Genomic DNA, 56,049 nt, shown 5'->3' with positions numbered 1-56,049 from the left:
CGCCGCCTGCGCAAGGCCCTGGGCGACGCCTACGAGAACCTGGTGCAGACGGTGCGCGGCACCGGTTATCGTTTCTCCACCAAGGGCTAGAGCCCTCGCCGTACAAGGACGCGACCGTTGAACCAGGACTGGCGCCGTGCCGTAATCCGCCGTTTGATCCTCCTGCTCGGTGCCTGCCTCCTCGCCGGCTTCATCTCCGGTGAATACGGCTGGGCCCTGGCCATCGGCCTGGGCGCCTACCTCGGCTGGACCCTCAGCCAGCTGCTGCGCCTGCACAAATGGCTCAAGGAGCACAAACCCGACGAGCCGCCGCCGGACGGCTACGGCCTGTGGGGCGAAGTGTTCGACAGCATCTACCACCTGCAACGCCGCGACCAGCGCGTGCGCGGGCGCCTGCAGGCGGTGATCGACCGCGTGCAGGAGTCCACCGCCGCCCTCAAGGACGCCGTGGTGATGCTCGACAGCGAGGGCAACCTCGACTGGTGGAACCGCGCCGCCGAAAACCTGCTGGGCCTCAAGACCCCCCAGGACAGCGGCCAGCCGGTCACCAACCTGGTGCGCCACCCGCGCTTCAAGGAGTACTTCGAGCAGGAGAACTACCGCGAGGCCCTCGAACTGCCCTCACCGGTCAACGACCGCCTGCGCCTGCAGTTCCACATCACCCAGTACGGCAACCGCGAGCACCTGATGCTGGTGCGCGACATCACCCGGCTCCACCAGTTGGAGCAGATGCGCAAGGACTTCGTCGCCAACGTCTCCCACGAGCTGCGCACCCCGCTGACGGTGATCGCCGGCTACCTGGAGACCCTGCTGGACAACGTCGACGACGTGAACCCGCGCTGGGGCCGCGCCCTGCAACAGATGCACCAGCAGGCCGGGCGCATGCAGAACCTGCTCAACGACCTGCTGCTGCTGGCCAAGCTGGAAGCCACCGACTACCCCTCCGACAACCAGCCGGTGGAGGTCGAGGCCCTGCTGCAGAGCATCCGCCACGACGCCCTCGCCCTGTCCGGCAGCCGCCAGCACCGCATCGAACTGGAGGCCGACGCCGGCGTGCGCCTGCGTGGCAGCGAGGCCGAACTGCGCAGCGCCTTCTCCAACCTGGTGTTCAACGCCGTGAAGTACACCCCCGACGGCGGCGACATCCGCATCCGCTGGTGGGGCGACGAACTGGGCGCGCACCTGGCCGTGCAGGACTCCGGCATCGGCATCGAAGCCAAGCACCTGCCGCGCCTGACCGAGCGCTTCTACCGGGTCGACTCCAGCCGCGCCAGCAACACCGGCGGCACCGGCCTGGGCCTGGCCATCGTCAAGCACGTGCTGATCCGCCACCGCGCCCGCCTGGACATCAGCTCCGTGCTCAACCACGGCAGCACCTTCACCTGCCATTTCCCCCCCGCCCAGGTGGCCGGCGAGCGCTGAGACAGGCATCACGGCGTGCCCCGGGCCCCATGCTCCCGGGGCCTTCCGCCCGCTTGCAAACTCAAGGCCCAGCCTTCACCCTTAGCCGATCATTCGCCAGCCCTGACCCCTAATGGACCCTTCCACAAGCTCCACCTTCTCCAGCTATTTCGCCGATTTCGGCCTCGTCCTGTTCGCCCTCTTCCTCGTGCTGCTCAACGGTTTCTTCGTCGCCGCCGAGTTCGCCATGGTCAAACTGCGCGCCACCCGCGTGGAATCCATCGCCGACCAGCACGGCTGGCGCGGCGGCATCCTGCGCACCGTGCACAACCAGCTGGACGCCTACCTCTCCGCCTGCCAGTTGGGCATCACCCTGGCCTCCCTCGGCCTCGGCTGGGTCGGCGAGCCGGCCTTCGCCCACTTGCTCGGCCCGCTGCTCAGCGCCGTCGGCGTGGAGTCGGAGAAGCTGCTCCACGGCATCTCCTTCTTCACCGCCTTCTTCATCATTTCCTACCTGCACATCGTGGTCGGCGAGCTGGCGCCCAAGTCCTGGGCCATCCGCAAGCCCGAGCTGCTGTCGCTGTGGACGGCGGTGCCGCTGTACCTCTTCTACTGGCTCATGTACCCGGCCATCTGGCTGCTCAACGCCAGCGCCAACACCATCCTGCGCATCGCCGGCCAGGGCGAGCCCGGCCCGCACCACGAGCACCACTACAGCCGTGACGAGCTCAAGCTGATCCTGCACTCCAGCCGCGCCCGCGACCCCAGCGACCAGGACATGCGCGTGCTCGCCTCCGCCGTCGAGATGGGCGAACTGGAAGTAGTGGACTGGGCCAACTCCAGGGAAGACCTGATCTACCTGGAGCACGACGCCCCGCTGTCCGACATCCTCGGCGTCATCCGCCGCCACAAGTACAGCCGCTACCCGGTCTACGACGACCGCAAGGGCGAGTTCATCGGCATCCTGCACATCAAGGACCTGCTCCTGGCCCTGTCCGCCCTGGACAGCCTGCCCGAGTCCTTCGACCTCGCCGAACTCACCCGCCCGGTGGAACGCGTCAGCAAGCACATGCCTCTGCCACGCCTGCTGGAGCAGTTCCGCCAGGGCGGCGCGCACTTCGCCCTGGTCGAAGAGGCCGACGGCAAGGTGGTCGGCTTCCTGACCATGGAAGACGTGCTCGAAGTGCTGGTCGGCGACATCCAGGACGAACACCGAAAGACCGAGCGCGGCGTGCTCGCCTACCAGCCCGGCAAGCTGCTGGTACGCGGCGACACCCCGCTGTTCAAGGTCGAGCGCCTGCTCGGCATCGACCTCGACCATGTCGAGGCCGACACCCTGGCCGGGCTGATCTACGACAGCCTCAACCGGGTTCCCGAAGAGGAAGAAGTGCTGGAGACCGAAGGCCTGCGCATCATCGTCAAGAAGATGAAGGGCCCGAAGATCGTCCTCGCCAAGGTCCTGCGGATCGACTGATCCACCGCGTCATGACAACGGGGCCCACGGGCCCCGTTCTCGTTCCCGCCCAGGAGCAGGGTGCGCCGTAGAGGGCGTAGGGTGGGCTTCAGCCCACCGCGCCAACCCCCTAGAACAAATCCAACTGCCCCCCGGCCGGCGGCACCTGTACAACCGGTGCCGCCGGAGCGGGTGCGGCTGAGGGGGGCGCCGCCGGCTGCGGCTCACGGGCCAGGCGCTCGGCCAGGCCCGCCGCCCGCTCGGCGCGGGTGCTCACCGCCTCGGCCAGGCGCTGGGGCAGGCCCCAGATCTCCACCCGCTGCCGGGCGCGGGTGATGCCGGTGTAGAACAGCGAGCGGCTGAGCAGCGGGCTCGGCTGCTCCGGCAGCACCAGCAGCACCTCGCGGAACTCCGAGCCCTGGCTCTTGTGCACCGTCATGGCGAAGGCGCTGTCGTGGCTGGGCAGGCGGGCCGGGGAGAAGGGCCGGTGGCCGTCCTCGCCCTCGAAGAACACCCGCAGCCCATGGGGCGTCGGCAGGCAGATGCCGACGTCGCCGTTGAACAGCCCCAGCGCGTAGTCGTTCTGCCGCACCATCACCGCCCGCCCCGGGTACCAGCGCTCGCGGCTGGCGATGCCCAGGCGGCGCTTGATGCGCGCCTCCAGCGCCTCGTTGATCCCGGCCACGCCCCAGGGCCCCTCGCGCTGGGCGGTGAGGGCGCGGAACTCAGCGAAGGCCGCGAAGGCGGCCGTCGGGTCGCCCCGGCGCGCCGCACTGATGAAGGGGGCGTAGCCCGCATCCAGGCGCTCCAGCAGCGCGACCTGCAGCGGCCCGGCGTTCCAGGCCAGGTCGGCGCGGCCCTCACGCAGCAGCGCCAGGGTGCCGCGGGCGTCGCCGGCGTTGATCCGCCGCGCCAGCTCACCGATGCCGCTGTCCCCGGCGAAGCGGTGGCTGTGGGTCAGCAGCACCACCGAATCCCCCAGGCGCGAGGTGGGCGTCTCCGTCGGCACCGGCTGGCCGGTGATGCGCTCCAGCTCGGCCGCCGCCGTGGCGTCCAGGCCCCGGCCCTCGCAGAGTTCGGCGAACACCGCGCCGGCCTCCACCGCCGCCAGCTGGTCCTTGTCCCCCAGCAGGATCAGCCGCGCACCCGGGGGCAGCGCGTCCACCAGCTTGGCCATCAACGCCAGGTCCACCATCGAGGCCTCGTCCACCACCAGCACGTCCAGCGGCAGCGGGTTCTCGGCGTGGTGGCGCACCCGGGGGCTGTCACCGTGGCTGCCGAGCAGGCGGTGCAGGGTGCGCGCCTCCTCCGGCAACAGATTCTTCACCGCGTCGCTCACCGGCAGGTCGGCCTTGGCATTGCGGATCGCCTCGGCCATGCGTGCCGCCGCCTTGCCGGTGGGGGCTGCCAGGCCGATGGCCAGGCGCTCGCCGCCGGGCTGCTCCAGCAGGGACGCCAGCAGGCGCACCACGGTGGTGGTCTTGCCGGTGCCGGGGCCGCCGGAGATCACCGCCAGGTTGCGCCGCACCGCCTGGGCGGCGGCCAGCCGCTGCCAGTCCGGCGACTGGGTGTTGCGGGCGAACAGCCGCGCCAGGGACTCGCCCAGCTGCGCCTCGTCCACCGGCGGGCGGGCCGTGGCCAGCCCCAGCAGGGCCTCGGCCAGGCGCGCCTCGTAGGCGTGGTAGCGGCTGAGGTAGAGGCGGTCGCCGTCCAGGGTGAGCGGCGCGTAACCGCCGGCCGTGGCCACCAGCGGCGAGGCCGCCAGCTGTGCCCGCCAGGTGTCCAGGGGCGGCAGGTCGAAGCCCTCGATGCCCTCGTCGAACACCCGCTGGCCGGCCAGGCGCGCCAGGGGCAGGCACACGTCGCCCGCCGCCAGGGCCTGGCAGCAGAGCACCCCGGCCACCAGCACCGGCAGCGGCGCGTCGGGCTCCAGGTGCAGCAGGCTGTCGGCGAAGAAGCGCTCCAGCGGCCCCAGGGGCAGGTCGGCAGGCGTCACGGGTGGCCCTCCTCGAACAGCCGGTCCAGCGCGTCCAGCAGCGCGTCGTCCGGGCGGTGGAAGTAAACCCCGGCGTCGGGCATGCCGCGCAGGAACAGGTAGTAGGCGCCGCCCAGCCCGTCCGGGCCGAAGCCGTCCAGGCGCTGGCGCAGGAAGCGCCGCAGCGCCACCAGGTAGATCAGGTACTGCAGGTGGTAATGCTCGGCGGCGATGGCCTGCTCCAGGCGTTCGCCGCCGTAGTAGCTGGCGTCGGGACCCAGCCAGTTGGACTTGTAGTCGGCGATGTACCAGCGCCCCCGGTGTTCGAAGGTGAGGTCGATGAAGCCCTTCATGAAGCCGTTGAGGGTGTCGAACTCCAGGCGCTCGGCCGCCGCACGCATGGGCGCCGGCAGGCCGTGGGCCGGGTCCGCCAGCACCGCGCGCAGGCCGTGCAGGTCGAGCTGGCGCACCGGGAAGGTGAAGCCGAGTTCCGGCAGGCGCCGCGCCGGGTCGAGCCCGGCCAGGGTCAGGCCGGCGCCGTCGAGGTCGGTGTCCAGCACCTGGCGCAGGTGCAGGGTCGCGGTCTCGGCCCATTCCAGCGGCAGGCCGTGGCCCTTGAGGTGGGTGTCCACCAGCGCGGCCAGCTCGCCCTCGCCGCGCACCCAGTCCTCGAGGATGGCGTGCAGGCAGGTGCCCGCCCGGGCGCCGCGCGGGAAGGCGTGGAAGCCGCTGCCCGGGTCGGTGGCCGGCGGCACGAAGAAGGCGTCGCGGTCCGGCGCCTCCATGTGCATGCCGGCCGCCAGGCCGGAGAAGCTGCCGACCCGCCAGGCGCTGTGCAGGGTGCGCTGCAGCTGCGCCAGGGCCGTCGGCGGCGGGGCGCGGTGCTCGCCCTGGGCGCTGGCCTCGGCCTCGCGCAGGGGCACCACGGCGATGTCGCCCGCGCTGTCGGCGGCCAGGGCCTCCAGCTCCTGGCGCAGGCCGGGACCTTCCAGGGCCGCCAGGTGGCCGGCCAGTTCGTCCAGGGGCGCGTCGCCGGGCAGGGTGCGGCCGTGCAGCAGCCAGGCCAGGGCGCTGGTGTGCAGCCCGTCATCGGGCAGGCCACCGTCCTTCTTCGGCTTGGGCACCGCCACCGGGCCCCAGTGCAGCCAGAGGCGGTCGCGGGGGCGGGTGAGGGCCACGTAGGCCAGGCGCAGGCGTTCGGCGAAGCGCTCGCGACGGGCGCGCTCGCGGTGGGCTTCCAGCTCGGGGCCGCCCAGGTCCAGCAGCGGGGTGCCGTCCTCGGCGTGGCAGGTGATGTCTTCGTCGCGGCGCAGCAGCGCGCTGTCCCACAGGTAGGGGCAGAACACCAGCGGGTATTCCAGGCCCTTGGAGGTGTGCACGGTGACGATCTGCACCCGCTCGGCATCGCTTTCCAGGCGCAGCAGGGCGTCATCGCCGTGGCTCTCGGCCCGGCACTGGGCGATGAACCAGGCCAGCAGCGGCTCCAGGCCGGGGCGCAACAAGCTCTCGGCCTGGAGCAGTTCGGCCAGGTGCAGCAGGTTGGTCAGGCGCCGCTCGCCGTCGGGCAGGGCGATCAGCCGCTCGGCCACCGCCTGCTCGTCGAGCCAGGCGCGGAAGGCGCGCATGAAGCCGTGCTGCTGCCACAGCTGGTGGTAGCGCTCGGCGCGTTCGCGTTCCTCGTCCCAGGCGTGCTCGTCGTCCTGGCAGCGGGCCAGGGCCTGGGCGTCGCGGCCCAGCAGGCGGGTGGAGAGGGCATAGCGCAGCACGCCCTCGCGCCCCGGCTCGGCGTAGGCGGCGAGCACGGCGGCCAGTTCGGCGGCCTCTTCGCTGTGCCAGACGCTGTCGCGGCCACGGCGCACGCTGGGCACGCCACGGGTGGCCAGCTCGGCGGCCACGTCGCCAGCCTGACGGTGGCTGGCCACCAGCACGGCGAAGTCGCCGCCGCGTAGCGGGGTGCGCACGCCGTCGGCCTCGAAGTAGGCCTGGCCGGCGCCGCTGGCGGCCAGCAGGGCGGCAATGCGGCGCGCGGTGTCGATGGCCACCGCGCGACCGGCTTCGCCCTTGCCGAGGGGCTCGTCCCCCAGCCACACCAGCTCCAGCGGGGCGCCGCCCTCGGGCAGCACCAGCTGCGGGCGCGGCTTGTCGCTGGCGCCCACCGGCGGGTAGTCCAGCCCCGGCTCGGCGAACGGGCGGGGGCGGTCGAAGACCCGGTTCAGCGCGGCGATCAGGCGTGGCACGGAGCGGTGGTTGGTGGCCAGGCTGTATTGCCGGGCGGCCTCGTCGCGGGCCTTGAGGTAGGTGGCCAGGTCCGCGCCACGGAAGGCGTAGATGGCCTGCTTGGGGTCACCGACGAAGCACAGGTCGCCACCGGCTTCGCCGCCCGGGTAGACGCGGCGGAAGATGGCGTACTGCACCGGGTCGGTGTCCTGGAATTCGTCGATCAGCGCCACCGGGTAGCGCTCGCGCAGGGCGGCGGCCAGGGCATTGCCGGCCTCGCCCTGCAGTGCCTCCTCGAGGCGGTTGAGCAGGTCGTCGAAGGCCAGCAGGCGCTGGGCCGCCTTGCGCTGGGGCAGCTCGCGGTTGAGGGTGTCGAGCAGGCGCACCTGCAGGGCGATCAGCCGTGCCTCGCCGGCCGGTTTGGCCGCCTCCAGCGCGTCCACCAGGCCTTGCAGGGCCGAGCAGAGCGGGTAATCCGGCAGGTCGAAACCCTTCTTGCAGCCCTTGGCCAGCGCCTCGCGGGCGAGCTTCTCCAGCCCTGCCGGCGGGGCGAAGAGCGCCGCCGGGTCGGCGAAGTAGGCGTCCAGCTCGCTGTGCCAGAGGGCGAACTTGGCCGCGTCGTAGCTGCGCTTGTTGAGCCCGTCGAAGGCCGCCAGCTCGGCCAGGCAGCTGGCCGCGTCGCGCAGCCACAGGCTGCGGGCGTGTTCCCAGGCGTCGCAGGCCGGGGCCAGGTCGCCCGGGGCGGCGTCGCGGGGCTCGATGCGCAGGTAGGGCTTGCCCAGGTGCCCGCGCAAGCGCTGGCGCAGGCTGGCCGGGGTCAGCCGCTTCTGCGCCAGGAAGCGCGCCCAAGCCGGCTCGGCGGCGGCCAGTTCGGCCCGCCAGAGGTCGGCGAGCAGGGCGTCCAGCACGTCGCGGTCGTCGGCCGCCAGTTCGCTGTCGAAATCCCCGCCGGCCTCGAAGGCCGCGTCCTGCAGGGCGCGCTGGCAGAAGCCGTGGATGGTGAAGATGGCCGCCTCGTCGAAACCGTGCACCGCCAGCAGCAGGCGGCGGTGGGCGTCCTCGCCCGGGTAGTGGGCATGCAGCCCGGCCAGCACCGGGTCCGGCGCGGGGCCGCCCTCGTACATGGCCAGCAGCGCCGCCAGGCGCGCGCGGATGCGCTCGCGCAGTTCGGCGGTGGCGGCGGTGGTGTAGGTGACCACCAGGATCTGCCCGACGCCGAGCTGGCGCTCCAGCAGCAGGCGGGCGTAGAGCGCGGTCAGGGTCCAGGTCTTGCCGGTGCCGGCGCTGGCCTCGATCAGGCTGCGGCCGTCGAAGGGGGAGTCGAGCAGGTCGAGGCTCATGCGTCCTCCTCGCCGTCATCGGCCAGGGCATCCAGGGCCGGGCCGAGCAGCGTCTCGGCGAGGGTTTCGAAGCGTGCGTCCAGGGGGTCGCGGTCGCGGAAGGCGAGGGCGTACCAGGGGTCCTGGGATTCGCCACGGGGGCCGAAGTCGAGGCCTTCCCAGGCCAGGCGCGCCTTGCTGCGGGCCGCTTCCAGGGGCTCCTTGCGCCCGGGCTTGCGCAGGCCGTGGGCGAAGCCGTGGCTGGCCTTGGTGATCAGCGGCAGCGGGGTGCAGAGGGCCTCGCGGTAAGCCACCAGCCAGGGCTCCAGCAATTGCCGGGCGTTGGCCAGGGGGCCGGCCTGCCAGTCCCCGGCCGGCGACAGCAGGCGGCTCTCCCGGGCGATGCCGGGGGGCGCGGCGATGTTCAGCAGCAGGTGGCGCAGCCAGAAGGGCGCCAGCTCCCATTCGCCGAGGCGGTTCAGGCGCCAGCCGAACAGGCCGTCTTCGGTCACGCCGTCGAGCCAGCCGTGGATGCGCACGCCGGCCAGTTCCAGGTCCACCAGCAGTGGTTGCGGCGCGCTCTCCGGACGGGCGTCGAACAGCCGGGGGGCGAAGGCACGCACCGGGCCGCGCAGTTGACCCCACAGGGCGTGGCCGAGTTCGCCGCTGGGCAGCCAGCCGGCGGCGCGGGCGATGCGGCGCTCGTCGGCCTCGGACCAGCCGCGCTCGACGGCGTCCAGGGCGAGCTGGCGCAGGCCGCGCCAGGCGGGGCCTTCGAGGGCGAAGGGCTCGTCGCTGGCGAGGGCTTCCTCGGGCTCGGCCAGGTGCAGGCCGAGGCGCTGCTCCAGCAGGAAGCGCGCCGGGTGGCGGAAGCACTGCACCAGCATCGAGGGTTCCAGGGTCAGCCAGTCGGCGTCGGGCGCCGGCAGCAGCTCGGCGAAGGGCGCGGCGGCCGGCTGCGGTTCGCCGGCCAGGCGCTGGGCGGCGCGGAACCAAGGGGCGGCGTAGCCACGGTGGACGCCGCCAGCGAAGTTGCCGGGGGCGAAGGGCTGCAGCGGGTGGTTGACCAGCACCCGCTGGCTGGCGGGGGCGCCGTCGGCGTGGGCGGTGAGGTCGACGGTCTCCAGCAGCTCGCTGACCAGCACCGAGGGCGGCAGCGAGGCGTTGTCCCGCGGGTCGCGGCCGACGTAGCTGATGTAGAGGCCGTCGCGAGCCGACTGCAGGGTTTCCAGCAGCAGGTAGCGGTCGTCCAGGCGCCGGGCGCGGTCGCCCCGGCGCGGCCGGCGGGTGATCAGGTCGAAACCGGCGGCGGGGGTGCGCCGGGGGAAGGCGCCGTCGTCCAGGCCGAGCAGGCACACCAGGCGGAACGGCAGGCTGCGCATGGGCACCATGGTGCAGAAGGTCACGGCGCCGGTGAGGAAGCCCGAGGCGCCGCCGCCGGCATCCAGCGCGGCCACCAGTTGCTGGCGCACCAGGGCCAGCTCCACCGGGCGGGTGATCAGCGCGGCCTCGCCCTGCTTGCGCAGTTCGCCGCAGGCCTGGGACAGCAGCAGCAGGGTCTCGCCGGCCTCGCGTTCGTCGAACAGCTGGTCGATCAGCCCCTGCAGGGTCTCGGCCCAGTCCGCCAGCGGGCGCGGCCGGGCCAGGTCGTCGGCGAGCACGCCGAGGCGCTGGATGAAGCCGGCCAGGCGGCCGAGCAGTTGCGCGCGGGCGCCTTCGAGGGCATCCAGCGGCCAGCTGTCCCCCAGCAGCGGCGGGGCCTCGCCGGCCAGCCGGGGCGGGGCGGCGAAGCCCAGTACCAGGCGTTCCAGGCCCTGGCGCCAGCTGAAGGCGTCGTCCTCGGGCAGGCCCAGGCGCACACGGTGGCGGGCATCACGGCCCCAGCGCACGCCGGCTTCGCGCAGCCAGTCGCGGATCAGCGGCAGGTCATCGGCGTCGATGCCGGCGCGGGCCGCCAGGGCCGGCAGCTCCAGCCAGGCCAATAGTTCCTCGGCGGCGAAGCGGCTCTGGGGCAGCTCCAGCAGGGCGAGGAAGGCCTCCACCAGCGGCAGCTCGGCACGCAGGCTGCGGTCGGCCAGGCTGTAGGGGATGCGCGGCACGCCCTCGCGGGGGGCGAACACCGCTTCGATGTAGGGGGCGTAACGCTCGATGTCGGGGGTCAGCACCACCACCTGGTCGGGGGTCAGCCCGGGGTCGGCGGCGAAGCGGGCCAGCAGCTGGTCGTGCAGCACCTCCACTTCCCGCAGCGGCGAGTGGCAGACGTGCACCTCCAGCGAGCGGTCGTCCGGGCGCAGCGCCAGGCGCTCGTCGGCGTGGCGGGTGCGCAGCCGCAGGATGTCGTTCTGGATGGCGCGCAGCAGGCTGCTGTCGTCCAGGCCGTCGTCCTCGGCGTAGATGCCGAAGTCCTGCCCGCCGAGGGTGAACAGGGCGTCGAAGAAGTCGCGCCCCTGCTTGCCGAGGCTGGCCAGCAGCGGGTGGCCGACGTCCAGGTACCAGTCGTCGATGCCCGGCTCCGGCAGGGCGGCCAGCTCGCGGATGTCGCGGATGTCGCCCCAGGCTTCGCGGCAGGGGTTGAGGGCGAAGAGGATGACCTCGCAGTGCCGTGCCAGCCCTTCCAGCACACGCATGTGGTGCGGCGGCAGGCTGCTGATGCCGAACACCACCAGGCGCTCGGGCAGCCCGGCCAGGGGCGCCGGGTCGTGCAGCCGCGCCAGCAGGTCGCCCAGCAGGCGCGCGCGGTGGGGATGGCCGTCGACGGTGAGGGCCTGCCAGAGCAGCGCCTGCCAGGCTTCGTCGGGGCCGAGCCCGAGCAGCTCGCCGCGCTCCCAGGCGGCCAGCCAGTCGTCGCGGTAGAGCAGGTACTGGTCGAAGACGTCGGCGATGCGTGCGGCCAGGGTCAGGCGGCGGCGCTCGTCCCCGCCCTCCAGGTACTGCGCCAGGCGCGGCGCCTGCTCCAGGTGCGCGGGCTCGCAGAGCCAGTCGTAGAGGCGCCAGGTCAGGGTGGTGGGGTTGAAGGCCGACTGCGGCGGCAGTTCGCCCAGCACCTGGCGGGTGAGGTCCCAGACGAAGCGCGCCGGCAGCTGCACGTCGAGCTGCATGGCGATGCCCTGGGCGCGGGCCAGTTGCAGAGTCAGCCAGCGGCCCATGCCCTGGCTCGGCACCACCACCTTGGCCGGGGCCAGCGGGTCCGCCAGCGGCTGGGCGAGCAGGGCGCAGGCCAGCTCGCCGAGGCTTTCCAGGTCGTTGGCGTGGTAGAGGTTGAGCATGGGCGGGCCGCGTCGATCGGGAGCGCACAGGGTATCAGTTGACCCGATTGGGGGCGACGCCGCGCGCGGACAGGAATTGCCGACTTAACTGGCTTACAGGGAGGTGGATGCGCGCAGCGCGGGGCTGGCCCGATGCGCCTCGGAACATGACAATCGCGTGACAGTCTGATGTCACGGCGCCGCCACGCGGCGCCCTCGTCTGTGGGGCCTGGTCCTGCCAGGGAATGGCGGCAGCCAGGGCCCCGGGAACGTGTCGCGATCTCCGCCCGGCAATTGGGGCGGCGCGCGACCGGCTTCTTGAAGGAGGGGTCCGATGCTCACCTTGCTCAACCTGCTTTCCGCCGTGGCCCTGCTGGTCTGGGGGACCCATATCGTGCGGACCGGCATCCTCCGGGTCTACGGCAGCGACCTGCGGCGCCTGCTCGGCCACGCCATGCGCCGCACCCCGCTGGCCTTTGCCGCCGGCATCGGCGTCACCGCGCTGGTGCAGAGCAGCAACGCCACGGCGCTGCTGGTCACATCCTTCGTCGCCCAGGGGCTGATGGGGCTGTCCTCGGGGCTGGCGATCATGCTCGGCGCCGACGTCGGCACGGCGCTGATGGCGCGGGTGCTGACCTTCGACCTGTCGTGGCTGTCGCCGCTGCTGATCTTCTTCGGGGTGATCCTGTTCCTCTCGCGCAAGCAGACCCGCCTCGGCCAGATGGGCCGGGTGGCCATCGGCCTGGGGCTGATCATCCTCGCGCTGCAGCTGATCGTCGCCGCTGCCGAGCCCATCACCACCGCCAAGGGGGTGAAGGTGCTGTTCTCCTCGCTGACCGGCGACGTGATGCTCGACGCCCTCACCGGCGCGCTGTTCGCCATGATCACCTACTCCAGCCTGGCGGCGGTGCTGCTCAGCGCCACCCTGGCGGCGGCCAAGGTGATCCCGCTCAAGGTGGCGCTGTGCCTGGTGATCGGCGCCAACGTCGGCAGCGGCATCCTGGCGATGATCAGCGCCACCTCGCAGAACGCCGCCGGTCGCCGGGTGGCCCTGGGCAGCCTGCTGTTCAAGCTCGCCGGCACCCTGCTGGTGCTGCCGCTGGTGGGCCCGCTGGCCCACTGGCTGGACACCTGGCCGTTCTCCACCGCCGAGCTGGTGATCGCCTTCCACGTGCTCTACAACAGCGTGCGCTGCCTGCTGTTCCTGCCGCTGACGCCCTACATGGCGCGCTTCTGCGACTGGCTGCTGCCTGACCGCGAGCAGCCCACCGACGTCGCGAGGCCGCGCCACCTGGACCCCACCGCCCTGGACACGCCGAGCCTGGCCCTGGCCAACGCCGTGCGCGAGACCCTGCGCCTGGGGGACATCGTCGAGCAGATGCTCAACCACCTGCTGGCGCTGATGCGCGGTGCCGACCCCAGCCTGGGCCGCGAGATCCACCGCCTGGACGACGACATCGACGCCCTCTACACCGCCATCAAGCTCTACCTGGCGCGCATGCCCCGCGAGGACCTCAGCGAACGCGACAGCCGACGCTGGGCCGAGATCATCGAGCTGACCATCAACCTGGAGCAGGCCGGCGACCTGATCGAGCGCATGCTCGGCGACGTGCAGCACAAGAAGACCGCCCAGCAGCGCTCCTTCTCCGACGCCGGCCTGGCCGACATCGGCGACCTGCACCAGCAACTGGTGGACAACCTGCGCCTGAGCCTCTCGGTGTTCCTCAACGGCGACCAGGAGAACGCCAAGCGCCTGCGCCGCGCCAAGCAGCGCTTCCGCGTGCTGGTGCGGCGGCTGTCCCATGCGCACCTGGAGCGGCTGCACCAGCAGGTGGTGGAAAGCATGGAGACCAGCGCCCTGCACCTGGGCCTGATCAGCGACATGAAGCGCCTCAACTCGTTGTTCTGCGCCATCTCCTACGCCGTGCTGGACAACCCCGAGGCCCCGCTCAGCGCCCGGGACGAAGACGACATCGACCCGCAGCGCGACGTCGAAGTGGCCTACCCGCCGGAGATCACCTCGCACCGCTGACAGCGCTTTCCGACAGACGCGGCCTTGGGCAGAATCCTGCCCATGAGCCCGCCTGCCACCCCCTCCGGACACGCCTCGGTCAGCGCCAGCCTGACCCAGGCCGTGCTGCACGCCGCCGTGGCCCTGGGCCTGCCCAGGGCCACGCTATTGCAGGACAGCGGCCTGGCCGACGCCGACCTCAACGACCCCGACGCGCGCATCCCCTTCACCCGGCAGGAAGCCCTCTGGCACAGCATCGCCCGTCACCTCGACACCCCCGAACCCGGCCTGGCCCTGGGCAGCGCCCTGGCCCCCGGGCAGTTCAGCGTGCTCGGCTACCTGCTGCAGAGCAGCCCGACCCTGGGCGAGGCCCTGGAAGCGGAACTGCGCTACCAGCGCCTGGTGGGCGAGGGCGGCACCCTGGTGGTGGACGCCCGGGGCGACGAGCTCTGGACCCTCTACCGCCCCCTCGACCCGCATGCGCCCGCCACCCGCCCACGGGTGCTGGCGCTGATGGCCTTCTGGGTGGGGCTGATGCGCCCGCTGCTGGACGACCTGCGCCTGCTGCGCGCCACCTTCCAGCACCCGGCCCCGGCCGACCTGGCGCCCTACCAGGCCTGCTTCGGCTGCCCCCTGGTCTTCGACGCCGCCGACTACGCCCTGGTGCTGCCCTTGAGCCTGCGCCAGGCCCCGCTCAAGCAGGCCAACCCGCCCTTGCAGGCGGTGCTGCGCCAGCACGCCGAAGCCCTGCTCGCGCGCCTGCCCAGCGAAGGCCTGCGGGCGCGGGTGGTGGCCCTGCTGGGTGCCCAGCTGGCCCATGGCGAACCCGACCGCGCAGCGCTGGCCAGCGCCCTCGGCCTCAGCGAACGCACCCTGCAGCGCCGCCTCGCTGAAGAAGGCAGCAGCTACCAGCACCTGCTGATCGACACCCGCCGGCAACTGGCCGAGCGGCACCTGCAGGACGCCGACCTGCCCATCGCCGAAATCGCCCTGCTGCTCGGCTACTCCGAACCCAGCGTGTTCTTCCGCGCCTTCCGCCAGTGGACCGGGATGACCCCCGGCGAATACCGCCAGGCCCGGCGCCAGGTGGCAAAGGCGTAGCCGAGGCGGCGCTAGCGGCGCCCGCCCCGGGCAGCGAGAAAGGCCAGGAACGCCTCGCGGCTGCTGTACCTCGGCACATAGCCGAACACTGCCTTCAGCCGCCGGTTGTCCAGCACCGGCCGATAGCGCAGGAAGTCCAGCTGCTCCGGCCCGTAGCGGGTCAGCCGCAGCGGCCGCAGCAGCCCCAGCACCAGGCGGATCAGCCCCGCCGGCAGCGGCCGGTAGGGCTTGCCCAGCAGCCCGGCGATCTCCGCCAGGGACAGCGCGCCATCCCCGGCGAGGTTGTAGAGCCCGGTGCTGCCGCGCTCCAGGCCCTGGACGAGGATGTCCACCACGTCCTCGTCCCAGATGAACACGAAGCGGCTGTCGTGCCCGCGCACGCCGAGCACGCTGGGCTTCTCGAACAGCGCGGTGATCTGGTTGTCCACCTGCCGGCCGAGGATGGTGCCGGGGCGCAGCACCAGCTGGCGCAGCTGCGGGTGCGCCCGGCGCGCCTCGGCCAGCAGCCGCTCCACCTCGCGCTTGTGGCGGGCGTAGGCGAAGGCGTCGTGACCGCGCAGGGGCTGGTCCTCGTCGATCCACTCGGCGTTGTCGGGGTGGTAGCCGTAGGCGGCGCCGGAGCTGGTCACCACCAGTTGCCCGACGCCCGCCGCGATGGCGGCGTCCAGCACCGCGCGGGTGCCGCCCACGTCGATGGCGTGCAGGGTGGCCTCGTCCATGCCCGGCGGCGGCGTCACCACCGAGGCCAGGTGGACGATGGCGTCCGGGCGCCAGGCGCGGATGCAGTCATGCACCGCCCGGGCCTGGCTGACGTCGAGCCAGGCCCGGGCCACGCCCTCGGGTGCCGGCCACTCGCGCACGTCGGTGGCCAGCAGCGGCCAGTCCGGGTGGCGCGCGGCCAGGGCCTCCACCAGTTGCCGGCCGATGAAGCCGCCGCCGCCGGTGATCAGGACGCGCATGCCGGCACCTCCTCGGGCAACGGGCGGTTGCGCCAGTACGCCACCAGCAGCAGGCCGCTGACCAGGTGCCAGGTGCCCCAGAAGGCCGCCACCAGGGCCATGTTCGGCTCACCGCCGAACTGGGCGAAGATCAGCCCCAGCGCCAGCCCGGAGTTGTGCATGCTGATCTCGATCACCATGGCCCGGCGGTTGGCGCCGTGCTGGCGGGCCAGCACCGCCATCAGCCAGCCGAGCACGATGGCGCTGGCGTTGTGCAGCACCACGATGAAGAACACCAGCCCGAGGTTGTCGACGAACAGCCGCCAGTTGCCGGCCACCGCGCCCGCCACGAAGACCACGAAGGCCAGCAGCGCGAAGCGCTTGAACCAGGGCATCGCCCGGGTCGCCCAGCGCGGCCACAAATTGCCCACCAGCATGCCCAGCGCCAGGGGCAGGCCGAGTAGCAGCAACACGCTCACCAGCAGGCCGCCGCGGTCCATCGCCAAGGCATCCAGGCGCCCGGCCAGGTAGGCCGCGCCCTCGGGGTTGAGGCTGCTGGTGAGGGCGAAGTTGAACGGCAGCAGCACCAGCGCCAGCAGGCTGGACAGCGCGGTCATGCTCATCGACAGCGCGGTGTTGCCCCGCGCCAGGTGGGTCATCACGTTGGACAGGTTGCCGCCGGGGCAGCAGGCCACCAGCAGCAGGCCCAGCTCCAGGCCCGGGTGCAGGTCCACCAGCAGCGTCACCCCGAGGGTCGCCCAGGGCAGGATCAGGCACTGCCCGAGCATGCCCGCCAGCACCGGCTGCGGTTGCCGGAGCACGGCGAGGAACTGCGCGGTGCGCAGCTCCAGGGACACGCCGAAGATCATCACCGCCAGCACCAGGCCGAGCACCAGTTGCTGGTTCGCGTCGTAGTTCATGCAGGGCGCCTGTCATTGTCGTTGTGCCGGGCACTCTACCTGCCCCCCGTGGCTGCCGGCAGTGACCGGTCAGGCCAGCGGTCATGGCGAATCGCGACAGACTGACGCGGGTCAATATTCGACCAGGGGCCGCTGCCTAGAGTGCGTAGCCTTTTGCCATCAGCCTGAAGCCCCTGCCCATGGATCGCTCCGAACCACCGCTCGTCGCCATCAACGACCCCGCGCTGGCCTGCCTGCTGCGCGACATGCTGCCGGCCATGGGCATCGTCTGCGAGGTCGTCGAGGACGCTGCCGACTGCTCCCGCGCTCCACTTTGCCGCTGGCTCAATGACGCGTCCTTGAGCGACGCGGTCCGTTTGCGCCTGTTGCTGGACGAGGCCATCGCGGTGCTCGAACGCACCCGCCATGCCTTCAAATCCCGTGAACTCGGGCACTTGCGCCGGCGCCTGGAAGAGGCGCGGGAAGAGTTGTCGCACCCCGCCCCGCTGGTGTAAAACCCAGCGCTGCGAAGGCCCCGCAGGCAGCGGGGGCCGGCTTTGCCGGGCAGGACGAAGGGCCTGCAAGACAAGGCGCCACGGGAGGCCGTTCCAATTGGAACGGCCTCCCGTGGCGCCTTTTTTATTGCCCGTGATCCATGGGAGACGCTATGGAGCTGAAAGGACAACTGGAAGGCCTGCGCGCACGCATCGGCCTGAGCAACCGCGAGATCGACCAGCGCTGCCGCTACCTGGACTGGCAGGCCCTGGACGCGGAGCGCCTGAACCGCCATGCCGACGCCATGGAAGCCGTCCACCTGGCCTTCGTCGAGCACCTCTATGCGCACCTGGAGGCGTTCCCGCCGCTGGCCAGCATCCTGCGCAACCCGACCACCCTGGCCCGGCTCAAGGCCAGCCAGCTGGACTACTACAAGCGCCTGTGGAGCGGCCCCTACGACACGGACTACGTGCTCAACCGGCTGCGCGTGGGGCTGGTGCACCAGCACGTCGGCGTGGACCTGAAGTGGTACCTGGGCGCCTACCGCCTGTACCTGGCGCAAATGGTCGAAAGCCTGCTGGGCGACAGCGACGCCACCCGCACCCTGGGCAGCCTGCTGAAGGTGGTGTTCTTCGACATCTCCCTGGCGGTGGACACCTACAGCGCCGCCCAGCGCCAGGCCCTGGAAGACAGCGAGGCGCGCTTCGCCCGCGCCCTGCGCGGTGCCCACGACGGCATCTGGGACTGGGACCTGGCCCACGACCGGCTCTACGTCTCCGAGCGCTGGGCGAGCATGCTCGGCCTGCCCCGGGACGCCCTCGGCGAGACCAGCGCCGCCTGGTTCGCCCGCGTCCACCCCGACGACCTGCCGGCCCTGCGCCAGGCCATCGACGCCCACCTGCGTGGCGACGCGCCCTGGCTCAGCCACGAGTACCGCATCCGCCAGCAGACCGGCGGCTACCTCTGGGTGCAGGTGCGCGGCGTTGCCGAAGGGCAGCGCATGGCCGGCTCCCAGAGCGACATCAGCCAGCGCAAGGCCACCGAGCACCAGCTCAGCCATGCCGCCCGCCACGACCCGCTCACCGGCCTGGCCAACCGCCTGCGCCTGGACGAACTGCTGCAACAGGCCCTGCAGCGCCAGCTAAAGCCCGGCGCGCGGCAGGCGGCGCTGCTGTTCATCGACCTGGACCGCTTCAAGCTGATCAACGACAGCCTCGGCCACGCCGTGGGCGACCGCGTGCTGGTGGAGGTGGCCCAGCGCCTCAAGCGCTGCCTGCGCCCCGGCGACCACCTGGCGCGCTTCGGCGGCGACGAGTTCGTCGTGCTGCTGGACGACCTGGCCCACCTGGGCGATGCCGAGCAGGTGGCCAAGCGCATGCTGGAAAGCCTGCACCAGCCCCTGCACCTGGACGACCGCACCCTGGTGGTCAGCGCCAGCATCGGCTTCACCGCCCTGCAGGCCGAAGGCCAGACCATCGACGCGCTGCAGGCGGCGGACCTGGCGCTGTACCGCGCCAAGGAATCCGGCAAGGCGCAGATCGCCCGCTTCAGCCAGGACCTGCAGACCGCCGCCAAGCAGCGCCTGGAACTGGAAAGTGCCCTGGCCCAGGCCCTGGCGCGGCAGGAGTTCTTCCTCCACTACCAGCCCATCTGCCGGGTCGACCAGGGCCAGCCGCGCCTGGTGGCGGTGGAGGCCCTGCTGCGCTGGCGCCAGGGCGATGCCCTGGTGTCCCCGGCGCGCTTCATCCCGGCCCTGGAGGAGTCCGGCGAGATCATCGCCGTGGGCGACTGGGTGCTGCGCGAGGCCTGCCGCCAGACCCGCGCCTGGCAACGGGCCGGCCAGGCCGACCTGCGCTGCTCGGTCAACCTCTCCAGCCGCCAGCTGCACCAGCCGGGCTTCGCCCAGCGGCTGCGGGCGATCCTCGCCGAGACCGGGCTGGACCCGGCCAGCCTGGTGCTGGAGATCACCGAGAGCCTGCTGATGCAGGACGGCGCCGACACCCTCGCCTGCCTGCGCGAGCTGGCCTGCCAGGGCGTGCGCCTGGCGCTGGACGACTTCGGCACCGGCTACTCGTCCCTCGGCTACCTCAAGCGCTTCCCCCTGCACATCCTCAAGGTGGACCGCAGCTTCATCGCCGGCGTGCCCGACGACGCCGAGCTGCGCACCATCTCCCGCGCCATCATCGGCCTGGGCGCCAGCCTCGGCCTGGAGGTGATCGCCGAAGGCGTGGAGAACCCGGCCCAGCTGGACTTCCTCCTCGACGAGGACTGCCACTACGCCCAGGGCTTCTGGTTCAGCCAGCCGCGCGCCCCGGACCACCTGCAGCGCCTGCTGGACGGCGAGGACAGCCTCGCCTGCCTGCACGGCCAGCCCAGCCGCACCTTCGAGGGGGCCCAGCGATGAAGCGCAACCTGCCGGTCACCGGACGCGCGGTGGACTTCCCCGCCGACGCCAACATCCTCTCCACCACCGACCTGAAGGGCGTGATCACCCACGTCAACCAGGACTTCATCGACATCAGCGGCTTCACCCGTGAGGAGCTGCTGGGCCGCAGTCACAACATGGTGCGCCACCCGGACATGCCGCCGGCGGCCTTCGAGCACCTGTGGCAGACCCTCAAGGCCGGCCGCAACTGGATGGGCCTGGTGAAGAACCGCTGCAAGAACGGCGACCACTACTGGGTCAGCGCCTTCGTCACCCCGGTGGTGCGCGAAGGCCAGGTGGTGGAGTACCAGTCGGTGCGCACCCGCCCCACCCGTGAGCAGGTGGCCCGGGCCGAGCGGCTCTATGCCGAGCTGTCCAGCGGGCGCCCGCTGCGCCCGCCGCCCCTGCCATTGCACCTGCGCCTGCTGGGCGGCCCGTTGCTGGGTGGCGTGCTCGGGTTGCTGACCCACGCCGTGCTGGCCCCCGAGGGCGAGTGGGCCGCGCTGCCCTCGCTGCTGGTGGCGGTGCTCACCGCCGGCGCCTGGCTGCGCTGGCAGCTGCGCCCGCTGGACGCCCTGCTGGCGCGGGCCGGCGCCATCGCCGACAACCCCCTGAGCCAGGCGGTGTACTGCCAGCGCCACGACGAGTTCGGCCGCCTGGCGCTGTGCCTGCAGATGCTGGAGACCGAGGCCGGCGCCCTGGTGGGGCGCATCGCCGAATCCTCCCACCTGCTGGCCGAGCACGCCGAGCGCCTGGCCGAGGCGGTCAGCCGGGGCAGCGCCGGCAGCCAGCGCCAGCTGGAGGAGACCGACCAGGTGGCCGGCGCCATGAGCCAGATGGCCAGCAGCGTGCAGGAGGTGGCGCGCAGCGCCCAGCACAGCGCCAGCGCCGCCGACCGCACCGACGACGCCGCCCGCCTGGGCCGCGAGGAAGTGCAGGCCACCTGCGAGCGGATCGCCGAACTGGACCGCGAAGTGCGCGAGGCCGGCTGGGTGGTGGAAACCCTGCAGGCCCGCAGCGGCGAGATCGGCCAAGTGCTCGACGTGATCCGGGGCGTGGCCGAGCAGACCAGCCTGCTGGCGCTCAACGCCGCCATCGAGTCAGCCCGTGCCGGCGAGGCCGGGCGCGGCTTCGCCGTGGTGGCCGACGAAGTGCGGGCCCTGGCCGGGCGCACCCAGCAGTCCACCGCCGAGATCCACCGCATGATCAGCGCCCTGCAGAGCTGCAGCGAACAGGCGATGCAGGCCATGCGCCGCAGCGGCGAACGCGCTGGCGACAGCCTGGAGCAGGCCCGGCGCGCCAGCCAGGCGCTGGAGCAGGTCAACCAGCAGGTGGCGGCGATCACCCACATGAGCCTGCAGATAGCCAGCGCGGTGGAGCAGCAGGGCGCCGCCGGCGACGAGATCCAGCGCAGCCTGGAGGCCATCCGCCTGGCGGCCGACCAGAACGCCGCCAGCGGCCAGTGCAGCCACCACAGCGCCGGCGAGGTGGCGGGGCTGGCGGTCAACCTGCGGCAGCTGGCGCTGCAGTTCTGGAGTGGGCGGCGAAGCCTGTCGTAGACGGGCACGGGGGCGGACGATCCGCTATGCTCGGCGCTTCGTTCCCGCCAGCCGCCGTCCCCGCCCGCCATGCGCTACCTGCTTTGCCTGCTGCTCCTGCTCGGCACCCCTGCCCACGCCTTCGACCGTGACCAGGTCGAGGGCTACCTGCTGGAGAACGGCCTGCAGGTCATCCTCAAGCCCACCCCGAACCGGGGCCACGTCTCCATCCGCCTGGTGGTGGGGGTCGGCTTCGACGACTTCGCCTGCGACGAGAAAGAGCTGCCGCATCTGCTGGAGCACCTGTTCTTCAGTGGCCTGCCCGGCAATGGCGAGGCCGACCTGGAGGCGCGCATGCAGGCCCTGGGCGGCGAGTGGAACGCCTTCACCAGCGACAGCGACACCGCCTTCGTGCTGGAAGTGGCCGCGCGCAACCAGCGCCAGGCCCTCGACCTGCTGCTGGCGATCCTCCGCGAAACGCCCCTGGACGAGGGCCGCGTCGCCGCCGCCAAGCGCGTAGTGCAGCGCGAGGGTGGCGGCCACTACTCGCATCTGGAGCGCCTGCTGGACCACCAGTCCCTGGGCCGCGAGGCCCACGAGCAGCTCGCCGTGGAGCTGGGCCTGGCGTGCGCCGAGCGCCCCTCGGTGGAGGGGCTGACCCTGGAGCGCCTGCAGGATGTGCGTGACACCTGGTACGGCGCCAACAACATGTCCCTGATCGTGGTCGGCGACCTCGACCCGCGCCTGCCCGCCTACCTCGATCGCCGCTACGGCGAGCTGCCGCCGGTGGAGGTGCGCGAGCACCCGGCGCTGCCCACCATCAGCGCCGAGGCCGCGCCGCGCCTGACCCTGCGCAAGGGGCTGGTGGGCAATGGCGCCACCCTGCACTGGATCTTCCCCGAGCCGCTGGAGGACGGGGCCGACTACGCCACCCTGGAGCTGCTGCAGGACTACCTGGACTGGGAGCTGTACCAGCAGCTGCGCATCCGCAGCGGCCTCTCCTACGGCCCCTGGACCGACCGCCGCGCCTATGGCGGGCAGACCTTCACCAGCCTCAACGCCGACCTGGAGCGCGAGGACCTCGACGAAGCGGTGCAGGTGCTGCAGGACACCACCCGGCGCCTGCGCGAGCACGGTGTCGACCGGACCAGCTTCGAGCGCCTGCGCCGGCTGGCGGTGGATCGCCAGGCCTGGGTCGCCCAGGGCGACGTGGCCCTGGCGGACTACTACTGGGGCGCCCTCGGCACCTACCAGGACGGGCGCTTCGAGAGCACCGCCAAGGCTTTCGCCCAGGTCACCCCGGAGCAGGTCGACAGTACCGTCCGCGCGCTGTTCGCCGAGCCGGGCTACCTGCGCATCGAGGCACCGCTGCTGACCTACGAGCAACTGGCCTGGCTACTGGCCGCGCTGCTCGCCCTGCTGGCCCTGGCCGGCTGGTGGCTGCACCGCCGCCTGCGGCGCTGAACTGGCCGTCGGCCCGGCTTCTCAGCCTGCGGCCGACGGCAGTATCCTTCCGCCCCCCGCCTGCCACGCCGCCCTGCCATGACGTTCTGGAAAGACCGCCTGTTCGCCCTCATCGCCTTCATCCAGCGCCACCCGCGCCTGGTGGCGCTGTACGGGTTCTGCTCGGGGGTGGGCAGTTTCATCCTGGTGGACCGTGGCGCGCGCCTGGCCAAGGTGGTGGCGGTGCTGATGCTGGTGAGCTGGGTCTGGCTGCTGGCGGAGAACCTGTTCCGCCGGGCCATCGAGCGCTGGCTGAAGATCGAGCTGCCGCCGGCGCTGACGCGCTTCCTGACCCAGCTGATCCACCAGGAAAGCTTCTTCTTCGTGCTGCCGTTCTTCTTCATCACCACCAGCTGGAACAGCGGCCAGGCCCTGTTCACCGGGGTGCTGGGGCTGGCGGCGCTGTTCTCCATCACCGACCCGGTCTACAACAACGCCCTGGCACCGCGCCGCTGGCTGTACCTGGCCTACCACTCCCTGGCGCTGTTCGCCGTGCTGCTGACGGCGCTGCCGATCATCCTGCACCTGACCACGGCGCAGAGCTTCCAGTGGGCCCTGGGCATCGCCGTGCTGCTGTCGTTCCTCAGCCTGTGCAGCGCCATGCGCGTGCGCAGCCTGCGCCGGGGCCTGGCCCTGGTGGGGCTGACCCTGGCCCTGGGCGCCGCCGGCTGGCTGGGCCGGGTGATGGTGCCGCCGGCCACCCTGTGGCTGACCGAAGTGGCGGTGACGCCGGAGATGAACCAGCGCACCCCGGGACAGGGCGTGGAGCAGATCTCCGCCGCCAAGCTGCGGGCCGACGGCCTCTACGCCTACACCGCGATCAACGCCCCGCGCGGGCTGAACGAGCGCATCTACCACGTATGGCGCTTCGAGGGCCGCGAGGTGGACCGCATCGCCCTCGACATCCACGGCGGCCGCGAGGCCGGCTACCGCGCCTGGACCCACAAGCAGCGCTTCCCCGCCAACCCGGTGGGCCAATGGCAGGTGCGGGTGGTGACCGAGGCCGGCCAGATGATCGGCACCCTGCGTTTCGAGGTCACCGAAGACCCGTTGCCGCCCAAGCCTCGTTGAGCGGATCCACGGCCCAGCGGCGGTGGGCTGAAGCCCACCCTACGAACGGTGGCTCGGGGATCGATGCGGTTCGCCGAGCTCACCGCATCCTACGGACGGCACTCGGCACGGCCACGACGGTGGATCGGTGAAGCGCGATCCCCCTACGAAGCGGGGCATGGCGGCAAACGCAGGATGGGCTGAGCGGTGCGAAGCCCATCATTGCCCGGGCGCCGGGTTCGATGCGGAGCGCCGTAGCCCGGGCTTCAGCCCGGGAAGCGCCGGGAACCGGGATCAGCCGAAGAACCAGTAGCACACGCCGATGGAGGCCAGCACGCCGGCGAAGTCCGCCAGCAGGGCGCAGCCCACGGCGTGGCGGGCGCGCTGGATGCCGACGGCGCCGAAATACACGGCGAGCACGTAGAAGGTGGTCTCGGTGCTGCCCTGCACGGTGGCGGCGACCAGGGCAGGGAAGCTGTCCACCCCCTGGCTCTGCATGGTCTCGATGAGCATGGCCCGCGCGGCGCTGCCGGAGAACGGCTTGACCAGCGCGGTGGGCAGGGCGTCGACGAAGCGGGTGTCCCAGCCGGCCCATTCCACCAGACTGCGGATGCCGTCCAGGCCGAACTCCAGGGCGCCCGAGGCGCGCAGCACGCCGACGGCGCAGAGCATCGCCACCAAGTAGGGCAACAGGCCCTTGGCCACGTCGAAGCCTTCCTTGGCGCCGTCCACGAAGGCTTCGTAGACCGGCACCTTCTTCAGGGCCCCGGCGAGCAGGAAGACCAGGATCAGCCCGAACAGCACCAGGTTGCCCAGCAGCGAGGACAGCGCCGCCAGGGCGGTGGCAGAGAGCCCGGCGAGCACCGCCATGAAGGCGCCCAGCAGCAGCGCGCCGGGCACCAGGTAGGCCAGCACCACCGGGTCCCACAGGCGCAGGCGCTGCATCACGGCAACGCTCAGCAAGCCCACCAGGGACGAGGCGGTGGTGGCCAGCAGGATGGGCAGGAACACCAGGGTCGGGTCGCTGGCACCCTGCTGGGCGCGGTACATGAAGATCGACACCGGCAGCAGGGTCAGGGAAGAGGCGTTGAGCACCAGGAACAGGATCTGCGCGTTGCTCGCCACGGTGGCGCTGGGGTTGAGCTCCTGCAGGGCCTTCATGGCCTTGAGGCCGATGGGGGTGGCGGCGTTGTCCAGACCCAGGCCGTTGGCGGCGAAGTTGAGGGTGATCAGCCCCAGCGCCGGGTGCCCGGCCGGCACCTCGGGCATCAGCCGGCGGAACAGCGGCCCCAGCAGCCAGGCCAGGCGCTCCACCAGCCCGGCGCGCTCGGCGATGCGCAGGAAGCCGAGCCAGAGGGTGAGGGTGCCGAACAGCAGCACCATGACCTCCACCGAGAGCTTGGCCATGGCGAACAGGCTCTCCACCATGGCCGCCCAAACGCCGGGATCGCCGCCGATCCAGCGTGCCGCCGCGGCGGTTGCCGCCACCAGGAAGAAGCCGAGCCAGAGGCCGTTGAGCATGGGGGATGTCCCTCGAATCCGATGGAGGCGGATGATAGCGGCGGGCATCGGGGCGGCGCCAGAAGGGCTGCCGGACGGGTGGCCAGCTGTGGGCTGGACATCAATGAGCCGCGCCGGGCGTCCCGTGTGGAACGCCCGGCGTCGGTTTCGCCTGACCCGGCCCGCCTGTGCGGAGGTACCCCCTGTACCCCTAGGTCATGCCGCTCCTGTCGACGCGGAACAACCCGGCCCCCTGGTCATGTGGCCCCGCCTGCGGGACCTGTGGTCTGAATGCTCAGTACCAGTTCGGATCACGCCGGAGCTCGGCGTCGAGGATCGCCTTCTGGGCCTCGTCCGGCTCGCCCAGCCAGCGCAGGCTGGCGTGGCGGCTGGGCGATTTGTCCGCTGGCAGGCCCGGCGGGACCTGCACCAGCAGGGCGTAGGCGTCCTCCTTGTCCCAGCTGAAGGCCACCAGCAGCTTCTGGTGGGCGCAGTCGGCGCTGTCGCACAGCTGGCCCACCAGGTACTTGTCGCCATCCTCGTTGACCGCCTGCATGGGCGTGGCGGTGCCGCTGAGGTTCATCACCCATTCGGGCAGGCGGCTTTCGTCCTCCACCAGGTCCTGCCACGTCTCGCGGTACTGCGGGTCGGTGCCCAGCAGCTCGTTGAGGCGGTACTCGGCGTCGGTGTCGGCGGCCAGCGCCGTGCTGCCGGCAAGGCCCAGCAGCACGGCGGCGCAGAGTGGGCGCAACGTGCGCATCGGGCCTCCCTAGCCGCGGCGGCGGCCGAAGATGAACGAGACGATGAACAGCACCAGGAACAGCACGAAGAGGATCTTCGCGATGCCTGCGGCGGTGCCGGCGATACCGCCGAAGCCCAGGACAGCGGCGACGATGGCGATGACGAGGAAGGTAAGGGCCCAACTGAGCATGGTGAGTTCTCCTGCGTGGTAGGTAGGTTCAGCGCGCCAGGCCGAGGCCGAGGTCGTGCTGTGCACCGAACGAGGCGGAGGCTTCGTCCTGGGGCGTGTGGGGATCCGGGGTGTCGAGGTCGAGGTCGCTGAGGTAATGGCTTTCCAGCAGCGCGTTGCCCATCGCCAGGGCGCTGGCCAGGGCCAGCAGGCTGAGGGTGAGCAGGGCGGCGAATACGAGGGCCAGGGTCCACATGGTCGTGCTCCTTGGGGTCAGAACACCCAGCGCGGTTGCTGCGTCGGTTCGAGGAAGCGCTGTTGCGCCACGGTGTGCAGGTCGTCCGCCGGCGCGGTGGCCGGGCGCTGGTCCGCCGCCGGCGTGGGCACCACTTCGATGTGGGCGGGCAATGCGGGCAGGTGTTCGCGGGCCTTGAGGGCGCTGCGCAGCTGGTGTTCCACCAGCATCAGCAGGAACACCGCGAAGGCGACCAGCAGGCCTTTGCCGATAAGCGCGAGACGGGGTTGTGGACGGTTCATGCCGGTTCTCCTCCCTGCACAGGTGGCGGACGGGGCCGCCTCAGGCCATGGACTGCTTGAGGCTGCGCATGCGGTCGTGGCAGGCGCGGACCTTGGGCATTTCCACTGCGATCAGCTCGCGGACCTTGGGTTCGGCGGTCTCCAGGGCATCCTCGAAGGCGTGCAGGATGCGGTCCTCGGCCTGCTCCAGCTGGCCGACGTAGGCGGCGTACTCGTCCTTGGCCAGTGCGGCGCGGGTGTCGGCATAGACCTGGCGCAGGGTGCCCATCAGGGTGCCGCCGGTGGAGGGCGTCTCGTGGTTGGCGGCGACGCGCACGGTGAGCGCCTGGATGACCTCGGTCTTGGCGCTGGCCATCTCGCGGAACAGGCTCTGCAGGTTGGGGTCGCGGACTTCTTCGATGGCGTGCTGGTAGAAGCGCTCGCCGTCGCGGGTGATCTCGATCAGTTCATTCAGTTGTGCGGTGGTGCTGGTCATCTTCCGTTCTCCTGGTCCGAGCGATTCCGGACGCTCTCGGCAGGAGATTTCGCAAGCGTTGTGCCAGGTCTTGAAAAAGTCGTTTTTCCTTTTAAAACAGTCAGTTAGCCTCACTCCGAAAATACCGCCTGCATGCAGGCTGCAATCCGTGTAAGAAATCATCTTGCAACTTGCACGATCTTTCCTGGACTAAGCACCAGACGGCCACCTAGGCCCCCTACGCGTCCCGCCCCGATGGCGGGGTACGCGCCCTCGAACAACGACACGACACAGCGGAGCAAGAACATGGCATCGGCAACGGAAACCCGCGGACGCATCCTGCTGGTGGATGACGAATCGGCGATCCTGCGCACCTTCCGGTACTGCCTGGAGGACGAGGGCTACAGCGTGGCCACCGCCAGCAGCGCGGCGCAGGCGGAGGCGATCCTGCAGCGGCAGGTGTTCGACCTGTGCTTCCTCGACCTGCGCCTGGGCGAGGACAACGGCCTGGACGTGCTGGCGCAGATGCGCGTGCAGGCGCCGTGGATGCGGGTGGTGATCGTCACCGCGCATTCGGCGGTGGACACGGCGGTGGACGCCATGCAGGCCGGCGCGGCGGATTACCTGGTCAAGCCCTGCAGCCCCGACCAGCTGCGCCTGTCGGCGGCCAAGCAGCTGGAAGTGCGCCAGCTGACCGCGCGCCTGGAGGCCCTGGAGGGCGAGGTGCGCAAGCCCGGTGACGGCCTGGACTCCCAGAGCCCGGCGATGATGGCGGTGCTGGAAACGGCCCGGCAGGTGGCCAACACCGACGCCAACATCCTCATCCTCGGCGAGTCGGGTACCGGCAAGGGCGAGCTGGCCCGCGCCATCCACGGCTGGAGCAAGCGGGCGAAGAAGGCCTGCGTGACCATCAACTGCCCGTCGCTGTCGGCGGAGCTGATGGAGAGCGAGCTGTTCGGCCACACCCGTGGCGCCTTCACCGGGGCCAGCGAGAGCACCCTGGGCCGGGTCAGCCAGGCCGACGGCGGCACGCTGTTCCTCGACGAGATCGGCGACTTTCCCCTCACGTTGCAGCCCAAGTTGTTGCGCTTCATCCAGGACAAGGAATACGAGCGGGTGGGCGATGCGGTGACCCGCCGCGCCGATGTGCGCATCCTCGCGGCCACCAACCTCAACCTGGACGAGATGGTCCGCGAGGGGCGCTTCCGCGAGGACCTGCTCTACCGCCTGAACGTGATCACCCTGCACCTGCCGCCGCTGCGCGAGCGCACCGAAGACCTGCTGGGCCTGGCCGAGCGCTTCCTCGCGCGCTTCGTGAAGGACTACGCGCGGCCGGCCCGGGGCTTCAGCGAGGCAGCGCGTGAGGCACTGCTGAACTACGCCTGGCCGGGCAACGTGCGCGAGCTGCGCAACGTCATCGAGCGCGCCAGCATCATCTGCGGCCAGGAGCTGGTGGACGTCGGCAACCTCGGCCTGAGCGAGGCGCCGAGCGCCAACAACGCCCCGCGCATCGGCGCCGCCATGAGCCTGGAGGACCTGGAGAAGGCCCACATCGCGGCGGTGCTGGCCACCAGCGACACCCTGGACCAGGCGGCCCGGACGCTCGGCATCGACGCCTCCACGCTGTACCGGAAGCGCAAGCAGTACGGCCTATGAGGTTCCCGATGAAGCTGCGCACGCGGCTGTTCCTCAGCATCTCCGCGCTGATCACCGTGGCCCTGCTGGGGCTGTTGCTGGGGGTGACCAGCGTGATGCAGCTGGCGCGCTCCCAGGAGCAGCTGATCGCCTACAACTTCTCCACCATCGACCTGGGCGAGCAGATGCGCCGCCACCTGGGCGACCAGTTGGTGCTGCTGACGGCGCCGCACACCGACCCGGTGAAGCTGCACGACGCCCAGCAGCACTTTCGCAGCGTGGTGGAGCGGGGGCTGATGAATGCGCGGGACGAGAGCACCCGGGAGGGCTTCCGGGCCATCGCCGAGCACTTCGCACGCTTCGTCGAGGTGTCGGCAACGCCGGCCCGCGACGACCGCCAGCCGATGGACGATGTGGCCTTCAGCGAGGCCCTGAACGCCACCCGCAACGCCATGCTGGACCTACAGCGCCTCGCCCTGGACAACATCTCCAGCACCGAGCGCTACACCCGCGAGCGGGCGGTGCTGGTGGCCGGGTTGCTGGGCCTGCTGGCCCTGGCGGTGCTGCTGATCGGGGTGGTGACCGCCCACGGCATCGCGCGGCGCTTCGGCGCGCCCATCGAGGCGCTGGCGCGGGCGGCGGACCGCATCGGCCAGGGTGATTTCCAGGTCACCCTGCCGCTCTCCTCGGTGAGCGAGATGGCCTCCCTGAGCCGGCGCTTCGGGCTGATGGCCGAGGCGCTGCGGCAGCTGAAGGAGACCAACATCGAGAAGATGCTGGCCGAGCAGCGGCGGCTGAAGGCGGTGCTGGACAGCATCGACGACGGCTTGCTGATCCTCGACCGCGATGGCCGCATCGAGCACGCCAACCCGGTGGCGCAGCGCCAGCTGGCCTGGGACACCGAGCAGCTGGGCCAGCCGCTGAGCCGCGCCCTGGCGGTGCCGGCGCTGGAGGAGACCACCCGGCGGGTGCTGGCCGGCCAGGCGCTGGACCAGGTGCACCCGGACCTGGACATCCTCGCCGAGGGTGAGCACCGCCTGCTGAGCTGGCGGCTGACCCCGGTGAGCCTGGACGATGCGCGGGTGATGGGCGCGGTGATGGTGCTGCGCGACGTGACCGAGCAGCGTGCCTTCGAGCGGGTGCGCAACGAGTTCGTGCTGCGCGCCTCCCATGAGTTACGCACGCCGGTGACCGGCATGCAGATGGCCTTCGGCCTGCTGCGCGAGCGGGTAAAGGTGGCGCCGGACTCCCGCGAGGCGGACCTGCTGCAGACGGTGGACGAGGAGATGCAGCGGCTGGTGCGGCTGATCAACGACCTGCTGCACTTCTCCCGCTACCAGAACGGCATGCAGACCCTGACCCTGGCGCCCTGCGACCTGGACGAGCTGCTCGGCGGGGTGCGCGAGCGCTTCCTGGCCCAGGCCGAGGAGCGGCAGGTGGCCATCGAGCTGGACCTGCAGGGCCCGCTGCCCCGGGTGCCGGTGGACCGCCCGCAGCTGGAGCGGGTACTGGACAACCTGATGAGCAACGCCCTGCGCCACGCCCCCCGCGACGGGCGTATCCGCCTGCAGTCACGCCGCCACGGCGAGCGGGTGATCCTCAGCGTGGAGGACAACGGCGACGGCGTGCCCTACAGCCAGCAGGCGCGCATCTTCGAGCCCTTCGTGCAGCTGGGGCACAACCCCGGCGGCGTGGGCCTGGGGCTGGCGCTGTGCAAGGAGATCGTGCGGCTGCACGGCGGGCGCATCGGCATCTATTCGCGCCCCGGCGAGGGGGCGCAGTTCTACCTGACGCTGCCGGTGTAGAAGCGGCGCTCAGCGCGCGCCGCGGTTGAGTACCAGCAGCAGGGCGGCGGTCTCGGCGTCCGGCTGGCCGTCGTAGCGGCTCGGGCGGTACTTCATCTGGAAGGCGGCGATGACGTTGCGGGTGGCCTCGTCCAGCTGGCCGTTGCGCGGCACGGCATAGCCCTGGCGCTCCAGCTGCATCTGAAACCAGTCCACAGTGGGCAGGGCGGTGGCGAAGCGCACCTGTTCCTCGGCCACGGCGCGGTCGTCCGGCCAGGGCACCAGGCCGGCGTCGGCCAGGCGCTTCCAGGGGAACAGCGGGCCCGGATCGACCTTGCGCTGGGGGGCGATGTCGCTGTGGCCGATGATGCTGCCCGGAGGCAGGCCGTGGCGCTTGACCAAGTCCTTGAGGAGCGGGATGAGGGCGTTGATCTGGCCCTCGTCGAAGGGCTCCCATTCCAGCCCGTGGCCGGTCTGCCGGTAGCCTTCGTTGACCAGTTCGATGCCGATGGTGCTGGCGTTCAGCCAGGTGCGCCCCTGCCATTCGCTTTGCCCGGCGTGCCAGGCGCGGCGGTCCTCGCTCACCAGCTGGTAGACGGTGGGCGGCTGGGCGCCGATCAGGTAGTGGGCGCTGACGTCGCCTTCGGTCAGCAGGTGCAGGGAGTTGGCCAGGTTGGTGGAGGTGTAGTGCAGGACGATGTACTGCACCCGGCTGTTCTGGTTCTGCGAGGGGTGGCTGCGGTCGATCTGCAGGCCGTCGTGGGCGCAGCCACCGAGCAGGGTCAGGCACAGGCCGAGGGGGAGAAGTCGTTTCATGGGCGGATGTGCAACACGCTTTGCAGGTTGTCCAGGAGCATGTCGACGCTGAGCATGATCAGCAGCATGCCGGTGAGGCGCTCGACGGCCATGAGGCCGCGCTCGCCGAGGAAGCGCTGGAGGAAGGCGGCCTGCAGGAGGATCACGGCGGTGCAGGCCCAGGCCAGGATCACGGCGATGTACAGCTCCCACAGCTGGCCCTGGTGGGTGTTGCGCAGGGTCATCAGCACGGCGAGGGCGGAGGGGCCGGCCACCGCCGGGGTGGCCAGGGGCACCAGCATCGGTTCGCCGCCGGGCAGGTCGCCGAGCACGCCTTCGGGCCGGGGGAAGATCAGCCGCAGGGCGATGATGAAGAGGATGATGCCGCCGGCGATGGCGATGGCCTCGCGGGACAGGCCCAGGCCGCTGAGGATGTTCTCGCCGAAGGTGAGGAACAGCAGCAGCAGGCCGAGGGCGAACACCAGCTCGCGCAGGGCGACCTTGAGGCGCCGCTCGGGGGCGACGTTCTTCAGGGCGGCGATGAAGATGGCGATGTTCCCGAAGGGGTCGGTGACCAGGAAGATCAGCACCGCGATTCCGAGGATGTCCATGAGCGCTCCTGTGCGGGATACGGAATGGTAGGAGGGTGGGCCGGGTGCCGTCGAGCGGCACCCGGCGAGGCGTCAGAAGCGGTAGCGCAGGGTGCCGCGCAGGGCGCGCTGGTCGCCCGGCAGGGGCAGCAGGCGGTCGTCGCCCAGGCCCAGGCCGCCGCTCTGCTGCAGGTACTGCAGGCCGAGCAGCAGCTCGCGCTCGCGGGAGAAGAAGTAGTCGCCGGCATCGAAGCTGAGTTGCGGGCTGAAGCCGAAGCCGGCCGCCCGCGAGCCTTCGCTGCCGGCCCAGTCGAGGCCGCCGTCCAGCAGCCATTCGCTGTCGCCGATGCCGAAGGCATACAGCCAGGTGCCGCTGAGCTGGGCGGTGCGGCCCGGTTCGCGGGCGTCGTCCCGGGGCAGCAGCGCCAGGTCCAGCAGCTCCAGCTCCGGCGCGGCGACGATCAGGCTCAGCCCGCTCAGGGCCAGGTGCTCGGCACTGCTGGCGCGCCAGCCGAGGCCGGCGCTGGCCAGGGGCGGGCGCGGGGCCTCGTTGCCAGGGCGGACGAAACTCTCCCCGGCGGAATAGGGCAGGGTGGTGAACGCCAGGTTGCTGTCCATCAGCGGCAGCAGGGATTCGGCAGGCGCCTGGGCGGAGCACAGGCCCAGGGCCAGCGCGCCCAGCCAGCAGGCGGCGCGGTGGAAGGATGCACGCATCGAAAGGCTCCGGTGAGGATGACGGCCCCCCGTTCATCGCGGGGGTGCCAGGCAAGGGGGCGCGATTATACGCAGCCGCCCGGCGTGCGTCCGGCCCTTCCGGACGGCACTGTTCAACGACCGGAAATTGCCTATAACGTGTACAGACACAAGGACAACCCGGGAAACGGACCTGCCCAATGAGGACCCTCGCCATGCGTCGCCTGCTCTGGTTCAAACAGGACCTGCGACTCGACGACCACCCGGCCGTGCAGGCCGCCCTGGGCGCCGAGCGCGTGTTGCCGCTGTACGTCTTCGACCCGACCCTGCTGCGCCCCGGCCCCCTCGGCACCCGCCCGATGGGCGTGCACCGCATGCGCTTCCTGCTGGAAAGCCTGGCAGCGCTGGACGGCGAGCTGCGCCACCGCGGCTCACGCCTGCTGGTGGTGCAGGGCGTGGCGTCCCAGGTGATCCCAGCGCTGGTGGACCACCTGCAGCTGGACGAGGTGCTGACCCTGGACGAGGTGGCACCGGCGGCGCGGACGCTGATCGAGGAGACCCGCCAGGCCCTGGCCGGCGTGCCGCTGACCACCTTCGCCGGCGATACGCTGTTGCGCCGCGAGGAGCTGCCGGCGCCGGTGGAGGCGCTGCCGGCGGTGTTCAGCCAGTTCCGCGACCAGGTACAGCAACGCCTCAGCGTGTTCCAGCCGCGCTCGGCCCCGGCCGCCCTGCCCCCGACGCCGGAACCGGCGGAGCGGCTGTTCGAGCCGCTGCCGAGCCTGTCCCGCCTCGGCCTGGGGGAGCCCCTGGCCCATGTGAACAGCACCTTCCCCTTCGCCGGCGGTGAACCGGCGGCCCTGGCCCGGGTGCGCGACTACCTGTGGGAAGGGCGCGGGGTGCGCGACTACGAGACCACCCGCTACGGCCTGACCGGAACCGAATATTCCTCGAAGTTCTCCCCCTGGCTGGCCAACGGCTGCCTGTCGGCACGCCGGGTGGTGGCGGAGCTGCGCCGCCACGAGGCGCAGTACGGCGCCAATGCCTCGACCCGCCTGCTGTGGGAACAGGTGCTATGGCGCGACTTCTTCCGCTGGACGCTGCTGCGCCACGGCGAGGCGCTGTTCCAGCCCGGCGGCGTGCGCGCCACGGCGCGGGCACCGCAGAACCTGGACGCGCGCTTCGAGGCCTGGTGCCACGGGCGCACCGGCCTGCCCCTGGTGGACGCGGCCATGCGCGAGCTGGCGACCACGGGCTTTCTCGCCCACCGCCTGCGCCAGGTGGTGGCCAGCTACCTGGTCAGCGACCTGCAGCAGGACTGGCGCCATGGCGCGGCCTGGTTCGAGGAGCACCTGCTGGACCACGACCCGGCGAGCAACTGGGGCAACTGGGCCTACCTGGCCGGGGTGGCGAGCGATCCGCAGCGCAGCCAGGCGTTCAATGCCCTGCGCCAGGCGCGCCATCTGGACCCGGAGGCGGAGTACGTGAGCCTGTGGCTGCCGGAGCTGCGGGCGGTGCCGCGCAACCTGCGGCATACGCCCTTCGTGCTGTCGCGCCTGCAACTGGATGCGCTGGACTACCCGCGCCTGGAGCAGGTGCCGGAGGCGTGGAAGCCCTACCTGACGAGCGCCGCGTAGGCGGCGCTCAACCCAGTTCGATGCGGTTGCGGCCACCGCGCTTGGCCCGGTAGAGGGCCTGGTCGGCACGCTCGAACGCAGCCGCGTCGCTTTCCCCCTGCGCGAAGGACACCAGCCCGCCCGAGAGGGTGATGGTCACCGGCTCGCCCTTGAAGTGGAACGGGCACTGCTCGATGCCGGCACGCAGGTTGTCCAGCAGTTGGCGGCCGCCGTCGAGCTGGGTGGCGGGGATCAGCAGGACGAACTCCTCGCCACCGAAGCGGGCGATGAAGTCGGTCTTGCGCAGGCGCTTGGCGATCTCGCCGGCGATCAGCTTGAGCACCTTGTCGCCGGCCAGGTGGCCGTAGTTGTCGTTGATCCGCTTGAAGTGGTCGATGTCCAGCACGCCCAGCAGCAGCTCGCCGCCGTAGCGCTTCCAGCGCGCCACTTCCAGTTCCAGGCGTTCGCTCCAGGCGGCGCGGTTGGGCAGGCCGGTGAGGGTGTCGCGCAGGGCTTTCTGGCGCTGCTCTTCGAGGTGGTCGCGGAAGGTGTTGGCTTCCTGCTCCATGGTGGAGACGCGCTCGATGAGGCTCTGCAGGCGCCCGCTGACCTCGGCCTCGCGCACTTCGCGCTCGCGCTGGAAGCTGTTCATGGTGCTGAGCAGGCCTTCGAGGCGCTGTTCGACTGCGCGCTTGAGGTCGTCCAGGTCGGTGGCCTCCTGCACGCTGTTCTGCAGGCCGCTGACCTGCTCGCGCAGCTGGTCGTCGAGCTGGCGGGCGTTCTGCAGTTCGTCGTTGTAGCCCTGGTGGGCGCTGGTGAGGGTGGCGACGAAGGCCGCCAGGCGCTCGTTGAGCTGCTGCAGGTAGCCGGCGAATTCGCGGTGGCCGTTGTCGGTGATGGCCAGCACCAGCACGGCGAGGTCATCCAGCACGGGGACCAGTTCGTACCAGTTGAGGTTGCCTTCCAGGCGCCGCCGCAGGTCTTCGGCCTGGGGCTTGTGGCGTTCGGGCAGCTCCAGCTCGTCCAGCAGGCTGCGCAGGCTGGCGGCGACGTGGGGGGCGACCGCGCTGTAGCCGGGCTCGGGGGCGGGCGGCAGCTCGTAGGCCGGGTCCCCTTCGCCGGTGATCAGGCTGTGGGGCATGGGCAGGCTGTCGAGGCCCGGGCGGGGTTCATCCGCAGCGGCTACGGGCCGGACGGCGGACGCGGGCGCTACCTCGGGCGTGGCCGGGCTGGGCGCGAGGGCGACCGGGGCGGCAGCGGGCGGGGCATCCGGCGCTGGCGCGCTGGGGGCGAAGACGTCTGCTGCCGGCTCGGGAGTGCTCGACGGGGCTGCGGTACTGGTTGCAGGTGCAGGTGCAGGTGCAGGTGCAGGTGCAGGTGCAGGTGCAGGTGCAGGTGCAGGTGCAGGTGCAGGTGCAGAAGGCTGGGGCGCGGTGGCGGGGCTGTCCAGTGCGTCGTCGTCTTCGTCGTCGTCCGGGGCCAGGGCAGGCACCGGGGCAGGCGCGGCCGGGGCGCTGGCCACGGGGGCATCCGGCGCGCCGGGCTGGGCCTCGTCGGCCCCGCCCTCGCCGTTGCCGAACAGCCGCTGCAACAGGCCGGGACGCGGCGGCGGGGCGTCGCCGGTCAGCACTTCGAGGGCGCGGTTCTGCAGCTCGCTCAGCTCGCTGAGCAGGGCGGGCATCTCGCGGGAGCTGCCGGCGCGCTCGTCGAGGCGCTTGGCGAACTGCTTGAGGGATTTGCGCACCTCCCGCGGGACGTCGAGCTTGAGCAGCTGGTTGGCCAGGCCACCCAGGGCGCCGACGTTCTGCTGGATGCGTTGCTGGCGGCGCTGCTCGGAGTCGAGCACGGCCTTTTCCAGCCGGGGGATGAGGGCGGACAGGCCGGCGTCGATCTTGTCGCCACGGATGATTTCCCGCAGCTCCTGCATGCAGGCGTCCACCGCCTTGTCGGTGCCTTCGGCGGCCAGGGAGCTGCGCACCAGGCCTCGGCGCAGCAGGTCGAGGCGCGCCTCCCAGAGGCGTTCGAGCTTTTCCTGCTCTTCCAGGCTTTCCAGGTACTTGGCTTTCCAGCGCTGGCCGTCGTCGCTCATGGTGCGGATCCGGAAGGGTCGAGCCTGGCCGGGAGTGCGTCGCCGCGCAGGGAGGCGGGCAGACGGATGTCCACGGCCACCGGCAGGTGGTCGGAGATGGGTTGGCTGAGCACCTGCACGCGCTCCAGGGTGAGGCTGGGGCTGAGCAGGATGTGGTCGAGGCAGCGCTGGGGGCGCCAGCTCGGGAAGGTGGCCTCGACCTGCGGCGCCAGCAGCCCGAGGTCACGCAGGGGCGAGTGGTGCAGCAGGTCGGTGGCGTGGGTGTTCATGTCGCCCATGAGCACCTGGTGGCGGTAGTTGCCGATCAGTTCGCGGATGTAGGCGAGCTGGCGGGTGCGGGCCTTGGTGCCGAGGGCGAGGTGCATCATCACCACCACCAGGGCGTCGTCGCCTTCGCCGAAGCGCATGAGGATGGCGCCGCGACCGGGCGGGCCAGGCAGGGGGTGGTCTTCCAGCTGGGTGGGCTGCAGGCGGCTGAGCAGGCCGTTGCTGTGCTGCGCCAGGCGCCCGAGGTTGCGGTTGAGCTGCTGGTACCAGTAGGGGAAGGCACCGAGCTGGGCCAGGTGTTCGACCTGGTTGACGTAGCCGGAGCGCAGGCTGCCACCGTCCACTTCCTGCAGGGCGACGAGGTCGAAGTCACCCAGGAGGGCGCCGATGCGCTGGAGGTTGCCGGCTCGCCCGGCATGGGGCAGGAGGTGCTGCCAGCCGCGGGTGAGGTAGTGGCGGTAGTGGCCGGTGTTGATACCGACCTGGATGTTGAAGCTGAGCAGGCGCAGCCGGCCGTCTTCGGGCAAGCCGCTGGCGTCGCAATGAGGGTTGACCTGCGCGGTGCGCAGGCCAGCGGTGCGATCGTTGCTCCAGCGGCGCAGCATGGGCCTGCCCCGGTGCCGCTTACTTCGCGGCACGCTCCTTGGCGATCAGGTAGTCGGCGACGGCGGTGGTCTGCTCCAGGCCACCGGAGGAGCCGATGTCGAAGCGGTACTTGCCGTTGACGATGAGGGTCGGTACGCCGGAGATCTGGTAGGCGACTGCCAGCTTCTTGGCTTTCTCCATCTGGCTCTTCACGCCGAAGGAGTCGAAGGCCTTGAGGAAGGCTTCCTTGTCGACACCGTGGGCGGCGAGGAAATCAGCCATGGCTTCCTTGGTGGCGAGCTTGTTGCCTTCCTTGTGGATGGCGTCGAACACGGCTTTGTGCACGCTGTGCTCCACACCCATGCTCTCGAGGGTGATGAACAGCTGGCCGTGGACGTTCCACAGGCCGCCGAACATGGCGGGAACGCGCACGAAGTTGACGTCTTCCGGGAGCTTCTCGGACCAGGCGTTGACGGTCGGTTCGAATTGGTAGCAGTGCGGGCAGCCGTACCAGAACAGCTCCACCACCTCGATCTTGCCGGGCTTGGAGACCGGCACCGGGCTGCTCAGCTCGACATACTGCTTGCCCGCCTGGATATCTTCGGCGTGGGCGGCGGTCATGCCGAACAGGCTCGCGCTGGCGAGTACGGCGGAAAGGATCAGGTTACGCATGCTTGGCTCCTAGACGGATCGTGGGGTTCTGCGACGGGCCCAGCTTCGACCGGGGGCCGCTGGGCGGGTTCCGCATTGTAGCGAGGCTGCCAATGAAAAAGGGTGGCCATAGCCACCCTTTCATTTACCGTTTACTACCGCTCGGGAAAGCTTAGTGCAGACCCTGGATATAGCTGGAAACGGCTTCGATGTCCTTGTTGCTCAGCTTGGCGGCGATGGCGCGCATGATCATGTTGTCGCCGTCGTTGGTGCGGTTGCCTTCGCGGAAATCGGTCAGCTGCTTGGCCACGTACTGGGCATGCTGGCCACCCAGGTGCGGGAAGCCGGCAGCGGCGTTGCCGGCGCCGTTCGGGGAGTGGCAGCCGGTGCAGGCGGGCATGCCTTCTTCCAGCTTGCCGCCACGGAACAGGGCTTCGCCACGGGCCACCAGCTTGGGATCGGCGGCGCCGACGCTGCCGGACTGGCTGGAGAAGTAGGCGGCGATGTCTTGCAGGTCCTGGTCGCTGAGGTTGGTCAGCAGGCCGGTCATTTCCAGCACCTGGCGCTTGCCGTCCTTGATGTCATGCAGCTGCTTGAGCAGGTAGCGCTCGCCCTGGCCGGCGAGTTTGGGGAAGTTCGGGGCAAGGCTGTTGCCGTCCGGACCGTGGCAAGCGCCGCATACGGCGGTTTTGGCCTGGCCGGCCTTGGCGTCGCCTGCGGCGTGGGCCAGACCGGTGATGCCCAGGGTCAACAGCAGACTCACGAGTACTTTGTTCATCAGCTAATCCAATTACGGCTAAGGGTGAAAGAATCTAGCGCCCGACTACCTTCGTTATTGGCTCATCCACTGGATGACCGCTTTGTAGTCTTCGGCACTGCAGTCCATGCACAAGCCTCGGGGAGGCATGGCGTTCAAACCATTGGTGACGCTCTGAACCAGAGCATCAGTGCCCTTGGCCAGTCGCGGCTCCCAGGCCGCCTTGTCGCCCTTCTTGGGCGCCATAGGCAGTTGACCATTGTGGCAGGCCCCGCAGGTCCGGTTGAAAACGGCTTCCGGATCCTGAGCAGCCTGAGCGCCAAAGGCCAGCGCCGCAAGGCTTGCGACGAATACCATCTTCTTCATGATCAACCTCATCAGAGGGGCTTCGCCGGGCTTTCTGCAGTGCCCTGGTCGTTCCCGTGGCCCTTGTACCCTGGGGGATAAAGCGCACACTAAATCTGCGGCATTATATACTGGCGCTGCCCAAACGGAAACGAAACCGCCCTCTGCGACACCAGGTCGCACCCTGTGGACTCCTTCATGTCATTCAAGAATCCGATCATCGGCCTGTGCCAGCAGGCCCGCTTCCTCATCAGTGCCGCCAAGGTGGACCAGTGCCCGCCCGACCAGGGCCTGGAGGTCGCCTTCGCCGGCCGCTCCAACGCCGGCAAGTCCAGCGCGCTGAACACCCTGACCCACGCCAACCTGGCGCGCACCTCGAAGACCCCGGGCCGCACCCAGCTGCTCAACTTCTTCTCCCTGGACGAGGACCGCCGCCTGGTGGACCTCCCCGGCTACGGCTACGCCAAGGTGCCGATCCCCCTCAAGCAGCACTGGCAGCACCACCTGGAGGCCTACCTGAGCAGCCGCGAGAGCCTGGTCGGCCTGGTGCTGATGATGGACATCCGCCACCCGCTCACCGACTTCGACCGCCTGATGCTGGACTGGTCCAGCGCCGGCCACATGCCGCTGCACATCCTCCTGACCAAGGCCGACAAGCTGGCCTATGGCGCCTCGAAGAACGCGCTGCTGAAAGTGCGCCAGGAAATCCGCAAGGGCTGGGGCGATGACGTCAGCATCCAGCTGTTCTCCGCACCCAAGCGCCAGGGCGTGGAAGAGGCCCAGGCCGTACTGGCCCGCTGGCTGCAGCTGGGCGAGGAATTCGAAGAAGACGGCGACGACGCATCCGACGCCTGAATCGCAGGCAAAAAAAACCCCGGACTTCGTATGGGGAGGGGGAAGTTCCGGGGTTCAAGTCTGAACCGCTAGGGCGGGGTTCAGATATCTGCCAACACTAAACACAGCAAAAGGAGCATCGAAGGCTTCACCAGCCATTCCCAGTCTCTGACCGGGCATGCTTCACAAAAGTTCACCGCTGCGTCAGAAATTATTCGCCCGGTCAGCGCTGCCCCTTATGCGAAACAGCGCTAAGCCGATGGGCGCACTCAGTGCGCCTCGTCCCAGTTGTCGCCCACCCCGACTTCCACCACCAGCGGCACATCCAGCTCGGCGGCATCGCTCATGAGCGGACGGATGGCGTCGCGCACGGTGTCCACCAGGTCCTCGCGCACCTCCAGCACCAGTTCGTCGTGCACCTGGAGGATGACCCGCGCATCCAGGCCGCTCTCCTGCAGCCAGGCATCCACCGCCACCATGGCGCGCTTCATGATGTCCGCCGCCGTGCCCTGCATCGGCGCGTTGATCGCGGTGCGCTCGGCGCCCTTGCGCATGGCCTGGTTCTTCGAGTGGATTTCCGGCAGGTACAGCCGGCGCCCGAACAGCGTCTCGACGAAGCCCTGGGCAGCCGCCTGCTCGCGGGTGCGCTCCATGTAGGCGAGCACGCCGGGGTAGCGGGCGAAGTAGCGGTCGATGTACGCCTGGGACTGCTTGCGGTCGACGCCGATCTGCTTGGCCAGGCCGAAGGCGCTCATGCCGTAGATGAGGCCGAAGTTGATCGCCTTGGCGCTGCGGCGCTGGTCATTGCTGACCTGGTCCAGCTCGACGCCGAAGACTTCCGCCGCCGTCGCCCGGTGCACGTCGCGGTCGTGACGGAAGGCGTCCAGCAGGCCTTCGTCCTTGGCCAGGTGGGCCATGATGCGCAGCTCGATCTGCGAATAGTCCGCCGCCAGCAGCTTGTAGCCCTTGGGTGCGACGAAGGCCTGGCGGATGCGCCGCCCTTCGGCCGTGCGGATCGGGATGTTCTGCAGGTTCGGATCACTGGAGGACAGGCGCCCGGTGGCCGCCACCGCCTGGTGGTAGGAGGTGTGGATGCGCCCGGTGCGCGGGTTGATCTGCTCCGGCAGCTTGTCGGTGTAGGTGCTCTTGAGCTTGCTCAGGGAGCGGTACTGCATGATCACCTTGGGCAGCTCGAAGTCCTGCTCGGCCAGGTCCGCCAGCACGTTCTCGGCGGTGGACGGCTGGCCGGTGGCGGTCTTGGCCAGCACCGGCAGGCCGAGCTTCTCGTAGAGAATGGCGCCCAGCTGCTTGGGCGAGCCCAGGTTGAACTCCTGCCCGGCCAGCTCGTAGGCCTGGCGCTCCAGGGCCACCATCTTCTCGCCCAGCTCCAGGCTCTGCTGGCCCAGCAGCTTGCCGTCCACCAGCGCACCGTTGCGTTCGATGCGCGCCAGCACCGGCACCAGCGGCATCTCGATGTCCTTCAGCACCGTGACCAGGGACGGGGCAGCCTCCAGCTTCTGCCACAGCGCCTGGTGCAGGCGCAGGGTCACGTCAGCGTCCTCGGCGGCGTAGGGGCCGGCCTGCTCCAGGGCGATCTGGTCGAAGGTCAGCTGCTTGGCGCCCTTGCCGGCGATGTCCTCGAAGCGGATGGTGCTGTGGCCCAGGTATTTCAGGGCCAGGCTGTCCATGTCATGCCGGGTGGCCGTGGAGTCCAGCACATAGGACTCGAGCATGGTGTCGAAGGCGATGCCCTGGACAGTGATAGGGGTCGAGGCGTTGGCCAGGACGTTCATGTCGTACTTGGCGTGCTGGCCGACCTTGGCCTTGGCCGGGTCTTCCAGCAGCGGCTTCAGGGCCTGCAGCACCGCGTCGCGGTCCAGCTGCGCGGGTACGCCCATGTAGCTGTGGGCCAGGGGCACGTAGGCGGCCTCACCGGCTTCCACGGCGAAGGACACCCCCACCACCTGCGCCTGCTGGGCGTCGAGGCTGGTGGTCTCGGTGTCGAAGGCGATCAGCGGCGCCGCCTCCAGCTTCTTCAGCCAGGCGTCGAACTGGGCCTGCTCCAGCACGGTTTCATAGCGCGTCTCGACGGCCGGCTCCGCGGGGGCATCCAGCAGGGCCAGTTGTTCGCCGTCCGACTTGGCCTGGCGCTGCAGGTCATCCAGCCAGCTCTTGAACTCCAGGGTGCGGTACAGCTCGGCCAGGGCCTCGCGGTCCGGCTCGCCGGGGTGCAGGGCATCGATCTCGACGTTCAGCTCCACGTCGCACTTGATGGTGGCGAGCTGGTAGGACAGGTAGGCCATGTCCTTGTGCTCCAGCAGCTTGGCCGGCAGCCCCTTGGCACCGCGGATCGGCAGCTCGGGCACCTTGTCCAGGCTGGCGTAGAGCACATCGAGCCCGCCGCCCACGCCGGTGAGCAGGCCCAGGGCGGTCTTTTCGCCCACGCCGGGCACGCCGGGGATGTTGTCGACCTTGTCGCCCATAAGGGCCAGGTAATCGATGATCAGCTCAGGACCGACGCCGAATTTCTCTTTCACGCCATCGATGTCCAGCGTGCTACCGGTCATGGTGTTGACCAGCGTAATGTGCGGATCGACCAACTGCGCCATGTCCTTGTCGCCGGTGGAGATCACCACCTGGCGCCCGCCCGCCGCGCTCTGCCGGGCCAGGGTGCCGATCACGTCATCGGCCTCCACGCCCTCCACGCACAACAGCGGCAGGCCCAGGGCCCGCACCGTTGCGTGCAGCGGCTCCACCTGCACCCGCAGTTCGTCCGGCATGGACGGCCGGTTGGCCTTGTACTCGGCGAACATCGCATCGCGAAAGGTCCCGCCCTTGGCGTCGAAGACCACCGCGAACGGGCTGTCCGGGTACTGCTTGCGCAGGCTCTTGAGCATGTTCAGCACACCCTTGACCGCACCGGTGGGCAGGCCCGCCGAAGTCATCAGCGGCGGCAGGGCATGGAAGGCGCGGTACAGGTAGGAGGAACCGTCGACGAGGACGAGAGGGGCTTGGCTCATGCGTGAATTCAACCTTTATTCACCGGACCCGCAGTAGAATGGCCCGGTCATTGACGATAAGGGACAAGGTTACCACCATGCGCGCTTTCAACCGCCTGTTGCTCGCCGGTCTGCTGGCCCTCCTGCCGGTGAGTGTCTTCGCCGACGACGAGGCCCCCTCGCCGGAACCCGATGTCACCATCCGCCAGGACGGCGACAAGACCATCCAGGAATACCGTGTGAACGGCTTCCTCTATGCGATCAAGGTCACCCCCAAGGGTGGCAAACCCTACTTCCTGGTCCGCGCTGACGGCGACAGCAACTTCATCCGGTCGGACAACCCCGACATGCTGATCCCGCAGTGGGAGATCTTCAGCTGGTAAGGCCGCCACGGTGGCCGTAACAAGGTAGTCGAATGTCCGTTTTCACCCCGCTGCAGCGCCCCGAACTCGAAACCTTCCTCGCCCCCTACGGGCTGGGCCGGCTCCGGGACTTCAAGGGCATCGCTGAAGGTTCGGAGAACAGCAACTTCTTCGTCAGTCTGGAGCGGGGTGAATACGTCCTGACCCTGGTGGAACGAGGCCCGGTGGCCGACCTGCCGTTCTTCATCGAACTGCTGGACGTGCTCCACACCGCCGGCCTGCCGGTGCCCTACGCCCTGCGCAGCGAAGACGGCCAGGCCCTGCGCAGCCTCGCCGGCAAGCCCGCGCTGCTGCAGCCGCGCCTCGCCGGGCGCCACCTGCGCGAACCCAACCCGCACCACTGCGGCGAAGTCGGCACGCTGCTGGCGCGCATCCACCTGGCCACCCGCGACCAGCCCATCGAACGCAAGAGCGACCGCGGCCTCGACTGGATGCTCAGCGAAGGCCCGCACCAGGCCGAGCGCCTCGACGCCCAGGCCCGCCCGCTGCTGGAGCAGGCCCTGGCCGAGATCGAACGCCTCAAGCCCCGCATCCAGGCCCTGCCACGGGCCAACCTGCACGCCGACCTGTTCCGCGACAACGCCCTGTTCGACGGCCCGCACCTGGCGGGGGTGATCGACTTCTACAACGCCTGCTCCGGCCCGATGCTCTACGACCTGGCCATCACCCTCAACGACTGGTGCTCCGACGACGACGGCCAGCTCGACGAGGCCCGCGCCCGCGCCCTGCTCGGCGCCTACGTTGCCCTGCGCCCCTTCACCGCCGCCGAGGCCGAACTCTGGCCGACGCTGCTGCGCGTCGCCTGCGTGCGCTTCTGGCTGTCGCGCCTGATCGCCGCCGAGGCCTTCGCCGGCCAGGACGTGCTGATCCACGACCCCGCCGAATTCCAGCGCCGCCTGGCCCATCGCCAGGTGGTGGAGCTGCCGCTGCCCTTTGCGCTCTAGGGCGCCTCTGCGCCCCGTAGGGTGGGCTTCAGCCCACGCGGGTGCCGGTCTGTCGTAGGCATCCCCGTCGATATTCCGCTGCCCAAGCCCGGGCACACCACAAACCGTAGCCTGGGCTTCAGCCCAGGGATGGCGGGGTGGAGACGCTCATGCATGGCGGTTTGAGGGGGTTTGCCGGCGCAACGCATGCTCGTCTGGCGTGAAGATCCGCTCAGGCGCAGACATCCCTGTCGCTGCTCCGCTGCCCAAGCTCAACCCCGGCCCGGCCATCCATGGCCGGTCGTTCGCCCTTCAAAACGCATGCTTGTCTGGCGTGAAGATCCACTCAGGCGCAGACATCCCTGTCGGTGCTCCGCTGCCCAAGCTCAACCCCGGCCCGGCCATCCATGGCCAGTCGTTCGCCCTTCAAAACGCATGCTTGTCTGGCGTGAAGATCCACTCAGGCACAGACATCCCTGTCGATACTCCGCTGCCCAAGCTCAACCCCGGCCCGGCCATCCATGGCCGGTCGTTCGCCCTTCAAAACGCATGCGTTTTGAACGGGCTCACCCACATTTCGAGTGCCCGCAGTTGAGGCAGGTGGCGCAGCCGTCCATGCGGACGACGGCCTGGGTGTTGCACTTGCCGCAGAGCTGGGCGCCGGGGGGGAAGCCTTCGCCGGGTTCGGCGGTGGTGGTGCCGAGGCTGGCTTCGTAGGCGGCGCGCTTTTCGGCGAGGAAGCGCTGCTGCTCCGGGTCGGGTTGGGGGCCCTGCATCAGGCCGATGGCCACCAGGTGGCGTTCCAGCACGGCGCCGATCTCGGCCACCAGGGAGGGCATGTACAGCCCGCCGCGCTTGAGGTAGCCGCCACGGGGGTCGAACACCGCGCTCAGTTCCTCCACCAGGAAGGTGCAGTCGCCGCCCTTGCGGAACACCGCCGACATGATGCGGGTGAGGGCGACGATCCACTGGAAGTGCTCCATGCCCTTGGAGTTGATGAAGATCTCGAAGGGCCGGCGCTGCTCGTGGGGCGTGCCGGGGTTGAGGACGATGTCGTTGATGGTCACGTACAGCGCGTGCTCCGACAGCGGCGACTTGATCTTGTAGGTCGCCCCCACCAGGGTTTCCGGGCGCTGCAGGGTCTCGTCCATCTGCACCACGGCGGCCGCTTCCTCGGCGGCGCGGCGGGCGCGCTCGGCCTCCACGTCCACCACCTGGAAACCCTTGATCCGCTGGTTGATCTTCACGCTCATCGCCGCCTCCGCTCAGTAACGCCCGTAGTAGCCCTCCTTGAGGGCCTCGTACAGGTTCGCCGCCGTGTGCACCTCGCCGTCGTACTCCACCTCCTCGTTGCCCTTCAGCTCCACCACGCTGCCGTCCTCCAGTTCGAAGCGGTAGCGGGTCTTCTCCAGGTCCGCGTCCTTCACCAGCACGCCCTGGAAGGCCGCCGGGTTGAAGCGGAAGGTGGTGCAGCCCTTCAGGCCCTGGCGCCAGGCGTAGAGGTAGATGTCCTTGAAGGCCTCGAAGGGGTAGTCGGTGGGCACGTTGGCGGTCTTGGAGATGGAGGAGTCGACCCACTTCTGCGCCGCCGCCTGGATGTCCACGTGCTGGGCGGGGGTGATGTCCTCGGCGGTGACGAACCACTCCGGCAGGCCATGGCCCGCCGACTCGGCCCCGGGCGCCGCCTGCGGGTCCACCAGGGCGCGGTAGGCCAGCAGCTCGTAGCTGACCACCTCGACCTTCTGCTTGGTCTTGCGCCCGGGGCGGATCAGGTTGCGCGAATAGACGTGGGCGAAGCTCGGCTCGATGCCGTTGGAGGCGTTGTTGCCCAGGCTCAGGCTGATGGTGCCGGTGGGGGCGATGGAGCTGTGGTGGGTGAAGCGCGCGCCCACCTCGGCCAGTTGCGCCACCAGCTCCGGCGCGTGCTCGGCGATGCGCTGCATGTAGCGCGAGTAACGCGCGTGCAGCACGCTGCCGGGCACCGAGTCACCCACCTTGTAGCCGTCAGCGGCCATCTCCGGGCGCTGCCGGAGCATCGCCTCGGTCACCGTGAAGCGCTGCGCCAGCAGCGGTGCCGGGCCTTTCTCCTTCGCCAGGTCGAGGGCCGCCTGCCAGCCCACCAGGGCCATCTCCCGGGCCACCTCTTCGGTGAACACGCAGGATTCCGGGCTGCCGTAGCGCAGGCCGAGCAGGGCGAGCGCCGACCCCAACCCGAGGAAGCCCATGCCATGGCGGCGCTTGCCGGTGATCTCCTCGCGCTGCTGCGCCAGGGGCAGGCCGTTGATCTCCACCACGTTGTCCAGCAGGCGGGTGAAGACCTTCACCACCTCGCGGAAGCGTTCCCAGTCGAACCGCGCCTGGTCGGTGAACGGGTCGTCGACGAAGCGGGTCAGGTCGATCGAGCCCAGCAGGCAGGAACCGTAGGGCGGCAATGGCTGCTCGCCGCAGGGGTTGGTGGCGCGGATCGCCTCGCACCACCAGTTGTTGTTCAGCGCGTTGACCCGATCGATGAGGATGAAGCCCGGCTCGGCGTAGTCGTAGGTGGAGGCCATCACCATGTCCCACAGGTGCCGCGCCTTGAGCCGGCCGTAGATGCGGCAGGCCACCCGGCCGTCCTCCCGCACCTGGTAGCCCGCGTGGATCGGCCAGTCGCGCCAGAGCACCTGGGCCGGGTCGTCCAGGTCCACCTCGTCCAGCTCGCGGGCATGCAGGGGAAACACCAGCGGCCACTCGGCATCCTGCTCCACGGCCTGCATGAAGGCATCGGTCACCAACAGGCTGAGGTTGAACTGGCGCAGGCGGCCGTCCTCGCGCTTGGCGCGGATGAACTCGCGCACGTCCGGGTGGGCGATGTCGAAGGTGGCCATCTGCGCACCACGCCGGCCCCCGGCGGAGCTGACGGTGAAGCACATGCGGTCGTACACGTCCATGAACGACAGCGGCCCGCTGGTGTGCGCCCCGGCACCGGAAACGAAGGCGCCCCGGGGGCGCAGGGTGCTGAACTCGTAGCCGATGCCACAGCCGGCCTTGAGGGTCATGCCGGCTTCGTGGACCTTGCCGAGGATGTCGTCCATGGCGTCATGGATCACCCCCGAGACGGTGCAATTGATGGTCGAGGTGGCCGGCTTGTGGGCCTGGGCACCGGCGTTGGAGAGGATGCGCCCGGCCGGCAGCGCCCCCTGGCGCAGGGCCCAGAGGAAGCGCTCGTACCAGTGCTCGACGTCCTTCGGCTCCACCTCGGCCAGGGCCCGGGCCACCCGTTGCAGGCTGTGGTCCGGGGTGTCGTCCAGCGGCGTACCGTCACGCCGGCGCAGGCGGTACTTGCTGTCCCAGATGTCTTCGGAAGCCGCCTGCAAGGGCAGCGGCAGGCGGGTCTTCGCGGGGGAGCCGGTGCGGGTCATGGGGGTCGGAGCCTCCTGTCGCCGGGGCAGAGATGTCCCGAGAGGAAGTTAGACCGTCGACCAAGGAAAAGTCGTCGCGACTCGACCGATGGTTTGGCTTGTGGGCGCGCGCAGGCTACGCGCTGTGGATAAGTGGCCCGGGGCGCCTCAAAGCGCCTCCAGGCACCCCGCCAGGCCCTGGGCCAGGTCGTCCAGCAGGCGCTCGTAGCCACCTGCGGCCACCGGCACCTGCATGCCCAGTGCATCCAGCTCGGCCAGGCGCACCGGCAGGCCCTGGGTCAGGGTCTCGGCCAGGCGCGGGCGCACCGGCGGCTCGCTGAACACGCAGCTGGGGCCGGCCGCCCGCAGGCGCTCGCGCATCGCCGCCACGTGGCGGGCACCCGGCTGCACCTCGGCCGCCACGCTGAACACCCCGGCGTGACGCAGGCCGTAGGCGCTCTCGAAGTAGTCGAAGGCCTCGTGGAAGACGAAGAACGGCTTGCCGCTGACGGCCGCCATGCGGGCCTTGAGGCGAACGTCGAGCTGGTCCAGGCGCTCGCCGAAAGCCTTCAGGTTGGCCTGGTAGCGCGCCGCGTTGGCCGGGTCCGCCGCCGACAGGTCCGCCGCCATGCGGGCGGCGATCACCCGGGCGTTGGCCGGCAGCAGCCAGAGGTGGGCGTCCAGGGAGCCGGGGCGGTGGTCATGGTCGTGCTCGTGGGCGTCCTCGTGCTCATGCTCATCGTGGCCGAGGGCCTCGAAATGGCGCAGCTGCATGCCCGGCAGATCCTGCACCGCCACGGCCGGCGCGCTGCGCCCGGCGATCACCTTGGGCAGGAAGCCTTCCAGGTCCGGGCCGACCCAATACAGCAGCGGCACCTCACGCACCCGCCGTACGTCGGACGGCCGCAGCGCGTACTGGTGCGGCGAGGCCCCCGGCGGCAGCAGCACCTCGGGCTCGCCCACGCCGTCCTGAACGGCAGCGGCGATCAGCTGCAGCGGCTTGATGCTGGTCAGCACACGGATGTCGGCGCCGGCCGGCAGCGCCAGGCAGGCAAGGAGGGCGAGCAGGACGAGACGCGACACGGGGAGGACTCCGACACAAAGGCGTAATAGAATAACGTCTCTTTGACTCAACGTCGCCGCCATGCTCAAGCCGATCAAGACCCAAGCCCCCCTGGCCTGCCGCCCCCACGACCACTCCCACTGCGTGCGGGATGCGCTGGCCGAGGCCGAGGCCCTCTGCGCCCGCGACGGCCTGCGCCTGACCGCCCTGCGCAAGCGCGTGCTGGAGCTGGTCTGGGCCAGCCACAAGCCGCTGGGCGCCTATGACATCCTCGGCGTGCTGACCGAGGAAGACGGCCGCCGCGCCGCACCGCCCACGGTGTACCGCGCCCTGGAGTTCCTCCTGGAGAACGGCCTGGTGCACCGCATCGCCTCGCTCAACGCCTTCGTCGGCTGCAACCACCCCGGCGAAGCCCACCAGGGCCAGTTCCTGATCTGCCGCCAGTGCCAGACCGCCATCGAGCTGGAGCAGCCGGCTATCAGCGAGGCCATCATCACCAGCGCCCAGGCCGTCGGTTTCGCCGTGGAAGGGCAGACCGTGGAAGTGGTCGGCCTGTGCGCCACCTGCCGGGGCAAGGCATGAGCCAGGACGCGCTGATCCGCCTGGAGGGCGTCGGCGTCACCTTCGCCGGCCAGGCGGTGCTGCAGGACGTGGGGCTGACCCTGCGTCCCGGCGAGATCGTCACCCTGATCGGCCCCAACGGCGCCGGCAAGACCACCCTGGTACGCACCGTGCTCGGCCTGCTGCAGCCCCAGCGCGGCAGCGTCTGGCGCAAGCCGCGCCTGCGCATCGGCTACATGCCGCAGAAGCTCCAGGTGGATGCCACCCTGCCGCTCACCGTGCTGCGCTTCCTGCGGCTGGTGCCGGGGGTCGACCGCACCGCGGCGCTCGCCGCCCTCAGCGAAGTGGGCGCTCCCCAGGTGATCGACAGCCCGCTGCAGACCGTTTCCGGCGGCGAGTTGCAGCGCGTGCTGCTGGCCCGCGCCCTGCTGCGCGAGCCCGAGCTGCTGGTGCTGGACGAACCCGTGCAGGGCGTCGACGTCGCCGGCCAGGCCGAGCTGTACCGCCTCATCACCCAGCTGCGTGATCGCCTCGGCTGCGGCGTGTTGATGGTCTCCCACGACCTGCACCTGGTGATGAGCACCACCGACCAGGTGGTGTGCCTGAACCGCCACGTGTGCTGCTCCGGCCACCCCGAGCAGGTCAGCTTCGACCCGGCCTTCGTCGAGCTGTTCGGCAAGGACGCCCAGAGCCTGGCCGTCTACCACCATCACCACGACCACGAACACGACCTCCACGGCGAAGTGATCGAGCGCCCCGGCTTCCCCACCGGCACCCGCTTCACCCCCGTTCACACGCACGGCCCCGACTGCAACCATGGCTGATTTCCTCGTCAACGCCCTGCTCGCCGGCCTTGCGCTGGCCCTGGTGGCAGGCCCGCTCGGCTCCTTCGTGGTGTGGCGGCGCATGGCCTACTTCGGCGACACCCTGTCCCACGCCGCCCTGCTGGGTGTGGCCCTGGGCCTGATGCTCGACATCAGCCCGACCCTGGCGGTGACCGTCGGCTGCGTGCTGCTGGCGGTGCTGCTGGTGACCCTCCAGCAGCGCCAGCCGCTGGCCTCGGACACCCTGCTGGGCATCCTCGCCCACAGCACCCTGTCCCTCGGCCTGGTGGCCCTGAGTTTCATGAGCGAAGTGCGGGTGGACCTGATGGGCTACCTGTTCGGCGACCTGCTGGCGGTGAGCCCCACCGACCTCGCCTGGATCCTCGGCGGCAGCGCCCTGGTGCTGGGCCTGCTGGTGCCGCTGTGGCGGCCGCTGCTGGCCATCACCGTGCACGAGGAGCTGGCGCGGGTGGAGGGCCTGCCGGTCACCGCCATCCGCCTGGCGCTGATGCTGCTGATCGCCGTGGTGATCGCCGTGGCCATGAAGATCGTCGGCGTGCTGCTGATCACCTCGCTGCTGATCATTCCCGCCGCCGCCGCCCAGCGCCACGCCCGCACCCCCGAGCAGATGGCCGTCGGCGCCAGCCTGCTGGGCCTGGTGGCGGTGTGCGCCGGCCTGGCGCTGTCCTGGTTCAAGGACACCCCCGCCGGCCCGTCCATCGTGGTCTCGGCGGCAGCGCTGTTCCTGCTCAGCTTCGCCGCCCCGCGCCGCACCTAGCCGACCGTCGCCGGCTCGCTGCGCGCGGGCTGGCGGACGCTTGAGCGGCGATCCTCGAGGATCATCCGCGCCGCCTTCTCGGCGATCATCAGCGTCGGCGAGCAGGTGTTGCCCGACACAATGGTCGGCATGATCGACGCATCCACCACCCGCAGCCCCGGCACCCCGTGCACCCGCAGGCGCGCATCCACCACCGCCTCGCGGTCAGCGCCCATGCGGCAGGTGCCCACCGGGTGGAAGATGGTGGTGCCGATGTCGCCCGCCGCCTGGCGCAGCTCCGCCTCGCTCTGCAACGCCGGGCCCGGCAGGTACTCCTCCGGCCGGTAGGGCGCCAGTGCCGGCGCGGCGGCGATGCGCCGGGTCAGGCGGATGGCGTCGGCGGCCACCCGCAGGTCCTCCTCCTCGCTCAGGTAGTTCGGCTGGATCAGCGGTGGCGCCTTCGACTCGGCGGCGCGGATGTCCACCCGGCCCCGGCTGGCCGGACGCAGGTTGCACACCGAGGCGGTGAAGGCGGGGAAGGGGTGCAGCGGCTCGCCGAAGCGCTCCAGGGACAGCGGCTGCACGTGGTACTCCAGGTTCGCCCGTTGCTGCTCCGGGCCGGAGCGGGCGAAGGCGCCCAGCTGGCTCGGCGCCATGGCCAGCGGGCCGCTGCGGCTGAGCAGGTAGCGCAGGCCCATGCCGGCCTTGCCCCACAGGCTGCCGGCCATCTGGTTGAGGGTCGGCACGCCGCTGACCTTGTAGATCAGCCGCAGCTGCAGGTGGTCCTGCAGGTTGCCGCCCACCCCCGGCAGCTCGTGCCGCACGCCGATGCCAAGGCGCTCCAGCAGCGGGCGCGGGCCGATCCCCGAGCGCTGCAGCAGCGTCGGCGAACCGATGGCCCCCGCCGCGAGGACCACCTCCCGCGCGGCGAAGCTGCACAGGTCGCCCCGCCAACGCGCCACCACGCCACAGGCGCGGCCCTCTTCGAGTACCACCCGCTCCACCTCCACATCGGTCAGCACTCGCAGGTTCGGCCGGCCCAGCACCGGCCGCAGGTAGGCCTTGGAGGCGTTCCAGCGCACGCCGCCGCGCTGGTTCACCTGGAAGTAGCCACAGCCCTCGTTGTCACCGGTGTTGAAGTCATCCACCGGGGCGATGCCGGTCTCCCCGGCGGCGGCACGGAAGGCCTCCAGCAGCGCCCAGGACAAGCGCTGCCGCTCCACCCGCCACTCGCCCCCGGCGCCGTGGTACGCCGACGCGCCGCCGAAGTGGTCCTCGCAGTGCTTGAACAGCGGCAGCACCTCGTCCCAGCCCCAGCCGGGGTTGCCCAGCGCCGCCCAGTGGTCGTAGTCCGCCGCCTGGCCGCGCATGTAGATCATCCCGTTGATCGACGAGCTGCCCCCCAGCACCCGCCCGCGCGGGTAGCCCAGGGAACGGCCGTTCAGCCCCGGCTCGGCCTCGGTGCGCAGGCACCAGTCGGTGCGCGGGTTGCCGATGCAGAACAGGTAGCCCACGGGAATGTGGATCCACGGGTGGTTGTCGCGCCCGCCGGCTTCCAGCAGCAGCACGCGACAGGCCGGGTCGGCCGACAGCCGGTTGGCCAGCAGGCAGCCGGCCGGGCCGGCGCCGACGATCAGGTAGTCGTAGGGGAGGGGTTCGAGGTCCATGGGGCCTTCCTCTTATTGTCGTTTTGTCGGGCAGGGCCGAGCCTAGCAGGCCGCCGGCCCGGTCGGCCGGAAAGGTCGGACCCGCCTCGGCTGATTTTCCCGACGGCCGGCGAACGCCAGGCCAGGCAACGGGTCTGATAGCACGCTGAGGGCAGGCCCGCGCCTACACTTTTGTCCTACCCGGTCGCGCCGTGTAGAATTGCGCGTTTTTTGAACAAACCGAGAATCGCAGGAATGAAGCCGTTCGCAACCCGATACCTTCCCGTTATCGCGATTTCCCTGCTGTTAGCCGCGTGCCAGAGCAAACCCCAGGACACCGTCATCCCCGCCGATGAACTGGTCACCCGTTTCCGCCAGCTCGACCTGACCCTGGCCAACGGCCAGCTCGCCGAGGCCGAGACCCAGCTCAAGGCCTTGCAGACCAGCGCCGCCGGCGACACCCGCCTCGAGCAGTACCAGCGCCAGCTCTCCGAAGCCTGGCTGAAGAAGGGCCAGGCCGCCCTGCAGCAGGGCGACCTCAACAGTGCCACCACTGCCCTCAGCCACGCCCGCAGCCTGATGCCCCAGGCCCCGGCGCTGACCACCGGCCTGGACGGCGCCATCGCCCACGCCCGTGCCAGCGAAAGCGAGCGTGCCGCCCAACTGGCCGCCGCCCGTGCCGAGCAGGCGCGCCAGCAGCAGCTCGCCGCCCAGCGCCAGGCCGCCACCCCGGCGCCCCAGACCCAGCCGGTGGAGGAGAAACCCGCCGCCCCCGCACGCCCGGTGCGCCGCGTCGCCAACGACGTGGCCCTGCCGATGCTGGACAACGACGACAACGAGCGCCTGCGCAGCCTGCTCGACGCAGTGGCCGCCGACGTGGTCGCCTTCGACTGCGACGTGCGCCTGCATGTGCGCGAAGCCAAGCAGTACCCCTGGGTGGTGGCCCTGCTCCAGGCCCGGGTGAAGAAGCTCGACCCCGCCTACAAGCTGCGCCTGGCCCACAGCATCGACCCCAGCCAGACCCCGCGCCTGCAACTGAACCCCGCACGCTGATCCCCCGCGCCCGGCCCCCTCGCGGGTCGGGCCGCAAAACCCCGCTTTCGCCCCCGCGTTATTCCAAGTGGCTATACCCCTAGGCCGACAAAGATTTTCGGCCACACCCCGCGAAGCGGTAGACTACGCGGCTTTTTAGGCCCCATCGGGCCCCCGAGAGCCCCACAAGGTTTCCCTACGTGATCGAATTCCATGACGTCCACAAGGCGTATCGAGTCGAAGGCCGCGACATCCCCGCGCTGCGACCGACCGACCTGAGCGTGGCCCAAGGCGAAGTGTTCGGCCTGATCGGCCATTCCGGTGCCGGCAAGAGCACTCTGCTGCGACTGATCAACCGCCTGGAAGAGCCCAGCGGCGGGCGCATCGTCATCGACGGCGAAGACATCACCGCCCTCGACGCCGAAGGCCTGCGGCGCTTCCGCCAGCGCGTCGGCATGATCTTCCAGCACTTCAACCTGCTGTCCTCCAAGACCGTCGCCGACAACGTCGCCCTGCCGCTGAAGCTGGCCGGCGAGCTGTCCCGCGCCGAGATCGAGCAGCGCGTCGAGGAACTGCTGGCCCGGGTCGGCCTCGCCGCCCACGCCCGCAAGTACCCCGCCCAGCTTTCCGGCGGGCAGAAGCAGCGCGTCGGCATCGCCCGCGCCCTCGCCACCCGGCCGAAGATCCTGCTCTGCGACGAGGCCACCAGCGCCCTCGACCCGCAGACCACCGGCCAGGTCCTGCAGCTGCTGGCGGAGATCAACCGCGAGCTGAACCTGACCATCGTCCTCATCACCCACGAGATGGACGTGATCCGCCGCGTGTGCGACCGCGTCGCGGTGATGGACGCCGGCGTCATCGTCGAGCAGGGCCCGGTGGCCGACGTCTTCCTGCACCCGCAGCACCCCACCACCCAGCGCTTCGTCCAGGAGGACGAGCAGGTGGACGAAGGCGAGCAGCGCGAGGACTTCGCCCACGTCCAGGGCCGCATCCTGCGCCTGACCTTCCAGGGCGAAGCCACCTACGCCCCGCTGCTGGGCACCGTCGCCCGCCAGACCGGGGTGGACTTCAGCATCCTGGCCGGGCGCATCGACCGCATCAAGGACACCCCCTACGGCCAGCTGACCCTGGCCCTCACCGGCGGCGACATCGAGGCCGCGCTGGCCTGCTTCCGTGAAGCGGACGTTCACCTGGAGGTCCTGCGCTGATGAACGAACTCATCGCCAACATCGACTGGTACGAAATCTGGCTGGCCAGCCTCGACACCCTCATGATGCTGGGCGGCTCGCTGCTGTTCACCGTCCTGCTGGGCCTGCCGCTGGGCGTGCTGCTGTTCCTCACCAGCCCGCGCCAGCTGTTCGAGAACCGCGCCGTCTACAGCCTGCTGTCGCTGGTGGTGAACGTGCTGCGCTCGCTGCCGTTCATCATCCTGCTGATCGTGATGATCCCCTTCACCGTCCTCATCACCGGCACCTCCCTGGGTGTCGCCGGCGCTATCCCGCCGCTGGTGGTGGGCGCCACGCCGTTCTTCGCCCGCCTGGTGGAAACCGCCCTGCGCGAAGTGGACCGCGGCATCATCGAGGCCACCCAGGCCATGGGCGCCACCACCCGGCAGATCGTGGTCAACGCCCTGCTGCCGGAAGCCCGGCCGGGCATCATCGCCGCCATCACCGTCACCGCCATCACCCTGGTGTCCTACACCGCCATGGCCGGCGTGGTGGGCGCGGGCGGCCTCGGCGACCTGGCCATCCGCTTCGGCTACCAGCGCTTCCAGACCGACGTGATGGTGGTCACCGTGGTCCTGCTGCTGGTGCTCGTGCAGATCCTGCAGACCGTCGGCGACAAGCTGGTGGTGCATTTCTCCCGCAAATGAAAGGATGGCCGGCGTCCACCCGACCCGGCCCTCGCATTCCCATAAGGAGCGTTCCATGAAAAAACTGCTGGTGGCCGCTGCCGCCTTCGCCGCCCTCTCCGCCCAGGCCGACACCCTGACCGTGGCCGCCACCCCGGTGCCCCACGCGGAGATCCTCGAATTCATCAAGCCCCAGCTGGCCAAGGAAGGCGTGGACCTGAAGATCAAGGTCTTCACCGACTACGTGCAGCCCAACGTGCAGGTGGCCGAGAAGCGCCTGGACGCCAACTTCTTCCAGCACCAGCCGTACCTGGATGAGTTCAACAAGTCCAAGGGCACCCAGCTGGTGAGCGTCGCCGGCGTGCACATCGAGCCCTTCGGCGCCTACTCCAGCAAGATCAAGAAGCTCGACGAACTGCCCCAGGGCGCCTCGGTGGTCATCCCCAACGACGCCACCAACGGCGGCCGTGCCCTGCTGCTGCTGGCCAAGGCCGGCGTGATCACCCTCAAGCCCGAGGCCGGCATCACCGCCACCCCCAAGGACATCGCCGAGAACCCCAAGGGCATCAAGGTGCGTGAACTGGAAGCAGCCACCCTGCCGCGCGTGCTGACCCAGGTCGACCTGGCCCTGATCAACACCAACTACGCCCTGGAAGCCAAGCTGAACCCCACCAAGGACGCCCTGGCCATCGAAGGCAGCGACTCGCCCTACGTGAACATCCTGGTGTCCCGTGCGGACAACAAGGATAGCGCCGACATGCAGAAGCTGGCCAAGGCCCTGCACAGCCCCGAGGTAAAGAAGTTCATCGAGGAGAAGTACAAGGGCGCCGTGGTACCGGCGTTCTGATCGCTTCCCGGTCATGAAGAAGCCCGCTCATCGAGCGGGCTTTTTTGTGGGTGCTGTCTCAGTGCTTTGTTGCGGAGCCAAGCCGGTTATCGAGTTTTGCGGGTGTTTTTCGTTTCGCCCTCCCGGGCGAGTCC

47 protein-coding genes (1 of these 47 only partly in view) are annotated in these 56,049 nt (G+C 70.4%); 23 read left to right on the top strand and 24 right to left on the bottom strand.

Annotated features, from left to right (window positions below):
• The 3 genes from phoB to RTK35_RS07415 form a co-directional block, all read left to right on the top strand.
• A protein-coding gene (gene phoB, locus RTK35_RS07425; protein WP_044401460.1) for a phosphate regulon transcriptional regulator PhoB crosses the window boundary here: on the top strand, positions 1–90 show its end. The gene continues 600 nt to the left of window position 1, outside the view; 90 of the gene's 690 nt are visible here — the last part of the coding sequence; the start codon falls outside the window, past its left edge; the stop codon is at positions 88–90.
• 27 nt (positions 91–117) lie between these two features.
• Complete coding sequence (gene phoR, locus RTK35_RS07420; protein WP_044401457.1) at positions 118–1,422, top strand: phosphate regulon sensor histidine kinase PhoR; 1,305 nt, start codon at positions 118–120, stop codon at positions 1,420–1,422.
• Between the two features lie 112 nt (positions 1,423–1,534).
• Complete coding sequence (locus RTK35_RS07415; RefSeq protein ID WP_222900652.1) at positions 1,535–2,875, top strand: hemolysin family protein; 1,341 nt, start codon at positions 1,535–1,537, stop codon at positions 2,873–2,875.
• Positions 2,876–2,984: 109 nt separating this feature from the next.
• On the opposite strand, the gene recD is transcribed toward RTK35_RS07415, so the two are convergent.
• Genes recD through recC form a run of 3 tightly spaced genes read right to left on the bottom strand, consistent with a single transcriptional unit; the run spans position 2,985 to position 11,631 of the window.
• A complete protein-coding gene (gene recD / locus RTK35_RS07410; protein WP_222900651.1) occupies positions 2,985–4,850 on the bottom strand; it encodes an exodeoxyribonuclease V subunit alpha in 1,866 nt (621 codons plus the stop codon).
• Positions 4,847–8,386, bottom strand: a complete 3,540-nt coding sequence (gene recB / locus RTK35_RS07405; RefSeq protein ID WP_316907714.1) for an exodeoxyribonuclease V subunit beta — start codon at positions 8,384–8,386, stop codon at positions 4,847–4,849. Before recB ends, recD begins: the two co-directional genes overlap by 4 nt.
• Positions 8,383–11,631 (bottom strand): exodeoxyribonuclease V subunit gamma, encoded by a 3,249-nt coding sequence (recC, locus tag RTK35_RS07400; protein ID WP_316907713.1) that lies wholly within the window; start codon positions 11,629–11,631, stop codon positions 8,383–8,385. Before recC ends, recB begins: the two co-directional genes overlap by 4 nt.
• Positions 11,632–11,944: 313 nt before the next feature.
• Between recC and RTK35_RS07395 the strand changes: the two genes are divergently transcribed.
• Both RTK35_RS07395 and RTK35_RS07390 read left to right on the top strand, forming a co-directional pair.
• A complete protein-coding gene (locus tag RTK35_RS07395; protein WP_316907712.1) occupies positions 11,945–13,642 on the top strand; it encodes a Na/Pi cotransporter family protein in 1,698 nt (565 codons plus the stop codon).
• A 42-nt stretch (positions 13,643–13,684) separates the two neighbouring features.
• Positions 13,685–14,722, top strand: a complete 1,038-nt coding sequence (locus tag RTK35_RS07390; protein ID WP_316907711.1) for an AraC family transcriptional regulator — start codon at positions 13,685–13,687, stop codon at positions 14,720–14,722.
• An 11-nt stretch (positions 14,723–14,733) separates the two neighbouring features.
• Here RTK35_RS07390 and RTK35_RS07385 read toward each other — a convergent pair whose 3' ends face one another.
• Positions 14,734–15,681 carry an SDR family oxidoreductase gene (locus RTK35_RS07385; protein ID WP_074966914.1) on the bottom strand — a complete coding sequence of 316 codons (948 nt, stop codon included), beginning with the start codon at positions 15,679–15,681 and terminating at the stop codon, positions 14,734–14,736.
• Positions 15,669–16,580: a bile acid:sodium symporter family protein gene (locus tag RTK35_RS07380; protein WP_044401433.1), complete on the bottom strand. Its 912-nt coding sequence runs from the start codon at positions 16,578–16,580 to the stop codon at positions 15,669–15,671. Before RTK35_RS07380 ends, RTK35_RS07385 begins: the two co-directional genes overlap by 13 nt.
• Before the next feature lie 179 nt (positions 16,581–16,759).
• Here RTK35_RS07380 and RTK35_RS07375 point away from each other — a divergent pair, with 179 nt between their 5' ends.
• The 5 genes from RTK35_RS07375 (at position 16,760) to RTK35_RS07355 (ending at position 23,591) form a co-directional block, all read left to right on the top strand.
• Positions 16,760–17,074, top strand: a complete 315-nt coding sequence (locus RTK35_RS07375; RefSeq protein WP_316907710.1) for a hypothetical protein — start codon at positions 16,760–16,762, stop codon at positions 17,072–17,074.
• A 152-nt stretch (positions 17,075–17,226) separates the two neighbouring features.
• Complete coding sequence (locus RTK35_RS07370; protein WP_316907709.1) at positions 17,227–19,458, top strand: putative bifunctional diguanylate cyclase/phosphodiesterase; 2,232 nt, start codon at positions 17,227–17,229, stop codon at positions 19,456–19,458.
• Entirely contained in the window at positions 19,455–21,038 is a 1,584-nt protein-coding gene (locus tag RTK35_RS07365; protein ID WP_142013124.1) for a PAS domain-containing methyl-accepting chemotaxis protein, read from the top strand. Before RTK35_RS07370 ends, RTK35_RS07365 begins: the two co-directional genes overlap by 4 nt.
• Before the next feature lie 69 nt (positions 21,039–21,107).
• Positions 21,108–22,481, top strand: coding sequence for a pitrilysin family protein (locus RTK35_RS07360; RefSeq protein ID WP_316907708.1), 1,374 nt, complete (start codon positions 21,108–21,110; stop codon positions 22,479–22,481).
• 78 nt (positions 22,482–22,559) lie between these two features.
• Positions 22,560–23,591 (top strand): DUF5924 family protein, encoded by a 1,032-nt coding sequence (locus RTK35_RS07355; protein ID WP_301151412.1) that lies wholly within the window; start codon positions 22,560–22,562, stop codon positions 23,589–23,591.
• A 273-nt stretch (positions 23,592–23,864) separates the two neighbouring features.
• On the opposite strand, the gene RTK35_RS07350 is transcribed toward RTK35_RS07355, so the two are convergent.
• From RTK35_RS07350 to RTK35_RS07325, 6 genes are all read right to left on the bottom strand, one after another.
• A complete protein-coding gene (locus RTK35_RS07350; RefSeq protein ID WP_074969981.1) occupies positions 23,865–25,091 on the bottom strand; it encodes a nucleoside recognition domain-containing protein in 1,227 nt (408 codons plus the stop codon).
• Positions 25,092–25,365: 274 nt separating this feature from the next.
• Positions 25,366–25,830: an inhibitor of vertebrate lysozyme family protein gene (locus RTK35_RS07345; protein WP_316907707.1), complete on the bottom strand. Its 465-nt coding sequence runs from the start codon at positions 25,828–25,830 to the stop codon at positions 25,366–25,368.
• 9 nt (positions 25,831–25,839) lie between these two features.
• Positions 25,840–26,001 (bottom strand): DUF1328 domain-containing protein, encoded by a 162-nt coding sequence (locus tag RTK35_RS07340; RefSeq protein ID WP_044406249.1) that lies wholly within the window; start codon positions 25,999–26,001, stop codon positions 25,840–25,842.
• Positions 26,002–26,029: 28 nt separating this feature from the next.
• Positions 26,030–26,236 carry a hypothetical protein gene (locus RTK35_RS07335; RefSeq protein WP_074969975.1) on the bottom strand — a complete coding sequence of 69 codons (207 nt, stop codon included), beginning with the start codon at positions 26,234–26,236 and terminating at the stop codon, positions 26,030–26,032.
• 17 nt (positions 26,237–26,253) lie between these two features.
• Positions 26,254–26,517: a hypothetical protein gene (locus tag RTK35_RS07330; protein ID WP_044406243.1), complete on the bottom strand. Its 264-nt coding sequence runs from the start codon at positions 26,515–26,517 to the stop codon at positions 26,254–26,256.
• Positions 26,518–26,557: 40 nt separating this feature from the next.
• Positions 26,558–26,992 (bottom strand): ferritin-like domain-containing protein, encoded by a 435-nt coding sequence (locus tag RTK35_RS07325; RefSeq protein ID WP_044406241.1) that lies wholly within the window; start codon positions 26,990–26,992, stop codon positions 26,558–26,560.
• Between the two features lie 285 nt (positions 26,993–27,277).
• Here RTK35_RS07325 and algB point away from each other — a divergent pair, with 285 nt between their 5' ends.
• Together algB and RTK35_RS07315 are read left to right on the top strand one after the other, a co-directional pair.
• Complete coding sequence (algB, locus tag RTK35_RS07320) at positions 27,278–28,627, top strand: sigma-54-dependent response regulator transcription factor AlgB (protein WP_044406239.1); 1,350 nt, start codon at positions 27,278–27,280, stop codon at positions 28,625–28,627.
• Positions 28,624–30,411, top strand: a complete 1,788-nt coding sequence (locus RTK35_RS07315; protein WP_074969973.1) for a KinB sensor domain-containing domain — start codon at positions 28,624–28,626, stop codon at positions 30,409–30,411. The genes algB and RTK35_RS07315 overlap by 4 nt, the downstream gene beginning before the upstream one ends.
• A gap of 9 nt (positions 30,412–30,420) precedes the next feature.
• Here the strand turns inward: RTK35_RS07315 and RTK35_RS07310 are convergent, their stop codons facing one another.
• The 3 genes from RTK35_RS07310 to RTK35_RS07300 form a co-directional block, all read right to left on the bottom strand.
• Positions 30,421–31,206 (bottom strand): N-acetylmuramoyl-L-alanine amidase, encoded by a 786-nt coding sequence (locus RTK35_RS07310; RefSeq protein WP_222900643.1) that lies wholly within the window; start codon positions 31,204–31,206, stop codon positions 30,421–30,423.
• Positions 31,203–31,796 carry a MarC family protein gene (locus tag RTK35_RS07305; protein WP_142013132.1) on the bottom strand — a complete coding sequence of 198 codons (594 nt, stop codon included), beginning with the start codon at positions 31,794–31,796 and terminating at the stop codon, positions 31,203–31,205. The genes RTK35_RS07310 and RTK35_RS07305 overlap by 4 nt, the downstream gene beginning before the upstream one ends.
• Before the next feature lie 72 nt (positions 31,797–31,868).
• Positions 31,869–32,489, bottom strand: coding sequence for a hypothetical protein (locus tag RTK35_RS07300; RefSeq protein ID WP_316907706.1), 621 nt, complete (start codon positions 32,487–32,489; stop codon positions 31,869–31,871).
• A 194-nt stretch (positions 32,490–32,683) separates the two neighbouring features.
• Between RTK35_RS07300 and RTK35_RS07295 the strand changes: the two genes are divergently transcribed.
• Positions 32,684–34,102, top strand: a complete 1,419-nt coding sequence (locus RTK35_RS07295) for a DASH family cryptochrome (RefSeq protein ID WP_236214494.1) — start codon at positions 32,684–32,686, stop codon at positions 34,100–34,102.
• Positions 34,103–34,109: 7 nt separating this feature from the next.
• Here RTK35_RS07295 and RTK35_RS07290 read toward each other — a convergent pair whose 3' ends face one another.
• The 5 genes from RTK35_RS07290 to RTK35_RS07270 all read right to left on the bottom strand — a co-directional run bounded on the left by RTK35_RS07290 (position 34,110) and on the right by RTK35_RS07270 (position 38,796).
• Positions 34,110–36,170, bottom strand: a complete 2,061-nt coding sequence (locus RTK35_RS07290; protein ID WP_316907705.1) for a diguanylate cyclase — start codon at positions 36,168–36,170, stop codon at positions 34,110–34,112.
• Positions 36,167–37,042, bottom strand: coding sequence for an endonuclease/exonuclease/phosphatase family protein (locus RTK35_RS07285; RefSeq protein WP_139233606.1), 876 nt, complete (start codon positions 37,040–37,042; stop codon positions 36,167–36,169). The genes RTK35_RS07290 and RTK35_RS07285 overlap by 4 nt, the downstream gene beginning before the upstream one ends.
• Before the next feature lie 19 nt (positions 37,043–37,061).
• Positions 37,062–37,694 carry a thiol:disulfide interchange protein DsbA/DsbL gene (locus RTK35_RS07280; RefSeq protein ID WP_074969963.1) on the bottom strand — a complete coding sequence of 211 codons (633 nt, stop codon included), beginning with the start codon at positions 37,692–37,694 and terminating at the stop codon, positions 37,062–37,064.
• Between the two features lie 151 nt (positions 37,695–37,845).
• On the bottom strand, positions 37,846–38,451 hold the full coding sequence (locus tag RTK35_RS07275; protein WP_044403817.1) for a c-type cytochrome: 606 nt from the start codon (positions 38,449–38,451) through the stop codon (positions 37,846–37,848).
• A 54-nt stretch (positions 38,452–38,505) separates the two neighbouring features.
• A complete protein-coding gene (locus tag RTK35_RS07270; RefSeq protein ID WP_044403820.1) occupies positions 38,506–38,796 on the bottom strand; it encodes a c-type cytochrome in 291 nt (96 codons plus the stop codon).
• Positions 38,797–38,973: 177 nt separating this feature from the next.
• Between RTK35_RS07270 and yihA the strand changes: the two genes are divergently transcribed.
• Positions 38,974–39,630, top strand: a complete 657-nt coding sequence (gene yihA, locus RTK35_RS07265) for a ribosome biogenesis GTP-binding protein YihA/YsxC (protein ID WP_236212541.1) — start codon at positions 38,974–38,976, stop codon at positions 39,628–39,630.
• Between the two features lie 248 nt (positions 39,631–39,878).
• Here the strand turns inward: yihA and polA are convergent, their stop codons facing one another.
• On the bottom strand, positions 39,879–42,629 hold the full coding sequence (polA, locus tag RTK35_RS07260) for a DNA polymerase I (protein WP_316907704.1): 2,751 nt from the start codon (positions 42,627–42,629) through the stop codon (positions 39,879–39,881).
• A gap of 77 nt (positions 42,630–42,706) precedes the next feature.
• Here polA and RTK35_RS07255 point away from each other — a divergent pair, with 77 nt between their 5' ends.
• Positions 42,707–42,991, top strand: a complete 285-nt coding sequence (locus RTK35_RS07255) for a DUF2782 domain-containing protein (protein WP_044403825.1) — start codon at positions 42,707–42,709, stop codon at positions 42,989–42,991.
• A gap of 32 nt (positions 42,992–43,023) precedes the next feature.
• Positions 43,024–43,974: a homoserine kinase gene (locus tag RTK35_RS07250; RefSeq protein WP_182851403.1), complete on the top strand. Its 951-nt coding sequence runs from the start codon at positions 43,024–43,026 to the stop codon at positions 43,972–43,974.
• Between the two features lie 545 nt (positions 43,975–44,519).
• On the opposite strand, the gene RTK35_RS07245 is transcribed toward RTK35_RS07250, so the two are convergent.
• The 3 genes from RTK35_RS07245 to RTK35_RS07235 form a co-directional block, all read right to left on the bottom strand.
• Entirely contained in the window at positions 44,520–45,206 is a 687-nt protein-coding gene (locus RTK35_RS07245; protein WP_044403830.1) for an NrdJb, read from the bottom strand.
• A 12-nt stretch (positions 45,207–45,218) separates the two neighbouring features.
• Entirely contained in the window at positions 45,219–47,354 is a 2,136-nt protein-coding gene (locus RTK35_RS07240; RefSeq protein WP_160482539.1) for an adenosylcobalamin-dependent ribonucleoside-diphosphate reductase, read from the bottom strand.
• Positions 47,355–47,501: 147 nt separating this feature from the next.
• Positions 47,502–48,479 (bottom strand): zinc ABC transporter substrate-binding protein, encoded by a 978-nt coding sequence (locus tag RTK35_RS07235; RefSeq protein ID WP_410478637.1) that lies wholly within the window; start codon positions 48,477–48,479, stop codon positions 47,502–47,504.
• On the opposite strand from RTK35_RS07235, the gene RTK35_RS07230 reads away from it, so the two are divergent.
• From RTK35_RS07230 to znuB, 3 genes are read left to right on the top strand one after another with little or no spacing between them, the layout of a single operon-like run.
• Complete coding sequence (locus RTK35_RS07230; RefSeq protein WP_074969949.1) at positions 48,478–48,978, top strand: Fur family transcriptional regulator; 501 nt, start codon at positions 48,478–48,480, stop codon at positions 48,976–48,978. The two genes, RTK35_RS07235 and RTK35_RS07230, sit on opposite strands and share 2 nt — an antisense overlap.
• Complete coding sequence (znuC, locus tag RTK35_RS07225; protein WP_316907702.1) at positions 48,975–49,781, top strand: zinc ABC transporter ATP-binding protein ZnuC; 807 nt, start codon at positions 48,975–48,977, stop codon at positions 49,779–49,781. Before RTK35_RS07230 ends, znuC begins: the two co-directional genes overlap by 4 nt.
• A complete protein-coding gene (znuB, locus tag RTK35_RS07220) occupies positions 49,774–50,559 on the top strand; it encodes a zinc ABC transporter permease subunit ZnuB (RefSeq protein ID WP_044403842.1) in 786 nt (261 codons plus the stop codon). The genes znuC and znuB overlap by 8 nt, the downstream gene beginning before the upstream one ends.
• Here the strand turns inward: znuB and RTK35_RS07215 are convergent.
• On the bottom strand, positions 50,556–52,205 hold the full coding sequence (locus tag RTK35_RS07215) for a GMC family oxidoreductase (RefSeq protein ID WP_316907701.1): 1,650 nt from the start codon (positions 52,203–52,205) through the stop codon (positions 50,556–50,558). The genes znuB and RTK35_RS07215 overlap by 4 nt on opposite strands.
• A gap of 234 nt (positions 52,206–52,439) precedes the next feature.
• Between RTK35_RS07215 and RTK35_RS07210 the strand changes: the two genes are divergently transcribed.
• The 4 genes from RTK35_RS07210 to RTK35_RS07195 all read left to right on the top strand — a co-directional run bounded on the left by RTK35_RS07210 (position 52,440) and on the right by RTK35_RS07195 (position 55,915).
• Positions 52,440–53,237 (top strand): PA5502 family lipoprotein, encoded by a 798-nt coding sequence (locus tag RTK35_RS07210; RefSeq protein ID WP_316907700.1) that lies wholly within the window; start codon positions 52,440–52,442, stop codon positions 53,235–53,237.
• Between the two features lie 179 nt (positions 53,238–53,416).
• Positions 53,417–54,424: a methionine ABC transporter ATP-binding protein gene (locus tag RTK35_RS07205; RefSeq protein WP_044403850.1), complete on the top strand. Its 1,008-nt coding sequence runs from the start codon at positions 53,417–53,419 to the stop codon at positions 54,422–54,424.
• Positions 54,424–55,089 (top strand): methionine ABC transporter permease, encoded by a 666-nt coding sequence (locus RTK35_RS07200; protein ID WP_044403853.1) that lies wholly within the window; start codon positions 54,424–54,426, stop codon positions 55,087–55,089. The genes RTK35_RS07205 and RTK35_RS07200 overlap by 1 nt, the downstream gene beginning before the upstream one ends.
• 55 nt (positions 55,090–55,144) lie before the next feature.
• On the top strand, positions 55,145–55,915 hold the full coding sequence (locus RTK35_RS07195) for a MetQ/NlpA family ABC transporter substrate-binding protein (protein WP_074969941.1): 771 nt from the start codon (positions 55,145–55,147) through the stop codon (positions 55,913–55,915).
• Positions 55,916–56,049 lie beyond the last annotated feature (134 nt).

It is taken from the genome of Pseudomonas sp. zfem003, assembly GCF_032621675.1.
Lineage (GTDB): Bacteria > Pseudomonadota > Gammaproteobacteria > Pseudomonadales > Pseudomonadaceae > Metapseudomonas > Metapseudomonas otitidis.
Note: the sequence above shows the minus strand (reverse complement) of the source record. Positions and strands in the feature narration are given on the sequence as shown.

Excerpts from the sequence above, each read along its gene's own strand:
- RTK35_RS07415 (WP_222900652.1), top strand. The coding sequence starts at position 1,535 with ATGGACCCTTCCACAAGCTCCACCTTCTCCAGCTATTTCGCCGATTTC.
- recB (WP_316907714.1), bottom strand. The coding sequence starts at position 8,386 with ATGAGCCTCGACCTGCTCGACTCCCCCTTCGACGGCCGCAGCCTGATC.
- recC (WP_316907713.1), bottom strand. The coding sequence starts at position 11,631 with ATGCTCAACCTCTACCACGCCAACGACCTGGAAAGCCTCGGCGAGCTG.
- RTK35_RS07395 (WP_316907712.1), top strand. The coding sequence starts at position 11,945 with ATGCTCACCTTGCTCAACCTGCTTTCCGCCGTGGCCCTGCTGGTCTGG.
- RTK35_RS07390 (WP_316907711.1), top strand. The coding sequence starts at position 13,685 with ATGAGCCCGCCTGCCACCCCCTCCGGACACGCCTCGGTCAGCGCCAGC.
- RTK35_RS07385 (WP_074966914.1), bottom strand. The coding sequence starts at position 15,681 with ATGCGCGTCCTGATCACCGGCGGCGGCGGCTTCATCGGCCGGCAACTG.
- RTK35_RS07380 (WP_044401433.1), bottom strand. The coding sequence starts at position 16,580 with ATGAACTACGACGCGAACCAGCAACTGGTGCTCGGCCTGGTGCTGGCG.
- RTK35_RS07375 (WP_316907710.1), top strand. The coding sequence starts at position 16,760 with ATGGATCGCTCCGAACCACCGCTCGTCGCCATCAACGACCCCGCGCTG.
- RTK35_RS07370 (WP_316907709.1), top strand. The coding sequence starts at position 17,227 with ATGGAGCTGAAAGGACAACTGGAAGGCCTGCGCGCACGCATCGGCCTG.
- RTK35_RS07365 (WP_142013124.1), top strand. The coding sequence starts at position 19,455 with ATGAAGCGCAACCTGCCGGTCACCGGACGCGCGGTGGACTTCCCCGCC.
- RTK35_RS07360 (WP_316907708.1), top strand. The coding sequence starts at position 21,108 with ATGCGCTACCTGCTTTGCCTGCTGCTCCTGCTCGGCACCCCTGCCCAC.
- RTK35_RS07355 (WP_301151412.1), top strand. The coding sequence starts at position 22,560 with ATGACGTTCTGGAAAGACCGCCTGTTCGCCCTCATCGCCTTCATCCAG.
- RTK35_RS07350 (WP_074969981.1), bottom strand. The coding sequence starts at position 25,091 with ATGCTCAACGGCCTCTGGCTCGGCTTCTTCCTGGTGGCGGCAACCGCC.
- RTK35_RS07345 (WP_316907707.1), bottom strand. The coding sequence starts at position 25,830 with ATGCGCACGTTGCGCCCACTCTGCGCCGCCGTGCTGCTGGGCCTTGCC.
- RTK35_RS07340 (WP_044406249.1), bottom strand. The coding sequence starts at position 26,001 with ATGCTCAGTTGGGCCCTTACCTTCCTCGTCATCGCCATCGTCGCCGCT.
- RTK35_RS07335 (WP_074969975.1), bottom strand. The coding sequence starts at position 26,236 with ATGTGGACCCTGGCCCTCGTATTCGCCGCCCTGCTCACCCTCAGCCTG.
- RTK35_RS07330 (WP_044406243.1), bottom strand. The coding sequence starts at position 26,517 with ATGAACCGTCCACAACCCCGTCTCGCGCTTATCGGCAAAGGCCTGCTG.
- RTK35_RS07325 (WP_044406241.1), bottom strand. The coding sequence starts at position 26,992 with ATGACCAGCACCACCGCACAACTGAATGAACTGATCGAGATCACCCGC.
- algB (WP_044406239.1), top strand. The coding sequence starts at position 27,278 with ATGGCATCGGCAACGGAAACCCGCGGACGCATCCTGCTGGTGGATGAC.
- RTK35_RS07315 (WP_074969973.1), top strand. The coding sequence starts at position 28,624 with ATGAGGTTCCCGATGAAGCTGCGCACGCGGCTGTTCCTCAGCATCTCC.
- RTK35_RS07310 (WP_222900643.1), bottom strand. The coding sequence starts at position 31,206 with ATGAAACGACTTCTCCCCCTCGGCCTGTGCCTGACCCTGCTCGGTGGC.
- RTK35_RS07305 (WP_142013132.1), bottom strand. The coding sequence starts at position 31,796 with ATGGACATCCTCGGAATCGCGGTGCTGATCTTCCTGGTCACCGACCCC.
- RTK35_RS07300 (WP_316907706.1), bottom strand. The coding sequence starts at position 32,489 with ATGCGTGCATCCTTCCACCGCGCCGCCTGCTGGCTGGGCGCGCTGGCC.
- RTK35_RS07295 (WP_236214494.1), top strand. The coding sequence starts at position 32,684 with ATGCGTCGCCTGCTCTGGTTCAAACAGGACCTGCGACTCGACGACCAC.
- RTK35_RS07290 (WP_316907705.1), bottom strand. The coding sequence starts at position 36,170 with ATGAGCGACGACGGCCAGCGCTGGAAAGCCAAGTACCTGGAAAGCCTG.
- RTK35_RS07285 (WP_139233606.1), bottom strand. The coding sequence starts at position 37,042 with ATGCTGCGCCGCTGGAGCAACGATCGCACCGCTGGCCTGCGCACCGCG.
- RTK35_RS07280 (WP_074969963.1), bottom strand. The coding sequence starts at position 37,694 with ATGCGTAACCTGATCCTTTCCGCCGTACTCGCCAGCGCGAGCCTGTTC.
- RTK35_RS07275 (WP_044403817.1), bottom strand. The coding sequence starts at position 38,451 with ATGAACAAAGTACTCGTGAGTCTGCTGTTGACCCTGGGCATCACCGGT.
- RTK35_RS07270 (WP_044403820.1), bottom strand. The coding sequence starts at position 38,796 with ATGAAGAAGATGGTATTCGTCGCAAGCCTTGCGGCGCTGGCCTTTGGC.
- yihA (WP_236212541.1), top strand. The coding sequence starts at position 38,974 with ATGTCATTCAAGAATCCGATCATCGGCCTGTGCCAGCAGGCCCGCTTC.
- polA (WP_316907704.1), bottom strand. The coding sequence starts at position 42,629 with ATGAGCCAAGCCCCTCTCGTCCTCGTCGACGGTTCCTCCTACCTGTAC.
- RTK35_RS07255 (WP_044403825.1), top strand. The coding sequence starts at position 42,707 with ATGCGCGCTTTCAACCGCCTGTTGCTCGCCGGTCTGCTGGCCCTCCTG.
- RTK35_RS07250 (WP_182851403.1), top strand. The coding sequence starts at position 43,024 with ATGTCCGTTTTCACCCCGCTGCAGCGCCCCGAACTCGAAACCTTCCTC.
- RTK35_RS07245 (WP_044403830.1), bottom strand. The coding sequence starts at position 45,206 with ATGAGCGTGAAGATCAACCAGCGGATCAAGGGTTTCCAGGTGGTGGAC.
- RTK35_RS07240 (WP_160482539.1), bottom strand. The coding sequence starts at position 47,354 with ATGACCCGCACCGGCTCCCCCGCGAAGACCCGCCTGCCGCTGCCCTTG.
- RTK35_RS07230 (WP_074969949.1), top strand. The coding sequence starts at position 48,478 with ATGCTCAAGCCGATCAAGACCCAAGCCCCCCTGGCCTGCCGCCCCCAC.
- RTK35_RS07235 (WP_410478637.1), bottom strand. The coding sequence starts at position 48,479 with ATGGCGGCGACGTTGAGTCAAAGAGACGTTATTCTATTACGCCTTTGT.
- znuC (WP_316907702.1), top strand. The coding sequence starts at position 48,975 with ATGAGCCAGGACGCGCTGATCCGCCTGGAGGGCGTCGGCGTCACCTTC.
- znuB (WP_044403842.1), top strand. The coding sequence starts at position 49,774 with ATGGCTGATTTCCTCGTCAACGCCCTGCTCGCCGGCCTTGCGCTGGCC.
- RTK35_RS07215 (WP_316907701.1), bottom strand. The coding sequence starts at position 52,205 with ATGGACCTCGAACCCCTCCCCTACGACTACCTGATCGTCGGCGCCGGC.
- RTK35_RS07210 (WP_316907700.1), top strand. The coding sequence starts at position 52,440 with ATGAAGCCGTTCGCAACCCGATACCTTCCCGTTATCGCGATTTCCCTG.
- RTK35_RS07200 (WP_044403853.1), top strand. The coding sequence starts at position 54,424 with ATGAACGAACTCATCGCCAACATCGACTGGTACGAAATCTGGCTGGCC.
- RTK35_RS07195 (WP_074969941.1), top strand. The coding sequence starts at position 55,145 with ATGAAAAAACTGCTGGTGGCCGCTGCCGCCTTCGCCGCCCTCTCCGCC.